At 41.7% G+C, this 57,671-nt stretch carries 59 protein-coding genes, 1 tRNA gene and 1 pseudogene (2 of these 61 only partly in view); 36 read left to right on the plus strand and 25 right to left on the minus strand.

Annotated elements, in window-relative coordinates:
• The 3 genes from CDG61_RS11670 to CDG61_RS11680 all read left to right on the plus strand — a co-directional run.
• A protein-coding gene (locus tag CDG61_RS11670) for a putative quorum-sensing-regulated virulence factor (RefSeq protein WP_087549288.1) crosses the window boundary here: on the plus strand, window positions 1-73 show its 3' end. Its footprint begins 626 nt before the window's first position; only the last 73 of its 699 coding nucleotides appear in the window; its start codon lies off the left edge, out of view; its stop codon occupies window positions 71-73.
• Window positions 74-163: 90 nt separating this feature from the next.
• Window positions 164-757 carry a hypothetical protein gene (locus CDG61_RS11675; protein WP_087549289.1) on the plus strand — a complete coding sequence of 198 codons (594 nt, stop codon included), beginning with the start codon at window positions 164-166 and terminating at the stop codon, window positions 755-757.
• A gap of 209 nt (window positions 758-966) precedes the next feature.
• A complete protein-coding gene (locus CDG61_RS11680) occupies window positions 967-1,317 on the plus strand; it encodes a hypothetical protein (RefSeq protein WP_087549290.1) in 351 nt (116 codons plus the stop codon).
• A gap of 110 nt (window positions 1,318-1,427) precedes the next feature.
• Here the strand turns inward: CDG61_RS11680 and CDG61_RS11685 are convergent, their stop codons facing one another.
• Both CDG61_RS11685 and CDG61_RS11690 read right to left on the minus strand, forming a co-directional pair.
• Window positions 1,428-1,646, minus strand: coding sequence for a hypothetical protein (locus CDG61_RS11685; RefSeq protein WP_087512419.1), 219 nt, complete (start codon window positions 1,644-1,646; stop codon window positions 1,428-1,430).
• A gap of 847 nt (window positions 1,647-2,493) precedes the next feature.
• Window positions 2,494-2,569, minus strand: a tRNA-Arg gene (locus tag CDG61_RS11690).
• A 178-nt stretch (window positions 2,570-2,747) separates the two neighbouring features.
• On the opposite strand from CDG61_RS11690, the gene CDG61_RS11695 reads away from it, so the two are divergent.
• The 9 genes from CDG61_RS11695 (at window position 2,748) to CDG61_RS11735 (ending at window position 11,808) form a co-directional block, all read left to right on the plus strand.
• A complete protein-coding gene (locus CDG61_RS11695; RefSeq protein WP_087511784.1) occupies window positions 2,748-3,683 on the plus strand; it encodes an ABC transporter ATP-binding protein in 936 nt (311 codons plus the stop codon).
• A complete protein-coding gene (locus tag CDG61_RS11700; protein ID WP_087549291.1) occupies window positions 3,680-4,453 on the plus strand; it encodes an ABC transporter permease in 774 nt (257 codons plus the stop codon). Before CDG61_RS11695 ends, CDG61_RS11700 begins: the two co-directional genes overlap by 4 nt.
• Window positions 4,453-5,274 (plus strand): NADPH-dependent 7-cyano-7-deazaguanine reductase QueF, encoded by an 822-nt coding sequence (queF, locus tag CDG61_RS11705; protein ID WP_087549292.1) that lies wholly within the window; start codon window positions 4,453-4,455, stop codon window positions 5,272-5,274. Before CDG61_RS11700 ends, queF begins: the two co-directional genes overlap by 1 nt.
• Window positions 5,275-5,301: 27 nt before the next feature.
• Window positions 5,302-5,955, plus strand: a complete 654-nt coding sequence (locus CDG61_RS11710) for a hypothetical protein (RefSeq protein ID WP_087549293.1) — start codon at window positions 5,302-5,304, stop codon at window positions 5,953-5,955.
• 485 nt (window positions 5,956-6,440) lie between these two features.
• Window positions 6,441-7,442 carry a lytic murein transglycosylase B gene (gene mltB / locus CDG61_RS11715; protein ID WP_087549294.1) on the plus strand — a complete coding sequence of 334 codons (1,002 nt, stop codon included), beginning with the start codon at window positions 6,441-6,443 and terminating at the stop codon, window positions 7,440-7,442.
• A 289-nt stretch (window positions 7,443-7,731) separates the two neighbouring features.
• Window positions 7,732-8,343: a septal ring lytic transglycosylase RlpA family protein gene (locus tag CDG61_RS11720; RefSeq protein ID WP_087511789.1), complete on the plus strand. Its 612-nt coding sequence runs from the start codon at window positions 7,732-7,734 to the stop codon at window positions 8,341-8,343.
• A gap of 357 nt (window positions 8,344-8,700) precedes the next feature.
• A complete protein-coding gene (locus tag CDG61_RS11725; protein ID WP_416240713.1) occupies window positions 8,701-10,434 on the plus strand; it encodes an amidohydrolase in 1,734 nt (577 codons plus the stop codon).
• Between the two features lie 36 nt (window positions 10,435-10,470).
• Window positions 10,471-11,253 carry a DUF4850 domain-containing protein gene (locus tag CDG61_RS11730; RefSeq protein WP_087549296.1) on the plus strand — a complete coding sequence of 261 codons (783 nt, stop codon included), beginning with the start codon at window positions 10,471-10,473 and terminating at the stop codon, window positions 11,251-11,253.
• Window positions 11,254-11,361: 108 nt separating this feature from the next.
• The gene (locus CDG61_RS11735) at window positions 11,362-11,808 is read left to right on the plus strand and encodes a DUF962 domain-containing protein (RefSeq protein WP_087549297.1); all 447 of its coding nucleotides are present in this window, start codon (window positions 11,362-11,364) and stop codon (window positions 11,806-11,808) included.
• Window positions 11,809-11,880: 72 nt separating this feature from the next.
• Here CDG61_RS11735 and CDG61_RS11740 read toward each other — a convergent pair whose 3' ends face one another.
• The 6 genes from CDG61_RS11740 to rpsB all read right to left on the minus strand — a co-directional run bounded on the left by CDG61_RS11740 (window position 11,881) and on the right by rpsB (window position 16,547).
• Window positions 11,881-12,195, minus strand: a complete 315-nt coding sequence (locus CDG61_RS11740) for an AzlD domain-containing protein (RefSeq protein ID WP_087549298.1) — start codon at window positions 12,193-12,195, stop codon at window positions 11,881-11,883.
• Complete coding sequence (locus tag CDG61_RS11745; protein ID WP_087549299.1) at window positions 12,192-12,980, minus strand: AzlC family ABC transporter permease; 789 nt, start codon at window positions 12,978-12,980, stop codon at window positions 12,192-12,194. Before CDG61_RS11745 ends, CDG61_RS11740 begins: the two co-directional genes overlap by 4 nt.
• A gap of 118 nt (window positions 12,981-13,098) precedes the next feature.
• On the minus strand, window positions 13,099-13,944 hold the full coding sequence (locus CDG61_RS11750) for an AraC family transcriptional regulator (protein ID WP_087549300.1): 846 nt from the start codon (window positions 13,942-13,944) through the stop codon (window positions 13,099-13,101).
• Between the two features lie 120 nt (window positions 13,945-14,064).
• Entirely contained in the window at window positions 14,065-14,640 is a 576-nt protein-coding gene (locus CDG61_RS11755) for a DUF3465 domain-containing protein (RefSeq protein WP_087549301.1), read from the minus strand.
• A 133-nt stretch (window positions 14,641-14,773) separates the two neighbouring features.
• The gene (gene tsf, locus CDG61_RS11760) at window positions 14,774-15,652 is read right to left on the minus strand and encodes a translation elongation factor Ts (protein ID WP_087511796.1); all 879 of its coding nucleotides are present in this window, start codon (window positions 15,650-15,652) and stop codon (window positions 14,774-14,776) included.
• A 142-nt stretch (window positions 15,653-15,794) separates the two neighbouring features.
• The gene (gene rpsB / locus CDG61_RS11765) at window positions 15,795-16,547 is read right to left on the minus strand and encodes a 30S ribosomal protein S2 (RefSeq protein ID WP_087511797.1); all 753 of its coding nucleotides are present in this window, start codon (window positions 16,545-16,547) and stop codon (window positions 15,795-15,797) included.
• 210 nt (window positions 16,548-16,757) lie between these two features.
• On the opposite strand from rpsB, the gene map reads away from it, so the two are divergent.
• From map to CDG61_RS17495, 6 genes and pseudogenes are all read left to right on the plus strand, one after another.
• Complete coding sequence (gene map / locus CDG61_RS11770; protein WP_087511798.1) at window positions 16,758-17,585, plus strand: type I methionyl aminopeptidase; 828 nt, start codon at window positions 16,758-16,760, stop codon at window positions 17,583-17,585.
• Window positions 17,586-17,781: 196 nt separating this feature from the next.
• Window positions 17,782-18,870, plus strand: a complete 1,089-nt coding sequence (locus tag CDG61_RS11775) for an OmpW/AlkL family protein (RefSeq protein ID WP_087549302.1) — start codon at window positions 17,782-17,784, stop codon at window positions 18,868-18,870.
• Window positions 18,871-19,100: 230 nt separating this feature from the next.
• Window positions 19,101-20,219: an OmpW/AlkL family protein gene (locus tag CDG61_RS11780; protein WP_087549632.1), complete on the plus strand. Its 1,119-nt coding sequence runs from the start codon at window positions 19,101-19,103 to the stop codon at window positions 20,217-20,219.
• Window positions 20,220-20,413: 194 nt separating this feature from the next.
• Window positions 20,414-21,526, plus strand: a pseudogene (locus CDG61_RS11785) (OmpW/AlkL family protein).
• A gap of 188 nt (window positions 21,527-21,714) precedes the next feature.
• A complete protein-coding gene (locus CDG61_RS11790; RefSeq protein WP_087549303.1) occupies window positions 21,715-22,941 on the plus strand; it encodes an MFS transporter in 1,227 nt (408 codons plus the stop codon).
• The gene (locus CDG61_RS17495) at window positions 22,934-23,077 is read left to right on the plus strand and encodes a hypothetical protein (protein ID WP_171405604.1); all 144 of its coding nucleotides are present in this window, start codon (window positions 22,934-22,936) and stop codon (window positions 23,075-23,077) included. The genes CDG61_RS11790 and CDG61_RS17495 overlap by 8 nt, the downstream gene beginning before the upstream one ends.
• A 164-nt stretch (window positions 23,078-23,241) precedes the next feature.
• Here CDG61_RS17495 and CDG61_RS11795 read toward each other — a convergent pair whose 3' ends face one another.
• Window positions 23,242-24,219 carry a LysR substrate-binding domain-containing protein gene (locus CDG61_RS11795; protein ID WP_228199570.1) on the minus strand — a complete coding sequence of 326 codons (978 nt, stop codon included), beginning with the start codon at window positions 24,217-24,219 and terminating at the stop codon, window positions 23,242-23,244.
• A 70-nt stretch (window positions 24,220-24,289) separates the two neighbouring features.
• On the opposite strand from CDG61_RS11795, the gene CDG61_RS11800 reads away from it, so the two are divergent.
• Both CDG61_RS11800 and CDG61_RS11805 read left to right on the plus strand, forming a co-directional pair.
• On the plus strand, window positions 24,290-25,153 hold the full coding sequence (locus CDG61_RS11800) for a pirin family protein (RefSeq protein ID WP_087549304.1): 864 nt from the start codon (window positions 24,290-24,292) through the stop codon (window positions 25,151-25,153).
• 184 nt (window positions 25,154-25,337) lie between these two features.
• Window positions 25,338-25,757 carry a GNAT family N-acetyltransferase gene (locus CDG61_RS11805; protein ID WP_087549305.1) on the plus strand — a complete coding sequence of 140 codons (420 nt, stop codon included), beginning with the start codon at window positions 25,338-25,340 and terminating at the stop codon, window positions 25,755-25,757.
• Between the two features lie 39 nt (window positions 25,758-25,796).
• On the opposite strand, the gene CDG61_RS11810 is transcribed toward CDG61_RS11805, so the two are convergent.
• The 3 genes from CDG61_RS11810 to sthA form a co-directional block, all read right to left on the minus strand.
• Complete coding sequence (locus CDG61_RS11810; RefSeq protein ID WP_087549306.1) at window positions 25,797-26,894, minus strand: AAA family ATPase; 1,098 nt, start codon at window positions 26,892-26,894, stop codon at window positions 25,797-25,799.
• 67 nt (window positions 26,895-26,961) lie between these two features.
• Window positions 26,962-27,933, minus strand: coding sequence for a bifunctional helix-turn-helix transcriptional regulator/GNAT family N-acetyltransferase (locus CDG61_RS11815; RefSeq protein ID WP_228199571.1), 972 nt, complete (start codon window positions 27,931-27,933; stop codon window positions 26,962-26,964).
• Window positions 27,934-28,042: 109 nt separating this feature from the next.
• Window positions 28,043-29,458 (minus strand): Si-specific NAD(P)(+) transhydrogenase, encoded by a 1,416-nt coding sequence (gene sthA / locus CDG61_RS11820; RefSeq protein ID WP_087511807.1) that lies wholly within the window; start codon window positions 29,456-29,458, stop codon window positions 28,043-28,045.
• A 197-nt stretch (window positions 29,459-29,655) separates the two neighbouring features.
• Between sthA and lipA the strand changes: the two genes are divergently transcribed.
• On the plus strand, window positions 29,656-30,669 hold the full coding sequence (gene lipA / locus CDG61_RS11825; RefSeq protein ID WP_087511808.1) for a lipoyl synthase: 1,014 nt from the start codon (window positions 29,656-29,658) through the stop codon (window positions 30,667-30,669).
• Between the two features lie 420 nt (window positions 30,670-31,089).
• Window positions 31,090-31,566 carry a hypothetical protein gene (locus CDG61_RS11830; protein WP_087549307.1) on the plus strand — a complete coding sequence of 159 codons (477 nt, stop codon included), beginning with the start codon at window positions 31,090-31,092 and terminating at the stop codon, window positions 31,564-31,566.
• 164 nt (window positions 31,567-31,730) lie between these two features.
• On the opposite strand, the gene CDG61_RS11835 is transcribed toward CDG61_RS11830, so the two are convergent.
• The 4 genes from CDG61_RS11835 to CDG61_RS11850 form a co-directional block, all read right to left on the minus strand.
• Window positions 31,731-32,273, minus strand: a complete 543-nt coding sequence (locus tag CDG61_RS11835) for a hypothetical protein (RefSeq protein ID WP_087549308.1) — start codon at window positions 32,271-32,273, stop codon at window positions 31,731-31,733.
• Window positions 32,274-32,473: 200 nt separating this feature from the next.
• Window positions 32,474-33,454, minus strand: coding sequence for an EF-P lysine aminoacylase EpmA (gene epmA / locus CDG61_RS11840; RefSeq protein WP_087549309.1), 981 nt, complete (start codon window positions 33,452-33,454; stop codon window positions 32,474-32,476).
• Window positions 33,451-34,518, minus strand: coding sequence for a 4-phosphoerythronate dehydrogenase (locus tag CDG61_RS11845; protein WP_087549310.1), 1,068 nt, complete (start codon window positions 34,516-34,518; stop codon window positions 33,451-33,453). Before CDG61_RS11845 ends, epmA begins: the two co-directional genes overlap by 4 nt.
• 275 nt (window positions 34,519-34,793) lie before the next feature.
• Window positions 34,794-36,011 (minus strand): putative solute-binding protein, encoded by a 1,218-nt coding sequence (locus CDG61_RS11850; RefSeq protein WP_087549635.1) that lies wholly within the window; start codon window positions 36,009-36,011, stop codon window positions 34,794-34,796.
• 437 nt (window positions 36,012-36,448) lie between these two features.
• Here CDG61_RS11850 and CDG61_RS11855 point away from each other — a divergent pair, with 437 nt between their 5' ends.
• The 3 genes from CDG61_RS11855 to CDG61_RS11865 all read left to right on the plus strand — a co-directional run bounded on the left by CDG61_RS11855 (window position 36,449) and on the right by CDG61_RS11865 (window position 40,177).
• The gene (locus CDG61_RS11855; RefSeq protein ID WP_087549311.1) at window positions 36,449-37,048 is read left to right on the plus strand and encodes a 5-formyltetrahydrofolate cyclo-ligase; all 600 of its coding nucleotides are present in this window, start codon (window positions 36,449-36,451) and stop codon (window positions 37,046-37,048) included.
• Window positions 37,049-37,196: 148 nt separating this feature from the next.
• Window positions 37,197-39,626, plus strand: a complete 2,430-nt coding sequence (lon, locus tag CDG61_RS11860) for an endopeptidase La (RefSeq protein WP_087549312.1) — start codon at window positions 37,197-37,199, stop codon at window positions 39,624-39,626.
• A 173-nt stretch (window positions 39,627-39,799) separates the two neighbouring features.
• Entirely contained in the window at window positions 39,800-40,177 is a 378-nt protein-coding gene (locus tag CDG61_RS11865; protein WP_087549313.1) for a VOC family protein, read from the plus strand.
• Between the two features lie 203 nt (window positions 40,178-40,380).
• On the opposite strand, the gene CDG61_RS11870 is transcribed toward CDG61_RS11865, so the two are convergent.
• A complete protein-coding gene (locus CDG61_RS11870; RefSeq protein WP_228199572.1) occupies window positions 40,381-41,331 on the minus strand; it encodes a M28 family peptidase in 951 nt (316 codons plus the stop codon).
• A gap of 156 nt (window positions 41,332-41,487) precedes the next feature.
• On the opposite strand from CDG61_RS11870, the gene rlmH reads away from it, so the two are divergent.
• From rlmH to CDG61_RS11890, 4 genes are all read left to right on the plus strand, one after another.
• Window positions 41,488-41,970 (plus strand): 23S rRNA (pseudouridine(1915)-N(3))-methyltransferase RlmH, encoded by a 483-nt coding sequence (rlmH, locus tag CDG61_RS11875; RefSeq protein WP_087511827.1) that lies wholly within the window; start codon window positions 41,488-41,490, stop codon window positions 41,968-41,970.
• Window positions 41,971-42,090: 120 nt separating this feature from the next.
• Window positions 42,091-42,867, plus strand: a complete 777-nt coding sequence (locus CDG61_RS11880) for a DODA-type extradiol aromatic ring-opening family dioxygenase (RefSeq protein WP_087549314.1) — start codon at window positions 42,091-42,093, stop codon at window positions 42,865-42,867.
• A 158-nt stretch (window positions 42,868-43,025) separates the two neighbouring features.
• Window positions 43,026-43,802: an META and DUF4377 domain-containing protein gene (locus tag CDG61_RS11885; RefSeq protein WP_087549315.1), complete on the plus strand. Its 777-nt coding sequence runs from the start codon at window positions 43,026-43,028 to the stop codon at window positions 43,800-43,802.
• Window positions 43,803-43,968: 166 nt separating this feature from the next.
• The gene (locus CDG61_RS11890) at window positions 43,969-44,379 is read left to right on the plus strand and encodes an META domain-containing protein (protein ID WP_171405605.1); all 411 of its coding nucleotides are present in this window, start codon (window positions 43,969-43,971) and stop codon (window positions 44,377-44,379) included.
• Between the two features lie 18 nt (window positions 44,380-44,397).
• On the opposite strand, the gene CDG61_RS11895 is transcribed toward CDG61_RS11890, so the two are convergent.
• Window positions 44,398-45,300, minus strand: coding sequence for an alpha/beta hydrolase (locus CDG61_RS11895; protein WP_087549317.1), 903 nt, complete (start codon window positions 45,298-45,300; stop codon window positions 44,398-44,400).
• Between the two features lie 177 nt (window positions 45,301-45,477).
• Entirely contained in the window at window positions 45,478-46,821 is a 1,344-nt protein-coding gene (gdhA, locus tag CDG61_RS11900; RefSeq protein WP_087511832.1) for an NADP-specific glutamate dehydrogenase, read from the minus strand.
• 348 nt (window positions 46,822-47,169) lie between these two features.
• Between gdhA and CDG61_RS11910 the strand changes: the two genes are divergently transcribed.
• Both CDG61_RS11910 and nth read left to right on the plus strand, forming a co-directional pair.
• Window positions 47,170-47,970: an RnfABCDGE type electron transport complex subunit B gene (locus CDG61_RS11910; protein ID WP_087549637.1), complete on the plus strand. Its 801-nt coding sequence runs from the start codon at window positions 47,170-47,172 to the stop codon at window positions 47,968-47,970.
• Entirely contained in the window at window positions 47,967-48,653 is a 687-nt protein-coding gene (gene nth, locus CDG61_RS11915; protein WP_087549318.1) for an endonuclease III, read from the plus strand. The genes CDG61_RS11910 and nth overlap by 4 nt, the downstream gene beginning before the upstream one ends.
• A gap of 12 nt (window positions 48,654-48,665) precedes the next feature.
• Here the strand turns inward: nth and CDG61_RS11920 are convergent, their stop codons facing one another.
• The 4 genes from CDG61_RS11920 to CDG61_RS11935 all read right to left on the minus strand — a co-directional run bounded on the left by CDG61_RS11920 (window position 48,666) and on the right by CDG61_RS11935 (window position 51,632).
• On the minus strand, window positions 48,666-48,896 hold the full coding sequence (locus tag CDG61_RS11920; protein ID WP_147387790.1) for a hypothetical protein: 231 nt from the start codon (window positions 48,894-48,896) through the stop codon (window positions 48,666-48,668).
• Window positions 48,897-48,993: 97 nt separating this feature from the next.
• Window positions 48,994-49,647 (minus strand): adenylate kinase, encoded by a 654-nt coding sequence (gene adk, locus CDG61_RS11925; RefSeq protein WP_087511836.1) that lies wholly within the window; start codon window positions 49,645-49,647, stop codon window positions 48,994-48,996.
• An 84-nt stretch (window positions 49,648-49,731) separates the two neighbouring features.
• Window positions 49,732-51,048 carry a hypothetical protein gene (locus CDG61_RS11930; RefSeq protein WP_087511837.1) on the minus strand — a complete coding sequence of 439 codons (1,317 nt, stop codon included), beginning with the start codon at window positions 51,046-51,048 and terminating at the stop codon, window positions 49,732-49,734.
• 65 nt (window positions 51,049-51,113) lie between these two features.
• A complete protein-coding gene (locus CDG61_RS11935) occupies window positions 51,114-51,632 on the minus strand; it encodes a hypothetical protein (RefSeq protein ID WP_087549319.1) in 519 nt (172 codons plus the stop codon).
• 247 nt (window positions 51,633-51,879) lie between these two features.
• On the opposite strand from CDG61_RS11935, the gene mrdA reads away from it, so the two are divergent.
• The 3 genes from mrdA to CDG61_RS11950 all read left to right on the plus strand — a co-directional run bounded on the left by mrdA (window position 51,880) and on the right by CDG61_RS11950 (window position 55,308).
• A complete protein-coding gene (mrdA, locus tag CDG61_RS11940) occupies window positions 51,880-53,859 on the plus strand; it encodes a penicillin-binding protein 2 (RefSeq protein WP_087549320.1) in 1,980 nt (659 codons plus the stop codon).
• A gap of 3 nt (window positions 53,860-53,862) precedes the next feature.
• On the plus strand, window positions 53,863-54,408 hold the full coding sequence (gene rsmD, locus CDG61_RS11945) for a 16S rRNA (guanine(966)-N(2))-methyltransferase RsmD (RefSeq protein ID WP_087549321.1): 546 nt from the start codon (window positions 53,863-53,865) through the stop codon (window positions 54,406-54,408).
• 165 nt (window positions 54,409-54,573) lie between these two features.
• Window positions 54,574-55,308: a sulfite exporter TauE/SafE family protein gene (locus CDG61_RS11950; protein WP_087549322.1), complete on the plus strand. Its 735-nt coding sequence runs from the start codon at window positions 54,574-54,576 to the stop codon at window positions 55,306-55,308.
• A gap of 9 nt (window positions 55,309-55,317) precedes the next feature.
• On the opposite strand, the gene CDG61_RS11955 is transcribed toward CDG61_RS11950, so the two are convergent.
• Window positions 55,318-55,734 (minus strand): hypothetical protein, encoded by a 417-nt coding sequence (locus CDG61_RS11955; protein WP_147387791.1) that lies wholly within the window; start codon window positions 55,732-55,734, stop codon window positions 55,318-55,320.
• A 235-nt stretch (window positions 55,735-55,969) separates the two neighbouring features.
• Between CDG61_RS11955 and CDG61_RS11960 the strand changes: the two genes are divergently transcribed.
• The gene (locus CDG61_RS11960; protein ID WP_087549324.1) at window positions 55,970-56,731 is read left to right on the plus strand and encodes a 3-oxoacyl-ACP reductase; all 762 of its coding nucleotides are present in this window, start codon (window positions 55,970-55,972) and stop codon (window positions 56,729-56,731) included.
• Window positions 56,732-56,859: 128 nt separating this feature from the next.
• Entirely contained in the window at window positions 56,860-57,189 is a 330-nt protein-coding gene (locus CDG61_RS11965) for a hypothetical protein (protein WP_087549325.1), read from the plus strand.
• Window positions 57,190-57,287: 98 nt separating this feature from the next.
• Here the strand turns inward: CDG61_RS11965 and CDG61_RS11970 are convergent, their stop codons facing one another.
• On the minus strand, window positions 57,288-57,671 hold the 3' portion of the coding sequence (locus CDG61_RS11970) for a 1-acyl-sn-glycerol-3-phosphate acyltransferase (protein WP_087549326.1). It continues 213 nt past the right edge of the window; only the last 384 of its 597 coding nucleotides appear in the window; its start codon lies off the right edge, out of view — the gene reads right to left on this strand; it ends in the stop codon at window positions 57,288-57,290.

The raw sequence follows: 57,671 nt of genomic DNA on the forward strand, positions 1-57,671 counted from the left end.
GCTGATGAAGCAGGGTGATCTTGATCAATATCTGCGTAAAGCACTGGAAAATGCAAACTTAATCACAGTTTAAATTCATGATTTATTTAATATTTTAACAATCATGTAATCTTCTCACTTTATAGTGTGCCTTAATTTACAATTCTGGGGAGTAAATTAGGGCATGTTTAATTTTCATAAAACTGAACTGGGTCAGACGGCTGTCAAAAACCGCAATATTGAACTGAATGCCCGCCAGCGCAGATTACTTCTGTTAATTGGAACTGAAGACTTTAAACTGTTAAATGACAATCTTAAACAACGCCTGGCACCTCCAGAACTGATTCACCAGCTGAAAGACATGGGACTGATTGAACATTTCAAACAGAATATTCCGCTTTCTCCTGATCCTGCTGTTCAGGACAGTAATGAGATTCCTACCGCTATACAGCCCCCGATTGAACCCCCTGAAACACCTCATACCTCTGCACCCAACAGTACCCTTAATGCAGAACACTCCCCTGCATTACAGATTCATCCAGAACCACTCTGTTTTGAAGAAATCAAACTTCTGATGACAGACTCGCTACGGTCTTATTGTGGATTAATGGCTCAACAGCTGATTTTACGGATTCAGGCGACATCAGACCGCCGTGGTCTGAAACTGTGTCAGATGCAATGGATCACTTCTCTCCAGGAAAGCAGAATCAGCTCAACCGAACTGAACCAGATTTATCAGCAGATCAACTCCTCATTGAACAAAGAAGCAATCCATTGATCACAGCCTGATTAATACATTTTTTATGCACACACATTGATTTAAAGTCTAAAAGGCGCGCAATAAAACATAACAGTTCATTGAAATTTATTAATATAAATACAGTTGCAGCTAAAATACTCAACACTGTCAGTATTTACACCTCTTTGGTCTAAGCAACAGTAAATCAAAAAATTTCTATACTTCCCTTTTTATGGGGAGAGATACGGATGTCTGTATCACATTTTCTGGAATTTGACAGTTTTGACAATCCAACCCAGTTAAATAAAATTGGCAACTGGGTGATTACATTTTTAAGCCCTTCAGATTCAGTTGCCCCTGTACAGCTCGGTATCACCAGTGTACTGCCACGTCAGATCAGTGACTCCATACAGCCGAGCAGGATCACAATACAAAGCACAAATGATGATAACCAATGGCTGATTCAGCAGATCGAATGCTATGAAGGTCATAATGGAAAAGAATGCTTTTTTACGGCAGAAGATCAGACCGGACAGGACATACTGGTGGCTTTAATCCATGAATTAAAAAAGTATGATGTTAATGTACAGTTAATTTAACAGTTCAGCCCTTGCTCACTTCGGTGGGCTTTTTTAGATCAGGGTTTAACCCTGTATTGAAAATACTTTCAGGCATTCCCCCCTTAATATATAGAGTCAGATAAAAATAATTACTCAACAACTTTATAAATACTGTCTGTTTTAGTGCTTTCAAACAGAAGCTCAATACTTGGTAAAATAATTTCTCCATCCACAATAATATGTTCAATTTTTTGAAAGAGTGACCATTCCTCAGCATTTGAATTTTCAGGAATTTTTCTTAACAACGCCTGAACATCCTGAATATTATTATATTGATCACTGATCTTAACCTGTATTAATTTAGACATTTTTCTTTCCAGAGCTAAAAGTGGATCTTTGTTATAGCATGCTTACAGTGCCCTGATCACAACTGAAATGTTAGATTTCTTGGCAATGTAATTGTTCTGTTCACATGTTTTCCGACCGCATTATTCTGTATGAATTGACACATATTTTTTATTTAAGCTTTAAAAACAAATAAAAAAAGCCCACATTTCTGCGGGCTTTTATGTTGGATGGCTAGTGCTGATTCTATTGTTAAACCTGGAGGCTTTAAACTCAAACAGCTGTCATTAATCCGTCCAACCTATATAGCAGTACTTCATCAAAGTCTGCTGATAAATTCACTATAGTTCACCAGTTTTATTCTGCCAAGACACTGTTACTTATTTATACATTTCAACTTTAATTATATTACTGAAACAACAGTCACAATCAGTTATATTATTGCACGATTAAAATCATATACGATGTTAATAAAAACCAGAGTCTGCTTCACCTATAAATCAGTATAATAAATCTCTGTGTATTGATAAAAACAGACTTTCAAATCATTATTTTATGACCCAGTGGTATCCTTAATTTTTTTATTTAATATCATCAACCTAGATGATTTCAGAGACAGAGAATCAGAGTTTACAGTTTTAACAATAATCCATAGTCATCTGTTGATCTGAGCCAACTGAACAGACAGACACTGTCTTGCACAATATATTTTACCAGCAAATATCTACCGTCTGAACAAGCAAATGGCACAGATAAAAAGCTATGATCTGACAGCTGAAACAAAATTGATTGCAAAAAGAGATAAAAGTAATAAAAGAAAAAATCAGTCTCTTTTATATAGATACTGAAAAAAACAAACGGAGGGATAAATGGTGCGCTCAGCGGGACTCGAACCCACGCCACAGGCTTCGGAGACCTGTACTCTATCCAGTTGAGCTATGAGCGCGCGAGGCACATCATACCAAAAAAAACAGCAAGATAAAGCAACTATATATAGTCATTTATTTTATTGATCACAGTTTAAGCAACGTTTCATTCCAGCAACACAGAATTCCCCTTTCTTTACTTGGTTTATTTCTCAGTATCGCTCACAATATCTGCACTATTCACCATGAGAGAAATTCATGACTGATGCATTGACGTTAAAGGATTTATCCAAAACCTATAGAAATGGTTTTCAGGCACTTAAAGGCATTAATTTAAATGTTCCTGAAGGCGAATTTTATGCCCTGCTCGGTCCAAATGGCGCGGGTAAATCCACCACAATCAGTATCATCAGTTCATTGACTAAAAAAACTTCCGGTTCTGTTGAAATTTTTGGGCACAATCTGGACACGCATCCATCAGATGCAAAACAGTGTCTGGGTGTCGTTCCTCAGGAATTCAACTTTGGTCAGTTTGAAAAAACCTTTGATATCTTGGTGACTCAGGCAGGTTATTACGGCATTCCTAAAAAGATCGCTGAACAACGTGCAGAGCACTACTTAGAAAAACTGGGACTTTGGGAGAAACGTAATACCCAGGGACGCATGCTGTCTGGTGGTATGAAACGCCGTCTGATGATTGCCAGAGCGATGATGCATGAACCTAAATTACTTATTCTGGATGAACCTACTGCCGGAGTGGATATTGAGCTGCGTCGTTCAATGTGGGACTTCCTGACTGAAATGAATGAAAATGGGACATCCATTATTCTGACCACGCACTACCTGGAAGAAGCTGAAATGCTGTGTCGTCAGATTGCAATTATCGACCGGGGTGTGATTAAAGAAGATACCTCCATGAAAGCCTTTCTGAATCAGCTCAGTGAAGAATCTTTTATTTTCGATCTGGAAAATCCAGTTGAACCGCTCAATATCGAAATCATCGGTTTAAAATTCAATCTGATTGATCCTGTGACTTTAGAAGTGACTATGGATAAAGCACATGCTTTAAATGATTTATTCCAGCTTTTAGAAGCCCAGGGGATCCGTGTCCGCAGCATGCGTAACAAATCCAACCGTCTTGAAGAACTGTTTGTAAAAATGGTTGAAAAAAATCTTGAGGAGAAAGCGCAATGAATTTCACCCAGATGAGAGTTGCGCTCTATACGCTCGTAATTAAAGAAATTCGCCGTTTTATGCGCATCTGGCCGCAGACTCTGCTTCCACCTGCCATCACCATGAGCCTGTATTTTGTGATTTTTGGCAATCTGGTGGGATCACGTATCGGTCAGATGGGTGGTTTCAGCTACATGCAGTTCATTGTGCCTGGTCTGATCATGATGGCGGTCATTACCAACAGTTATGCCAACGTATCTTCCAGTTTCTTCAGTGCCAAGTTTCAGAAAAGTATTGAAGAACTGATCATGAGCCCTGTTCCTTTACATATGATCCTATGGGGCTATGTGATTGGGGGTGTCTGCCGTGGTGTTTTGGTGGGTCTGATTGTTACTGTGATGAGTCTGTTTTTTACAGATCTTGCGATTCATAATATATTCGTAACTATATATACAGTGATTATTACCTCTTTACTGTTTTCCCTCGGTGGTTTCATCAATGCAGTCTATGCAAAATCATTTGATGATATTTCCATTATCCCTACATTTGTACTGACTCCACTGACTTATTTAGGTGGTGTGTTTTACTCGATCAGTGCTTTAAGCCCATTTTGGCAAAATCTCTCTTTAATCAACCCGATTGTATATATGGTCAATGCTTTCCGTTTTGGAATCCTCGGTCATAGCGATGTCAATGTTGCACTGTCTCTGACCATCGTAACTTTATGCTGTGGCGTACTTTATGGTATTGCTTACTATCTACTCTCCCGCGGTTCAGGAATGCGTGAATAATGTCTGTCGAACTCTCTTTATTAGGTAAAGCAACCGAATACCCAACCACTTACAGCCCTGAAGTTCTTTTCCCGATCTCACGTGCAGAAGCCCGTGAGAAATATGCCCAAGTTGATGGCATCTATCAGGGAAAAGACTGGTGGCATGTTTTTGAGATTTCATGGCTGAACTCCAAAGGTATTCCTCAGGTGGCGATCGGACGTATCGAACTGCCTGCATCCTCTCCTAAACTGATCGAATCCAAGTCGCTCAAGCTGTACTTTAACAGCATGAACTTTACGCAGTTCGATTCCAGACAGGCTTTTATAGATACTGTGGAAAAAGACCTTTCAGCTGCAGCTGAAGCACCTGTCACACTTTATTTATTTGGTGTGGACGATGTTGAAACTGCTCAACCTGAAGGATTCTGTATAGACAGCGAAGAACCTGACCGCCTGGTCAATCATCCTGATGCGTCACTTTTACAGCTGGACGAAACAGAAAAATCAGCACAAGATACTGAAATACAACTATATTCCCACTTACTCAGAAGTAACTGTCCTGTGACCGGTCAGCCTGACTGGGGAACTGTTTTTATTCGTTACCAGGGTAAAAAACCTTGTTATCGCAGTCTTTTAGCCTATATTATTTCATATCGTCAGCATAATGGTTTCCATGAACAATGTGTGGAGCAGATCTTTGCCGATATCTGGCAAACACTGCAGCCTGAAAAGCTGATGGTTTATGCGACTTATACACGCCGTGGTGGACTGGATATCAACCCTTGCCGTGTATCTGATTTAACATGGATGCCTCGCCCAATCCGATTGGCGCGACAATAAAATGAAAAAATACTGAGGTTATAGACAATGCCATTTTTTGGATTTATTCCATCTGAAGCACTGCTGGACAATATTCAGCAAGGTCAGCAGAAAAAAAATTCCAGTGAACCCCTTTACCCTTTACGTGATCAGACTGCACTGCTCATTAATGATGAAATTCTGGATGCCATACTGACATCCCTTGTACGTCGTTTCCCTGCCAGTGACAAACGTGACACTGCAGAAAAACTGGCGGGATACATCAAATCCACTGTTGCTGTTTTACTGAAACAGTTACTCAGCAAAGCACCCAACGATGTGGTTATACAATCCATCGAATTTTCTGAAAGAAGTCTTTTTAAAGATGCAGAAGGAAACTTTCGTGTAGGCGAAACACTGGATGCAGGACTGGTGACCAACCTTAAAACCACATTTGCTGAAATCAAAGCAGGAAATGACATTAATAAAGCTGCACTGACTGAGCTTTATAAACAGTTCGCAGAAGCAACTGTCCGTCATTTCATGACTGATTTTAACAAAACGCTGGATTTAGGCATGATTAAACGCAAAGCCGCAGATATCGGTGCTGCTGCTGTTATAAAAGCAGTACATATCGCTGCAGATAAAATCATTCCAAATCTGACCAAAGACGAGCTGGCGGTTCTGGCTGAGTATAACGATACTCTTTTCCATCACGGTTAAACCCGAACCCTATCAGAAGCCTGACTCATGTCAGGCTTTTTTATTTTTTAATTTATTGATTTTTATTATTTTATTAAAACTATGTTAAAATTTTTATGCCAGATTATTCAGCACTACAAGCTTTATGATTTTTTTACAGAAAATTGCTTTTTTTTATATCTGTTTTCATCCGTGTATCAGGTCTGCCTTTCACACAATGACTGAGAGTGAATACCTGCTGACATATCCGATGCTGAACTGATTTTTATTCAAAATAAAGGGAGAGCACGATGTATTTCCATCTATGTCCTGATTTCCAGTGGGATTGTCATTTTTTGTATATGGATTTATTCATTTAAGCATCGTGGATGGTATCTTAAGCCTCAACTGGAATGACCTTCCTTTATTAGAGCTTTTGTGGTGCAGCAACTTTCTCTTATGGCTGTTATTAATGTCGCCATGCCCCACTCATACTCACAGATAATGAACCTGGAAATTTAGGACTTATGCTGAACACCGATTTATATAAAAAACTGAAACGTATTTCATTATTGATTAGCGCATTTACTGTGACCAGTTTCTGCCAGGCAAACGATTTCCAGAATCACCCGGGTTATGCCGGTTTTAAACAGAAAACCATGCAGACTTATGGGCTGAGTGCTGAACAGGTGGACTGGGCAATGAATGGTTCTAAAAACATCCCAAATATCATCAGTATTATGAACCGCCCTGGTGAAAGTAAGCCCTGGTATGAGTATAAAACTAACTTTATGGCTGAAAGCACCATACAGCGCGGTGTCAGATTCAAAAACCAGTATGCCGATGTGCTGAACCGTGCTGAACAGCAGTTTGGTGTACCGCAATCCATCATTCTGGGGATTCTGGGCGTAGAAACAGGTTTCGGAGCAAATAAAGGCAATTTCGTGACCCGTGACGCCCTAGCAACCCTGGGATTCGGTTATGAACGCCGTGCGCAGTATTTCCAGGACGAACTTGCTGCCCTGATTGCATGGACATATAAAGATGGTGTTCCTGTAAATTCTGTCAGTGGTTCTTATGCAGGTGCGATTGGCTACCCTCAGTTCATGCCCAGCAATATCACAAAGTTCGGTGTAGATTATGATAACAATGGTCATATTGATCTACGGAACTCTGCTGAGGATGCCATCGGATCTATTGCCAATTATCTTGCAGGATATGGCTGGCAGCGCAATCAACCTATTGGTTTTGCAGCCCGTTACACAGGTTCTGATCCATCAACAGTGATTGCAAAAGATCTTGAACTGCCAACACCTTATGGTGTGCTCAAAAACCAGGGCATTTCCCCAGTTAACCCTGTCGTTCAAATTGATGATCTGGATATGGTGAATGTCATTCAGCTACAGGAAAATTATGCTGCTGCTTATTACATCACTTATCCTAATTTTCAAGTGATTACGACGTATAACAAGAGTAGAATGTATGCCACAGCAGTGTGGCAGTTAGGCACTGAAATAGCTGGTCGATAAGACCAGTTTTCCTAAATACGTATAAAGTCAACAAAAAAAACTGTCAAATAGTTCACAAATTGCACTATTTAAATATTTTGTTACAATATTGATTATTTTTTAACCATATTTTGTTCTCTTTCTGTTTTTTTTCACTTAATTTTAATTAAAGAGTAGACAGACTTTGTACAGCATGAATATTATCCATTTCGTCAAATGTAGTTGCAAAAGTGAAATAACAAGCGTGTTTTCATGTATTTCAGCCACTTAAGTGGAATATTTGCGAACAGGCTAACTGGAGTTTATTACGATGCAGTCTTCAATTAAGTATTTAATGGCTATTGCCACGACTTTTGCTTTAAGTCAGTCGCAAGCCGAAATGATTCAGTCTTCATCATTGAATAATGATGGCGACAATTCGCGCCTTGCAGCGCGTGTTCTGAACAAAGAAGCTCAGAGCTTCAACAACCACTTCTCTAACCTAAGCAGCCTTTCAATCACTGAGCGTTCTGGTGATAAGATCCGCCGCGAAACAATCGCAGCGAAAATTGAAATCCCTGAAGACGAGCCTTCAGTGATTGAAAAGTTAAATACTGTGGCGTCCAATACTGTTCGTAAGTTCAGCCAGACAGGTATGGCTTCATGGTATGGTCGTCAGTTCCATGGTCGCAAAACGGCAAGTGGTGATACATTCGATATGAATGCATTAACTGCTGCTCACCGTAGCCTGCCATTGAACTGTTATATTCGTGTGACTAACAAAAACAACGGTAAAAGCGTTGTTGTAAAAGTCAACGACCGTGGTCCATTCCATGGTAACCGCGTACTAGACCTCTCCTATGGTGCTGCTAAACAGCTTGGAATTACCAATGCAGGGACTGCGAAAGTCAGCATTGAACGAGTTGATGGACCAAACTCTTAATTCATAGCACTGCATTTGACACTAAAGCCACATTCCAGTGGCTTTTTTTATACCTGCCATTCTGTCTCTTTGACGTTATCTATAAAAGCATCACCTGCAGATCACAGACTGCATTGCAAATTATTCCATGAATCATCAGATCCGTAGATTCACAGAACAGAGAAGCAAAGGTGATCCGTTCAAGCACTTAATCATTTCAGTACAATATTTCAAAAACTATACATCGTCCTCTGAGTCTGCTAAGTTCAAAAGACAATACTGAACATTCAGAATGAACGAATCCAGGGGAACAGTATGCAAACAGAATCAGAAAACTCAAGTTTCAGATATAAAAAGCGTTTCATACTGCTTGCATCCATGACCGTACTCTCCCTCAGCGCCTGCGTCAGTTCACCATCAAAGCCCCATACTCAAAAAACTGATGCTCAGTCACCACATTCAGCTGAAAACTCATTGCTGATTTATGGCGGTGATATTCTGACCATGAAAGGCATGACTCCTGAAAATGCAGAAGCTGTTTTCATCGAAAATGGACGGATTCTGTTTGTAGGCGATTACAACTCTGCTCAAAAACTTGCCAGTGCGCAAACCCTACAGCTTAACTTACAGGGTCACACATTATTACCTGGGTTTATTGATGCACACAGTCATCTGAACAGTGTCGGTTTACAGCAGACCGTTGCAAACCTGTATTCCACACCTGATGGCACAGTGACCGATATCCCTTCATTGCTTCAGGCTCTGTCCACCTGGCAACAGTCAAACCAGAAATTTATAGCACAGACAGGTGGCTGGATTATTGGTAATGGTCATGATGATGCCCAGCTGCTGGAAAAAAGACAGCCAACTGCTGATGACCTGGATAAAGTCTCAACCACACATCCGATTATTGTGCTTCATCAGTCTGGACATCTGGCTTCAGTCAATCACAAAGCCCTTGAACTGCTCAAAATCAACAGCAGCACTCCTGACCCTGTTGGCGGTGTAATCCGTCGTAAAAAGGATTCCAGAGAACCCGATGGAGTACTGGAAGAAGCAGCTGTATTTTCTGCAATGGCAACTGCGTTTAAAGCTGTGCCACCTGAAACCATGCAGAATATGGCAAAAACTGCACTGAAAACCTATATTGCCAATGGATATACCACTGTTCAGGAAGGTCGTGCCGATGCAGGTACCTCTGAACTGTGGCGTAGCTTCGCTCAGATTGGACAGCTTGATATTGATGTTGTGGTCTACCCCGACCTGATGAATGAAATGGACTACATGCTGAAAAATGCTTCATCGAAGCAGTATCAGAAACATTTCAGAATCGGTGGGGTCAAAATCAGCCTGGATGGCTCACCTCAGGGCAAAACAGCCTGGCTGACTCAGCCTTATGTCGTTCCACCTGCCGGTCAGAATAAAAACTACCGTGGCTACCCTGCTTATCCTGACCAGAAGATTGTTCAGAGTGCCATCGACACTGCATTTAAGAACAACTGGCAGATCCTTGCTCATGCCAATGGAGATGCTGCGATTGATCAGTATTTAAAAACAATTGAGCAGGCATCGAATAAATATGGCAATTCCGACCGCCGTAATGTCATTATCCATGCACAGACCATGCGTGAAGATCAGCTGGATAAAGCTAAAACCCTGAAACTGATCCCATCATTTTTTTCGCTGCACACCTATTACTGGGGTGACTGGCATAAGCATGAAACTCTCGGCTCCGAACGTGCCAACCGTATTTCACCAACTGGGTCAGCTTTAAAACGCAATATGATCTTTACTCAGCATCACGATGCACCTGTGATCCCACCTAAAAACATGATGGTGATTGATGCCACAGTCAACCGTGTAACCCGCTCAGGGGATGTACTGGGAGCAGATCAGAAAGTCAGTCCTTATATTGCTTTAAAATCGGTCACCGACTGGGCGGCTTATCAGTATTTTGAAGAAAAAGACAAAGGGACACTGGAAAAAGGCAAACTCGCCGACCTGGTGATTCTGAATCAGAATCCACTGAAAGTCCCACCGACACAAATTAAAAATATTAAAATTCTCTCCACTTTCAAAGAAGGCAGACAGATTTACAGCAGTAATGAATAAGCGTGTAAATCTGTACTCCGGCATTGAGAATCGATCATGCTGAAATCTTACAGACAGACTGCTGTCCTTTGGCTGAGCCCGCTGTTTTTCATAACAGCTGTTCAGGCAGAGGTGAAAGTGTTTGAACCATCGTTCCCCGCTTTCAATGCACAAAGCTATCAGCAACGAAGTTTTAAAACCGAGCGGATAGGAACGGCTCATTTTAAAAACAATGTACAGATTCCTGTCGAAGGCATTGCCATACTTAACCCTTTGAATGACATTCCAAAATATTACCGTACATATAAGCCCTGCACAGACCAGCAGCCCTGTCGCTATGATTTTACTTTGCCGGCTCAATCTGTCGGTCATTTTAAAATTGTTATTTTCCCCAATATTGGAGCCATACTCGCACCCGTTTCATGGCAAGTGATCGAAGCCGATATGGGACCCTCAGGCGTTGCTTCAGCATTACTCATGAGCCCTGACCGCAAAGAAGCAATTGAAATTTATAATTCATCTGCCTGTGTCGGCTGTGGTATGCCTTATGCAAGCCTGTACTTTCCTGAGGTTTTAAAAGAAAGTGTGGAAAATGAATTTGGTGGCTATGTGGATCGGCATAAATATCTGAATATTGTCCGGGCAAATCCACACAAAGTTTTATTCAGCTTTAAAAACCCGGCTTATCCTGCAAAATCACATGGCATCGCACTGTATTCAGATAATGAAATCACCAATTATCAGAATATTACTGTACATTTATTGCCCGAACATCAGGCTCAGGCAAGGATTGTTCTCAATTTCTTTCCCTTTAAAAATCAGTTTAATTTTTTAGAATAATGAACTGAAATACCTTACTGTATAAGACTTAAATTTTGACCAGGACTGATTTCTGCTTTATATTTCATCAAACAAAGAAAATAACAGCCATCTGCATGGAGAGCCACAATGAAAACTGTCACCGAATGGTTTGATGAGTACAGCGAAAGTCACCAAAATCCGACCAACAAAGTGATTCATTGGGTCTGTGTCCCAGCAATTCTGTTTTCAATTATTGGAATTATTGCCCAGTTCAATGCCATGCTCACCGCACTGATCATTGTTCTGACCCTGGTATTTTATGCCCGTATGGATATTGTACTTGCCGTTGCAATGGCGGCTCTGCTTTTTGTTATGGCATGGCTGATCATCATCCTACCGGTTGGAAAAGGATTTTATCTGGGGCTGTTTGTCGTGGCATGGATCGGACAGTTTTATGGTCACAAAGTTGAAGGGAAAAAGCCATCATTCTTTAAAGACCTTCAGTTCCTCCTGATTGGTCCTGTATGGTGTATGGATGCATATTTAGCCAAAGTACTACCTAACTGGAAAACACGCCAGAAAGAAGCGTTTTAACGCAAATAAACAGCAAGGGCAGATTTTCATGACATTCTGCCCTTTTGTGAGTTTATTTCAATTCAATTCTGCTCAGGATAATGCAAAATTCAGCGTATAAAAACACAACAGACTGAATGCCAGACTCCATAAAATTTTGCGGATGAACAAAGCAAAAATAATAGTACAGACAGCAGCAATAAAATAAGGATCCAGTGGAATCTGTCTGAACTGTCCTTCATTAAAAAATACAATCGGAGCGCAGATCGCTGTCAGTAAACAGGGGGCAGAATATTTCAACATCTGTTCAAAAACATGTGGTAAACGGATGGCAACCTTAGGTTCCAAAAAAAAATAACGGTTCGCAAAGACAATCAGTGCAAGTGTCAGCAATAAAAACCAGCTCATTGTTCCTGCTCTTCTGTCGGCTGTTTTTCCTTTATAACTTTAGGTTGTGTCTGAGCTGAGTTATTTTTATTGAGCAGTTTCGCAGTCAGTGCAGCACTTGCCATACCTGTCAAACCTGCGAGCACTGTGCCCGAGTCCATCTGTAAATATTTAAAAATCAGACAACTGATCAGTGTCACCACAACCCCGACGACCGTGGCAACATTTTTAATTAATGGCACAATAATCAGAATGAACACGGCAACAATAGAAAAATCCAGGTGCAGACTTTCCAGATCAGGAATAGCATTTGCCAGTACAATCCCCATCAGACTGAACAGACACCAGCTCAGATAAAAGCACAGTCCTGCCCCAAACAGATAGGCAAAAGTCCGTGGCTGACTTTTAGCCATTCCCACAGCAAAGAGTTCATCCGTAAGCAGAAAACCGATGCCCAGTCGCTTTCCTAAGGGAAAGTGCTGCACATCTGAACGAAAACTCAGTGCATAAATCAGATGCTGAGTGGTTAAAAAGAAAATCGTGATGATGATTGTGATCGCAGAAGCATCTGACATGACCAGACCTAAACTGACCAGCTGAGCCGCCCCTGCAAAAATAACCGAGGACATGGCAAATGACTGAGCAAAACTCAGTCCAGCATTGACCGCCATGGAACCTGCCAGAATTCCCCACGGCAAAACAGCTATGGATAAGGGTAAAATATCCAGTGCACCCTGTCTGAATGCTTTAAATGGCTGGTGCTCAGGAGAAGATAAATTTGATGAATAAGAAGTATGATCGGTCATATCAACAATGATGCACTCGATTGTTACACTGAAAGAGCTTCAGTCTGCATCATCCATTTTTTTTCCGCTTGTACAAAATTGCTGTTTTGATATAGCCGCTTAAAAATATTGGCTTTTATCAGGCTTTCAGGGCATGAGGATTCAGATGTGTCAGATATTGCGATGGCGTTACGCCTACTGCTTTTTTAAAATGACGGTTGAAATGACTCTGATCTGAAAATCCCAGATGCTGTGCAGTCAAAGCAATTCCCTGCCCCTGTTTCAGCAGTTTCTGGGCTTTGTGCAAGCGCACCTGGATCAGCCATGCATGGGGTGGTAAACCTGTATGCTTTTTAAATTCTCTTAAAAAGTGCCAGGGACTCAGTGAAACATATTCAGCAAGCTCGGTCAGACTGAAATTCCGCTCAGGAAAATTCCGTATCAGCTCTTTGACCATTTCAATTTTTCGCTGAGCCTCAGCTAAAATTTTGGGACTGGGTTTTGCTCTTGCATGACGGTGAATTAAGACTGCAAGTGTGGACAGATACATGCTTTCCTTCAGCAGAGCATTATCTTTTTGTTCAAATAAATCAAACAACAGGCTCAACTGTTGTGAAAGCCCAACATCATGGATGACCGCATCTGGAAACCACGGCACAGTATTTTTATGAGTGAAAAAATCCTGACTGATATCCAGCAACATTTCAGGTGTAGGATAAATTGCACGATATTTCCAGCCCGTTTCCACTGCCGAAGAACCCGTGTGAATTTCATCAGCATTGACCAGAATAATGTCGCCTTTGGGTGCAGTGTGCAAAGCACCTGAACGAAAGAAACTTTGTGCGCCATCTTCAATAATGCCTATACAGTAACCTTCATGTACATGCCTTGAAAACTGTTTCTGCCGGTACTGTGCTTTAAGCAGCTCCAGACCACCCAGTTCCTGTAAATGCAGGAAATCCACCTGTTCAAACGGAACGCTCATATCTGCCTTTGCTTCAAACGGTTCAGCACACTGAAATAAATCATGACGGGAAAAACAGAATCTGTATAGAACAAAATTGCGCTCTGAAAAATCAAGTGATCTGAATCAGCCACCCAATATTTACTGATAGGTTCGGCCATTATGCTTCAGCCAGCCATCTTCATGGCGGTTCTGAGGATCATGATGCGTCCAGTGAATCACCCCACCCTGATGACTGTATTCATATTCACCAAAAAATTCGACTGTATCGCCTTCATTCAAGTTTTCAATACGCGGAGCCAGATCAATATTATGTGCAACCAGCACAGTTAAGCCATTATCCAGTTTTAAAATAAACTTCTGATGTCTTGAACCTTCATTATCATCACGTAAAACAGCTTTGACTGTTCCTACCGACTGCACCTGTACATTGCTGAGTTTTCGCTGAAAAGACTGTTGAATGACCTGTGAGCCATGACGGTTCTGACTGCTGTTCTGTTGATACTGATGCTGTGTTTGCTGATCCTGATCTTTTTTATTCTGCTGCTCTGTTCGTTGTTCAGTCTGCACCTGTTCCAGCTGCTTCGTCTCAGTACGACTGTCCTGGGATGAATGCTGTTCTGACTGATCTGTCGGCTGATTCAGATCAATACCGAAATAAGCAGCCACCAGCAGTGCAATCGTTGCACCAATACCCAGATGTGTTTTATTTGCCATAACTACAGATACAATATCAATTTTATATTGAGCATTATAGAAGCTCAGTCACATTTGTCCGTATGGTTTTTTAATTTTCATACAAAAAACCCCTCTAAAAGAGGGGTTTTTCAATTTCACTGAAACAGTAAAATTATTGTGCAGCAGCAGCCTGAGCAGCAGCAACTTCATCAGCGAAGCTCATTTCTGCTTTTTTCTCAATACCTTCACCTACTTCGAAGCGAACGAACTGAGCAACATTTGTTGCGGTTGCTTTAAGAACGTCAGCAACTTTCTTGTCGTTGTCGATTACGTACATTTGACGCTCAAGAACAACTTCGTTCAGATATTTTTCAACTGAACCAGATACCATTTTTTCAACGATGTTTGCTGGTTTGCCAGATTCAATTGCTTTAGCTTCAGCAATTTCTTTCTCTTTAGCAACAAGTTCAGCAGAAACGCCTTCAGCTGTAACAGCAACTGGATTGAACGCAGCAACGTGCATTGCAATACCTTTACCAGTTTCAGCAGAACCTGTGTAAGAAACAACAACACCAATTTTTAAACCGTGTTTGTAAACAGCAAGGTTTTCACCTTCAACGATTGCAGCACGACGAACCTGAATGTTTTCACCGATTTTTTGAACAAGTGCAATACGCGCTTCTTCAACAGTGTGGCCATCAGCAAGTTTAAGTTCTGCAATTTTAGCAGCATCAATTTCGTTTGCAGCAAGTGCAGCAGCAGCAACCTGTGCAGAGAAACCAGCAAAGTTTTCGTCTTTAGCAACGAAGTCAGTCTGACAGTTCACTTCAAGAAGAATAGCTTTGTTGCCTTCCTGAGCGATTGTGATCGCGCCGTCAGCAGCAATGTTACCTGCTTTTTTAGCAGCTTTAGCCTGACCTGATTTACGAAGATTATCAATCGCCAATTCAACGTCACCGCCTGCTTCTGTCAATGCTTTTTTGCATTCCATCATAGCAAGACCAGTACGGTCACGTAATTCTTTTACCATGCTCGCAGTAACTGCAGTCATGTTGTTCTCCTAAATACGGTAGAATAATGAATCTGTTGAACAAAAACGGCTCAAACCTGAAATCTGAGCCGTTTTGCTTGATTGACGCTTAATTTGCCACCGTTACATGTCGCAAAAATGACAAGTCTGCGTCAAAAACGCATTAAGCTTCTGGAGCTTCTTTCGCAGCTTCTTCGCCTTTAGCCTGAGCATTAGACTGAGTTTGCGCATATTCTTTACCAGCAATAATCGCATCAGCCATAGCAGAAGCATAAAGTGTTACAGCACGGATCGCATCATCGTTACCAGGAATAACGAAATCTACGTTATCTGGGTTAGAGTTTGTATCAACGATACCGATTACAGGAATACCAAGGTTCTTAGCTTCTTTAATTGCAATCGCTTCGTGATCAACGTCAATGATGAACAATGCGTCAGGTAAACCACCCATGTTCTTAACACCGCCAAGACCACGTTCAAGTTTTTCCATTTCACGAGTACGTTCTAAAGCTTCACGTTTAGTAAGCTTAGCAAAAGTACCGTCAGTAGATTGAGTCTGAAGGTCTTTTAAACGGTTGATTGACTGACGAAGAGTTTTCCAGTTAGTCAACATACCACCCAACCAGCGGTGATCTACATATGGCTGACCAGCGCGTTGAGCTTGTTCACGGATAATTGCAGAAGCAGCACGTTTAGTACCAACGAACAATACTTTGTTCTTTTTGCTTGCAAGGTTGTTAACAAAGTTCAGAGCATCGTTTAACGCAGGAACAGTGTGCTCAAGGTTAATGATGTGAATTTTGTTACGCGCACCAAAAATATACTGACGCATTTTTGGGTTCCAGAAACGAGTCTGGTGACCGAAGTGAGCGCCTGCTTGAAGAAGGTCGCGCATGCTTACGTTGTAATCTGCCATTTTCTTTACCTTAAAGTTTGGGTTAGGCCTCCATATATCCGCATTCTCCACCCTTTCAGGCACCCAGAGAAATGTGACGATATATGTGCGGATTTTTTAATGCCCCGCTCTACCAAAGTTCATGAAATATATTCACGAAAAAGCATTTGATAAAATGGGCGGCTATTTATACCATAGTCACATATAAATTTCCAAAAGTTTTTAGAGATCATGAACACTACTTACGAAGCTCCACGTCGATTAATTAAAACCCCAGATGAAATTGAAAAAATGCGTGTGGCGGGACGACTGGCGGCAGAAGTGCTGGATATGATCAAACCGCATATCAAACCAGGTGTTTCAACACTTGAACTGGATACGATCTGTCATGACTGGATTGTCAATAAACAGGAAGCCATTCCTGCCTGTTTAGGCTACGGCGCGGCGCCAGGTCGTCCTGCTTTTCAGCATGTAATCTGCACATCTGTCAACCACGTGGTCTGTCACGGGATTCCTTCAGAAAGTAAAATTCTGAAAAAAGGCGATATTCTGAATATTGATGTGACTGTCATTAAAGATGGTTACCACGGCGATACCAACATGATGTACATCGTGGGTGGTGAAACGTCCATTCTTGCCGACCGTCTGTGCAAAGTGGCTCAGGAAGCCATGTATCGTGGCATGGAAACGGTGAAACCTGGTTCAACCATTGGTGATATTGGTGCTGCGATTCAGAAATATGTGGAATCTGAACGTTTTGGTGTAGTCCGTGAGTATTGTGGTCACGGGATTGGCACAGTTTTCCATGACGAACCACAGGTTTTACATTATGGTCAGGGTAACAGTGGCATGGTGCTGGAAGAAGGCATGACGTTTACTATTGAACCGATGGTCAACGGTGGGGACTGGAAAACCAAACTCCTGGGAGACAAATGGACAGTGGTCACCAAAGATCACAGCCTTTCTGCTCAGTATGAACATACGCTGCTTGTAACAAAGACAGGTGTGGAAGTCCTGACTGCGCGTCCTGAAGAAGACCTGAGCCGTTTCAACAAATAACATATTCATATTTTCGTGCATAAATCAATGGCTGCTTCGGCAGCCATTTTTTATGCTGCAACTATTTGTACAAAAAATGACAACTGTATATAATTAATTTTCAATAACTCAAATAAATTCATTTCTTTAGATAAATGTAAAATGAATCACAAAAAAGAAATGCAGTAAATAAATAGAATATCCAGGGGAATTCAGGATGAACAAAACCGCATTGTTATGTGTTGCTACAGGCTTAACCACGCTGTCTGGAGTTACACAAGCCGCAGATTTATCAAAATACTTCAGCATGGAAGCCAAAGGCTTTAAACGTTTTTCTGTGTCCGCTGGTGTTTTGCACGTTATGCCTCAGGGCAAAGCACAGCCATTTCAGATCAATACTGCCATTCCTGATGGTACTGTTTCTAAAAATGGTGATATTAAAGTCGATACTGTTCTGAACAACCTCAATCCTGATGTTGACCAGAAAGCGCTGGCTGCTGCTCTTAAAACGATAGGTTTCTTTTCTGGTGGAACACTGTCTTCATCATTGAGTGGAACAGCAAAAATCGGAGGGCTGGGTGGGTGGGAAGCACAGGGAACAGGACTGGAAGCAGATGATGTGACCACTTTAGGTCTCATGAACAGTTACTTCTTTACTGACAATTTTTCATTTGAAATGAAAGCAGGAATTCCTCCGAAAGTTGACCTACAGGGAAAAGGCAAAATTTACGCACCCTTTTCAGCTGTCGCAACACCACAGTTAGGCAATCTACCACTGGAATTCATGAATATTAATCTACAGAATAATATTTTCATTACAGACCTTGAAGCTCATGGACCTGCTGCTTCTGCAAGAGCATGGACACCTGCCTTTGAATTTCAGTATCACTTTGGAAAAACCGGTGTCAATAAATTCCGCCCTTATGTCGGTGCAGGTCTGATGTATGCCTATTTTAATGAACTTGAAATCAATAAACGTACTGAGCAGGATCTGATTGCAGCAGGTCATATGATTGCCAATATTAAAGAAGGAAAAGCTGGAGCATCACTTGAAGGAAAAACCAGCAGTGCAAATCCAAAAGTAAAGCTTGAAGCAACAGATGTTTTCGCACCTATAGTAACAGCCGGTTTCACCTACGATTTCAGTGAGAAATGGTATGCCGTAGGTTCACTCTCCTACTCACCATTAAAAAATGAAACCACGATTACTGTTTCAGATGAAAGACTCGGAGAGCTGGTAAAATCAACTGCCGATATTGAGGTAAACCCTGTCCTGGTTTATGCCGGTATTGGCTTCCGTTTTTAATCATCATCAGATTCGAGAAATCAAAAGCGGGAATATCTCCCGCTTTTTTTTCACAAAACTTCATATCTTTACAAAAAACCTTGTTGTACTTCATACAGTCTTAACAATTAGCTTTATAAATAACCTCTCCTGACCTTTTTATAACTTTTTATACACAAATCATTATCTTATTCATTTTAATAATCAATATTCAAAGAAGAATATCAATGAATGGACATGGAGTCCCAGAAATGAATAAAACACTGATGTGTATAGCCACTTCATCACTGATGAGTCTGCCTGCACTGAGTCATGCAGATTCGCCATATTTCAGCTTAAAAGATGGGGATGGTTTTAAACGCTTTTCAGTCTCTGTGGGTGCTTTATATGTAAAACCTACAGGCAAAGCTCAACCTTTTCAGATTAACACCTCTGTTGCAGAGGGCGAAAAAACCAAGGTTGGAGATGTCAAAGTTGATTCTGTCATGGATGCAATTGATGAAAGCCAGCCCAATGCAACTTTAAAAAAAGGGCTGTTAAAAACCGCTGTAGCTTTAGATTCCATTACTAATCTGATTTCTTATACAGAGAATGGTGATAAGTATCTGAAAGGAAGTGTCGCTGGAGATGCAACGATCAATGGACTATCCAGCTGGGAAGCTGAAGGCACAGGATTGGAAGCAGACGATGTTGCTACCCTTGGTATCATGTCGAACTATTTCTTTACAGACAACATCTCTTTTGAAGTTAAAGCAGGTCTACCTCCCAAAGTCGATATTAAAGGAAAAGGGCAAATTTATGCACCACTGACAGGTACAGCTACACCTCAAGGTATTGGTTCAATTATTGGTGACTTACCCCTTAAAAAAGATATTGCCATTACAGACCTCAATGCTCATGACACAGCCGCTACAGCCCGTGCATGGACACCAGCCTTCGAATTTCAGTATCACTTTGGAAAAACAGGTGTCAATAAATTCCGGCCATACGTCGGGGTAGGCTTAATGTATGCCTACTTCAATGAACTGGAAATCAATAAAGGAATTGAAAGTGACCTGATCAATGCTGGTCACATGTTAATCAACATGAAAGAAAATAAAGCAGGTGCCGCACTGGATGGAAAGCCAAGCAGTGGCAATCCTAAAGTAATGCTTGAAGCGGACGATGCATTTGCACCCGTTGTTACAGCAGGTTTCACCTACGACTTCAATGATCGCTGGTTTGCTGTGGGTTCTGTTTCCTATACACAGTTAAGTGCTGATGCAACCATCAACATCAGCGATGAAAAACACGGAAAACTGATCAATGCCAAAACAGAAATCGAGATCAATCCAATTCTCGCCTATGCAGGCATCGGTATGCGTTTTTAGACATTCCCCATCAACTTCAAAGCGACTCAGGTCGCTTTTCTTATTTCAAATCATGTATATAAAATGTAAAAAGTCCTGTTCACCCCCCTTTTTCATCTTTTTCGTCCCCTTATTCCAACTGATTCACTTTGTTTTAATGAACCGCATGAGATTACTCATTAATAAAAAAAATATCAGGACACGGAGTTCCATTGATGAAAAAGTTACTATTATGCGTTGCCGCAACAGGGTCATGTTTAACACCTGTACTCAGTCATGCTGATTCACCATGGTTCAGCCTGAAAGAGGGAAATGGTTTTAAACGCTTTTCAACTTCCGTCGGCTGGCTGCATGTCATGTCTCAGGGCAAAGCCAATCCGTATCAGATTACCACTCCTATTGCTGAGGGTTCAAAAGTTGCGGTGGGTGAAGCTAGTCTGGAATCCGTCAGAAAGTCCATAGATCGCTCTACACCTGAGGGAGAAAAACAGTACTAGAAATTTGAGAGCATTGTAAAAACTGGTGAGTTTTTAACTCTGATTAAAGATGGAGTTCTACCAGCGAACCTCAGTGGGGAATCCATTATTAATGGACTGTCAGGTTGGACAGCTCAGGGTTCAGGACTGGAACCGGATGATATTGATACGCTTGGAATCATGTCCAAATATCATTTTACAGATAATGTCGCAATTGAAATGAAAGGGGGCTTTCCTCCTAAAGTCGATATTAAAGGTAAAGGTAAAATTATTGCCCCAATGACAGGCACAGCTCTTCCAAGTGGAACTTCAGCATTTTTGGGTCTGGGTAAAATGCCTTTAAAAAATGACATTCTGATCACCGACCTCGATTCATATGATGTTGTTTCCACTGCCCGTGCCTGGACACCGGCATTTGAAATGCACTATCAGTTTGGTAAAACCGGTGTCAATAAATTCCGCCCCTATATCGGTGCAGGCTTTATGTATGCCTATTTCAGTGAAGTAAAAATGGATAAAGGTGTGAAAAATGATCTGCTTGCTTCCGCACACATGGTACAGAACCTGCTGGATGGAAAAGCTGGAGCTGCACTCGATCATAAAACATCATCAGCAGATCTGAAAGTAAAACTGAAAGCTGATGATGCATTTGCACCAATTGTCACAGCGGGTTTTACTTATGACTTTAAGGAAAACTGGTTTGCAGTTGCTTCTGTGTCTTATGCCAAATTAAGTAATGATGTAACTATTGATGTTATTAATAAAACGACAGGTCAAACCCTGAACCATGCAGAAACCTCCATTGATGTCGATCCTTTGCTGACCTATGTCGGTATTGGCTTCCGTCACTGATCACCTGAGAGCAGATCAAATAATTATAAATATAGCTTCCCCCCTCTTCCTTCTCCAGGACGGTTTATACCGTCCTTTTTTTCAATCCACTTCTGATAACTTTAATTTATTGTTGATCAAAGTTTTATTCTGTCGCATCTGTAAATTTATTCTTCTACAATTCACATAAAAGATGCAATGGATTGATCATGACGGCTTCACAGGACGATACTCGTTTTTCTAAACCTCTTATTTATATGCTGATTGGCAGTGCTTTTATTCTAGCATTGTCTTTGGGTATCCGACATGGTTTTGGGCTATACCTGGTTCCGATGAGCCATGAGTTTTCCTGGAACCATCAGGTATTCAGTCTGGCGATTGCCATGCAGAATCTACTGTGGGGAGCGGTTCAGCCATTTACTGGTGCACTGGCAGATAAATACGGCAGCAAAATAGTTGTCGCTGTCGGAGGTGTGCTGTACACCATTGGACTGTTGCTGATGTCAGTCAGCTCCTCCGCATGGTTACTCGACTTAAGTGCCGGACTGATCATTGGGATGGCGCTGTCTGCAACATCTTTTTCAGTGCTGCTTTCTGCCGTTGGTCGTGCGGCACATCCATCACGGCGTGGTATGGCAATGGGTATTGCCAGTGCAGCAGGTTCATTCGGTCAGTTCATCATGCTGCCAACCACCCTGCTGTTGATTAAAAATTTTGGCTGGTCTTCTGCATTGGTCATCAGTGCAATTTTAGCTGCCCTGATCATACCACTGGCATGGATGCTGAAAGCACCCATGTATACAGATCCAAACTCAAAACAGATCAGTCATAAGCCTGCTTTAAGCTTTAAACAGATTCTAAAAATTGCTTTTTCGCATAAGCCTTTTATATGGCTGGCACTGGGTTTTTTAGTTTGCGGTTTTCAGGTGGTTTTCCTGGGTATTCATTTACCAGGATACCTGATCGATCACGGCTTTGATGCATCCACAGGTACAGTTTTCCTGGCTTTGGTCGGTCTGTTTAATATTGTGGGAACCTACAGCGCAGGCTTTTTAGGGGATAAATTTTCCAAACCTCACCTGCTCATGTGGCTGTATGGGCTGCGTGGTATTGCGATCATTGCTTTTCTCGCATTGCCATTAACCACCTGGTCGGTTTATATTTTTGGAACAGTCATGGGGCTGTTATGGCTGTCTACTGTCCCTCTGACCAATGGCATAGTCGCCAATATGTTTGGTGTTAAATATCTGACCATGCTCAGTGGAATCGTATTTTTCACCCATCAGGTCGGTTCATTTTTTGGTGGATGGCTGGGCGGTCTGAATCATGATATAACAGGAAATTACAACATGATCTGGGCATGCTCCATTGTCCTGAGTGCTTTTGGTGTACTGGTTCATTTCTTTGTCAATGAAAAGGCTGTCGTCGATGACTGATTCTGAAAACACACTGCCATGGCTGAAACTGGGGTTATGGACAGGATTGATGATCTGCATAGCTCTGTCTGCGCTACTTTGGCTGAATACGCCTGACCTGTTTGAGTATTTTAATATGGCATTTTGTGCGCATTAAAATTAATACTCCAGCAAAAGCCAAAAAATCATTGATGGTATTCATATTTAACAGTGTAAAGTGCCTTCTCCCTTTGGGAGAAGGTTAAGATGAAGGGACGTTCATTACAGAACCCATTCAATTAATGATCCATTTTCATTAGAAGTTTATTCAATCGTAATCATTCAATTTTTTTTAGTGGGACACTGATTTTCCACCTGCTTTAAATCCAGCACCTTAAACTGCTCAATCAGATGCTCAAGTAAAAAACGCACTGAAGGCATCATGCCCTGTCTAGACGCATAAACAATATAGATCACGCCCTTTGGCAAAGACCACTCAGGCAATATTTCCTGTACCAACCCACTGATCAGTTCATCTTTCACATAGACTTTGGGTAAAGATGCGATTCCCACACCTTTCATCACCGCTGCTTTCATCGCAGAAAAATTGTCCGTTTTTAAACGGGGATGAAACTCAATGTCATGGTAAACATTTTTTTGATCAGGGCTTTGAAACAGCCAGACCTGCTTTGCTCCATGAAACCCAATACTCGGCAATGCGGACAGATCCGCAAAATTTTCAGGTTGTTTATAGCGGTTCAACAGCTCAGGCACAGCCACCAGTACATGTTCCCAGGCATCCAGTTCACGGATAATCAGTTCACTGTCTTCAGGGGGCGTATTACTCACCCGCAAAGCCAGATCCACCCCTTCTTCAATCAGATCCACCCGCCGGTTGGTCGCCAGCAACTGAACTTCCACTCCGGTATATTTCTGCATATATTCAGCGATCATATCGCCTACTGGCATATTGACCAGTGCCACTGGACATGAAATACGCACTAAGCCTGAGGGTTCATCCGTCAATGAACTCTGAATGAAATGTTCAGCCTGATCCACATCATTCAATATTTTCAGACAGTGCTGATAAAACTGCTGACCAATCTCAGTGACAGCAAATTTTCGGGTATTACGCTGAATTAAACGGACACCTAAACGCCCTTCCAGCTCTGTTATACGACGGGACAGTTTGGATTTAGTAATGCCCAGTGTTTCACTCGCTTTGGTAAAACCCTGATATTTAACAACCTGAACAAAATAATAATAGTCATTTAAATTCTGCATGATTGTTCCATTTTTAGAAAATACTGTTGTACGCATAACGCTTTATTCTGTCGTTTATACCTCAATTAACTGAGTAAGGTTAAATATAAATTTTGAGGAAGATACAATGAAAACAATTGAAAAAGTATATACCAGCAACCGCAGTACCTGGGTCGGTGACGGCTTCCCAACCAACTCCATGCTGCCCATGGAAGAAATGGGTAATGCCACCAGTCCATTGCTAGTCATGGGTTATACCGAAAGCCATCCATTCAGCCCAGTCACTCATCAGCGTGGTGTAGGGATGCATCCTCACCGTGGTTTTGAAACTGTGACCATTGTCTTTGAAGGTGAACTGGAACATCAGGATTCCAGAGGCAACAGCGGTAAGATTGGTAAAAATGAAGTGCAGTGGATGACCGCAGGTCGAGGTATTTTACATGCAGAACACCATTCGAAAGACTTTGCTCAGCGTGGTGGAAACCTGGATATGATCCAGCTCTGGGTCAATCTGCCAGCCCATGCCAAAATGACTGAACCCCGTTATCAGGAACTGACCGAAGCCGGTATCCCTGAGATTGAACTCACCGATGGGTATGGTTCAGTGCGGGTTATTTCAGGAAATTACATCCATGAAAGCCGTACTGTTAAAGGTCCTGCCAGAACATTCAGCCCCATCAATCTGCTGGACGTGAAGTTAAATGCAGGAAAGTCTGAAATGTTTCATTTCGATCCTGCATGGAACAGCATTATTTTTGTGTTAAGTGGTCAGGTTAAAATTGATGGTCAGAACTTTCATCACCTGCAAACGGTTTATTTAACCCATGAAGTTGATGCGGTCAGTATTGAGTGTACTGAAGATGCAAGACTGTTGATTATGAGTGGTGAACCGTTAAATGAGCCCATCGCAGCCCATGGTCCATTTGTAATGAACACCGAAGCTGAAATCCAGCAGGCATTTACTGATTTCCAGCAAGGTCTGTTTGCTTAACCAAACCAGGGAGCTAAAGCTGATTCAGCTCCCTTTTTATTGCTTTGATCAATTGATTTTCGATGAGTTTGATAATGATAAACATATCATTCATAGAGATTTGTGCAGATACAGAACACGGTTATATTCATTCAATGAAGTGTTAATATGCGATGATATAATCTTGAATTTCACCATAAGTCTCATGGATTCAGACCATGATATTGCCCAGCTGACAGCGCTTCTTGATGAACTTGGCTACCCTGTTTCTGTCGAAAAGCTGCAAAAAAGATTAAAGATTATTACTCATGAACCTCATTATTTTACTTTCGTTGCCTGTGACGCACAAAAAGTGATTGGTTTCATGGGATGTATCAAACAATATGCATGGCAATATGATGGCTTTTTACTCAGAATAGAAGCATTGATTATTAAACAGGAATACCGTAATCAAGGTTTAGGACATCAGTTTCTAAGTTTTATAGAAGACTTTGCACACGAACATGCGATCCATCAGATCATTTTAAACAGTGGTAATCGACCTGAAAGACAAGCTGCTCATGCTTTTTATCTACAAAATGGTTTTAGCATCAGCTCAACAGGTTTTAGTAAAAAAATAGATTGATCAAGACAACAATCGTTTTCTTAAGATTCTCAATTATTTTTAATCCATTGCCACCACTACTGTTTCCCCATTTTTCTGATCCAGCTGAATATGCTGCAACTCACAATAACGACCAATCATTTCAGCCAGATCAGGCGAATGGCTCGTCACCCAGAGCTGAGTGTACTGACTTGCTTCCGCAATCAGCATGGCAAGCGCAGGTAACAGATCAGGATGTAAACTGTTTTCAGGTTCATTCAGTGCCATAAAGACTGGCGGTCGTGGACTGAGCAACGCCACCGCCAGACACAGAAAACGTAATGTCCCATCTGAAAACTCTGCACTTTCCAGTGGTCTTAATATTCCCTCACGCTTCATCATCATCTGAAAACGCCCACCCAGTTCTTCGACATAAAACTGTGCAGTGGGAAAGGCTTTTTCCAGGACAGCATATAATGATTCAGTCTGCCCACGTTCACGCAGCGTTTCAAAAGCTGCTGCCAGATTCACACCATCATGCGCCAGAACAGGTGAACGTATCCCGACTTGTGGCACACGCATGGGAGAATGTGCGCTGACCGAAAACTCGTGATAAAAACGCCAGTTTTTCATGGTTTCCCGCACCTGCGACACTTCGGGATACAGATGTGGATCGGACAGTTGACCAAAAATGGAGTCTTCCTGAGTCAGTGTCATCGGATAGCTGATCCGTTCATTTTCAACATTTTTCAAAAATGCAGCTTGATTGATACGTTCCATCAGCTGACTCATACGACGACGCTGATAACCACTGAGCCAGATATTTTCTTTTTTCACCAAGGGATCTAAAGCAAACAGACTGATCAATGGCTCAGGAAAACCTATTTCCATCTGATAATCATAGTGCTGCATTTCAACTGATAAAATCATCCGCTTCGGATCTTTCGCCCGGTCTCCAGCCCGATGCCCGCCTGCCCACATGACTTTCTGGATGCCTCCTTCTTCTGCGATCGCCTGTGACAGCCGCCCATTGGCAGCCTCATGCAACAAACGCACTGCTTTGTAGAGATTGGACTTTCCACAACCGTTTGCACCACTGATGATATTCAGCTGTTTTAAAGCTAAGTTCAGATTACGGACAGAACGGAAGCCCTGAATCGTGACAGACTGGATGGTCATGTAAATTGTCCAAATGTGGCATATAACAGGAATTTCACCTAGGTTTTAACGGTTCACGATATAAAACTCAAGATGCTAAACGTACAAATTTTTGCTCAACAACCTGATTACCCCATTGTTGTCCTTCTACTTCTTCAACCAATTGAAAACCACAACGTTCATAGAGTTTTCGTGCAGCATTTAAACCTTTGAATGTCCAAAGATGTATTTCCCTGAACTGCTGTTCATCACAATGTTCTATTGCCTGTTGCAGTAATTGATGCCCTACTCCATGACCACGACAACCATCATCCAGAATAAACCATCTTAAATGTGCAATATTTCCGCCCAGATCCTGCCCATCAATCGCAACTGAACCCACGATGCGCTGATTCAGTTTTGCAGTCCATATCTGATTTACAGCATGTTCCAGACGTCCTGAAAATTCAGCGACACTATGCGCCACCAGACTTTCAAAATACTGGCCAAAATTTGAGGTTTGCGAATAGTACTGTGCATGCATTTCTGTGATGCGCCCAATCATGCCTGCCTGATAGCCTGTACAAATTTCAATGGAATGATGTTGCTGTGAATGTGCCTGAGTCCGGTATTGCTTTAATGCGACCGCATAGGCTTGTAAGCCTTGTGCTACGGACTGTTGCAAGCCAGGATTCAGGTGTTGCAATGCTGCCTTCACCTGCATTTTTCCAAAATCATGAATCTGTGCAACCGTCTCCTGTCCCTTTTCAGTCAACTTTAAATATTTTACACGTGCATCTTCTTCTGCAATGCTTTCCTGTAATTCACCTGCCTGCAATAATTTCGCGATCATTCGACTGATACTTGATTTTTCCAGACCTAAAAACTGTGCCAATTGTGCCGATGTGACCTGTTGTTTTTCATCAATTTCAATCAAGGCATGCACAGCGGATGCGGAATAATCCGTTGCAGCCAGGGTACTTTGCATAAAACCCAGCTCACGCACCATTTCACGAGAGGCCTGGCGTATATCGGCAATAATTTTGTCCTGAGATTCCAATGTGAATACCACTAGTTGCACAATACAACCATATTTTCATAAAAAGTTGTATCACGCAACTATTGGTAATAAAAAAACCCGCAAGCCGAAACTTACGGGTTCAAGAACATAGAAACAGAATAAAACGGTATCAGAACAAACGGTTCATACCGTTCAATGTCGCTACACGATACGCTTCTGCCATCGTCGGATAGTTAAATGTCGTTTCTACAAAATACTTGATCGTATTGTTTCCACTCTGCATCACGGCTTGACCAATATGGATAATTTCCGCTGCATTGTTACCAAAACAGTGAACACCCAATAATTCCAGAGTATCACGATGGAACAGGATTTTAAGCTCACCCACTGTATCACCGGTAATCTGTGCACGCGCCAGATGACGGAAAGATGCCTGACCCACTTCATATGGAATTTTTTCTTCAGTCAGCTGACTTTCAGTTTTACCGAAGAATGAAATTTCTGGAATGGTATAAATACCTGTCGGAATATCTTTAACCGGTTTCACATCCAGTTCGCCAGACATGTTTGAACCCGCACAGCGCCCCTGGTCATAAGCCGCTGAAGCCAGAGATGGCCAGCCAATCACATCACCTGCTGCGTAGATATTATCCACTTCAGTCTGATACTGATCATTAACAGAAAGCTGACCACGGCTGTTTGGAGTAATGCCGACATTTTCCAGACCTAAGCCGTCAGTATTTCCTGAACGCCCGTTACACCACAGAATTGCATCTGCTTTAATTTTTTTACCGCTTTGCAGGTGCATCACGACGTGATCATCAAAAGTTTCCAGATGATCAATCTGTTCATTATGGCGAATCAGTACGCCCTGTTCACGTAAGTGATAAGACAGCGCATCGGCAATTTCATCATCCAGATAGCTCAGAAGCTGATGCTGGGTGTTGATGAGATCAACTTTATGATCCAGACCAATGAAAATGGATGCATATTCACAACCAATCACACCTGCACCATAAATAATGATTTTATGAATTGTGAAATCCAGATCCAGAATTTTGTCTGAATCAAAAACACGCGGATGATTAAAGTCCAGCCCCTGTGGATGGTAAGGACGGCTACCTGTAGCCACAACCATCTGACCGAAACCTAAAGTTTCCTTAATACCGTCTTCACCGAAAATATGAACGGTATTTTTGTCCTGGATATAGGCACGACCGTGATATACATCAATATTGTTACGGTCATAAAAACGTGAATGCGTATCAACCTGTTGCTGAATCACCTTGTGTGCATTACGCAGCACCTGTTTCATGGTGAACTGCTTCCAGTCGCCCACTTTTTTGAACATCGGATCACGCTGATAACGGATAATGCTTGATACCGTCTGACGCAGTGCCTTACTTGGAATGGTACCTACATGCGTACAGTTACCACCGAGCTGCTCACGGATATCTACAATCGCAACACGTTTGCCCGATTTTGCCAGCTTCATTGCCGCGCCTTCACCAGCAGGACCAGAGCCAAGTACGACTGCATCGTATTTCACATAATTTCCGCTGACGACTTCTTTCTTACGTGGCATTCAAAGCTCCTTATACAAAATTCTATCTATATATCTGCGGTATTATGACCTAAGTTATGCCATTTTGCTGTATTTAGTCAGCATATATTATGTGATAGCCACATTTAGGAAATGAATAGTGTTTTTACCCCATCATTTCCCATTTCGGCTATAATAAGTGGAAATATCCCCCGTCAAAAACAGTGGAAAAGTTGAATATGTCAGAGAACCGTAAACCTGAACAGGGTGTTAAATTGCGTGGTGCCGAAAAAGTTGCACGTATTCCTGTAAAAGTTATTCCAACGGTTGAAACGCCTCGAAAGCCAGACTGGATTCGTGTCAAAATGGCTGCGCCTGATGAAGTTCAACGCATTAAAACCACCTTACGTGCACAAAAATTACATACCGTCTGTGAAGAAGCAGCCTGCCCGAACCTGCCTGAATGTTTTGGTGGCGGTACTGCAACCTTTATGATCATGGGTGATATCTGTACCCGTCGCTGCCCTTTCTGCGATGTTGCACATGGTCGTCCAAATGCGCTTGATCCTGATGAACCGCGTCACATGGCAGAAACCATTGCCAACCTTGGTTTAAAATATGCTGTGATTACGTCTGTTGACCGTGATGACCTGATGGATGGTGGCGCACAGCACTTTGTGGACTGTATTAAAGAAGCCCGTTCACTCAGCCCTAAAACATTGCTGGAAATTTTAGTTCCTGATTTCCGTGGTCGTATGGATATTGCACTGCGCATTATGACTGAATGCCCACCGGATGTATTTAACCACAATATTGAAACTGTACCTCGCCTGTATAAAGCTATGCGCCCAGGTTCAGATTATCAGCACTCTTTAAATCTTCTGAAAATGTTTAAAGAATACTGCCCTGATGTGCCAACCAAATGTGGTCTGATGGTCGGTATTGGTGAAACTGAAGAAGAAGTGATTGCTCTGCTTGATGATCTGCATGCTCATGGTGTGGACTACGTGACGATTGGTCAGTATCTGCAACCCTCTAAAGAGCATGCGCCAATTGACCGTTTCGTAACGCCAGAAGAGTTTGAGCGTTATACCGAACATGGTCAGAAACTGGGTTTCCGCAATATCTGGGCTGCGCCTATGGTGCGTTCAAGTTATTTTGCTGACCGTCAGTACTATGGTGAACCTGTTCCTGCGGTACGCCGTAAAACTGATCCTGCAAAAAAAATTGCTGTTCAGACTATTGAAGCCTAAGCAGGCTGAATATCTTAGACTCTAAGATAAAGTGCCACTAAAGCTAAGTTAAGCCAGGAAGTAAAATGCGACAGCACTTTACTTCCATACTAACCAGATTAAAGTTGACTATTCACTGCTTCCATTTCTCATAAGAAGAAAAATATCAGATTTATCCTTTTATTGCGTAAGAGTTTTTCCACACCTCATATTACCCCCAGGCTGATCTCCCTGCTATCTGTCACTCCTTTTAGACATTGCCTGATTCGACTTTAAGTGAAACAATGAAATTTCATGCAAAAAGCCTACTTTGAACAAATCAGGCTTTTTTGAATCACAACTCATTGAATTAATTAAACTAATATATTTTATTTCGCATAAGCTGTATTATGTTAATTTTAGAAAGTCTTAAAAATTACAATCTCTTTGGATATTCTTTCAATGATTTTATATATATACAGCTATGTAGTTAGAAATCCTTTTCATAGTGAAACTAGAATTGATTTAAGAAGGATTAGTTGGGAAGAACTAGCTATCTTAATTAATAAAGTTTTTTTTCAAGGGGGAGAGATTAATATTACTAAAGCTAGTACACAGTATAATGAAGAGTTTTCAACCCTTGCTTATGATGATTTAGATAGTTACAGCCTGGTGTGCGATGAAAGATATGGGTATCTACTTGGATGTAGTATTTCTGAGAATGATGAATATCCAGAAGGGAACTACTTTCGTTTAATAAATAAAAATGAAGTACTATCTGAAAAAATATATACCTTTGCACCTTTTGATGATGAGTGGAGTGCACGATATGTTAATCAGGACATAAAAATTGCTTTAAAAATATTTAAAGAAATTTACAATCATGGATATCTTTCAACTGAATCTAAACAACTGTTTAAAGATAATTTAAGTTCTTAACATAATGGCTGTTATACAAAATTATTTTCATAAATCATTTTTTCATACAATTATAATTTTTTTCCAACCTGGAAAACAGTAAAAACCTATACTGAAACATGCCACGCACTTTATAAATTTCAAGTTATTGAAATTATTCAACTAATACAATAACATAACGCCCATTATGGTAAATAACCTCGCTCTTCTGGAGGTAAATAAATTAAGAAACCTTCAATAATTTGATCACTATATTCGTCTGAATATGCTGTTCTATAATTTGTTTCTATTTCAACGGGAATAAGTTCTCCTGCTTTATCACTATCTTCTTTATATTCAAGATAATGTTTATCACCCCAAAAATAAAAATTATATTGATCTCTAACAGAATCTAACCTATCTCCTATGCCTAGTAGACCTAATAGTTTTCCTTGATATCCCTGACTAGCATAAATGAATTCTAGCCTTTGGGTACTGGAATTGAATGTTAGAGTGATGATCTTATTCCAATAACAATATATTTCATTGATAGATTCACCCCAAGGTAAAATCTCATTTCGATGTAAAATTAGCCACTTATCTCTTTCGAAGTACGTGCTTTCTAATTCAGCATAATCATTAATAATCTGATATTTTGAATTAGCCTTAAAATGTTCGAAATCTAATCCTAATGTGATATCAGCAATAGATTTTGTTGGAATAATTTCAGCTTCTAAATTGGGGATCAATTGCTCATACCTTACAAAGAATTAGTTTTCAAAAACTAAGTTTCTCTAAAATTAACATAATGGGTGTTATGCGAAATACACCTGCTATTCACCATTTAAAAATCGTCATTCATCATCAAAAAGCAACTTAGAAAAAAGTTGCTTTTTTTTAAACAGTTTTGATACATTTTCAACTAAAAATACTTTTAAATTTTAATCCATCACGACACATCCGCTGTAAAACTCACCACCTTTTCCAGCTTCATTTGATTGGTCACAACCATCAACAAACGATCAATTCCCAAAGCAATCCCTGAACATTCTGGCATATTTGGCAAGGCTACGAGTAGATATTCATCTATCGGCATCACATGCAGACCCAACTTTTCACGTTCTGTATTATCCGCTTCAAAACGCCCACGTAAAACATCAGCGTCAATCAATTCATCATAAGCATTTGCAAGTTCCAGTCCTTCGATATACAACTCAAAACGTGCTGCAACCAATTCACCATCTTCATCAATGCGAGTTTTAGCAAGTGACGCCATTTCAGGTGGAAAATCGGTTAAAAATACAGGTGTATCAAAACCTAAACTTGGCTCAACCATGTGAGAAAATAAAAGGTCGATATAACCTAAACGATCATCACCCAGATCCAGATTTAAACCGACACGGCGACAGGCATCTTTTAACTCTTTTAAAGTCGCTTGCAACGGATTTAAATCCAGTCGATCCATAAAGGCATGTTTATAACTCAAAACTGTTGGACGAACTTCTCCAAAACGATCGACCAGAACTACATTGAGTAAATCTGTCACTTCCAGCATCAAATCTTTCAATGAAAATGCAGGACGATACCATTCCAGCATAGTGAATTCACTGTTGTGCTTACGCCCATGCTCATCATCACGAAATACTTTACAGATCTGATAAATCGCCCCACTGTCACTCGCAAGCAAACGCTTCATGGCAAATTCAGGTGAAGTCTGCAAATAATGGGTTTGTTTTTTTCCTTGTACATGACGCTGTGCCTGCACAGAAGCCAGATGCACATCGGTCACGCCCGCTTGCGAAAGCACAGGCGTTTCCACCTCTAAAACATCACGTTCCGCAAAAAACTGACGAAGCTGTGCATACATTTTTGCACGGGCTTTTAAAGCTTTTAAATCACAGGTCGGCTGATAATTTACAGATTCACTCATGCTTTAGGACCTCCGTGCGCTGCCCATTCACGGCGTAAAGGATAGGTTTTTCTTAAATGATCAAATGCTTTCTGATCAACTTTGCCATCCGTTAAACACTCGCGCAGATTAAAATCATCATTGGAAATATCATAAATTTCAGATAAATGATGCTTTAATGTCTGTTTAATGCTGTTTCCATAAAAGTATTGGGCACATGCAGGAAGTTGTGACTCAAACTTTTTATGCGCAGGATAATCAAAAGTTTTGCAAAAGGCTTCATAGATCATTTGTGTCCCACGTGCCTTGCCTTCCAGGCTGTAGCCTGCAATATGTGGTGTGACAATGGTAATTAAATCAAGTAAGCGCTGTGAAATCTCAGGTTCATGTTCAAAAACATCGAGTACGACTTTACGTTTTGTCTGAAGAATATCCTGAATTAAAGCAGCTTCCTCAACCACAGCACCACGTGCTGAATTTATCAAAATCGTCTCAGGCTTCATCATTGCCAGAGTTTCAGCATTGATCAAATGATAAGTTGGGTATTCACCCTCATGTGTTAATGGAACATGTGTTGTAATTGCATCTGAGTGTTTTAATAATTCTTCCAGTTCGACCTGGTGAATATTTTCACGCTGTACAAATGGATCATAGCCAATGACGTTCCAGCCCAAAAGCTGTGCCATATAGGCTAAACGTGAACCGACATTTCCCAGACCAATAATTCCTAAAGTGAATTGTTTTCCTTGATCTAAAAATTCAGAGTCGATATGTAATAATGCAGTAATCACATATTCTGCAACCGCCTGAGCATTACACCCTGCTGCATTTGACCAGGCAATCTGCTGTTTTTCCAGTGCAGCTATATTCAGATGATCTGTGCCTATAGTGGCACTACCAACAAATTTTAATTGTGTTTTTTCAATCAGTTGATTATTTACTTTTGTGACTGAACGTACCAGCAGTGCTTCTGCATCCTGTACATCTTTTTGAGTCAGTGTCCGCCCTGCTGCCTGATGAATATTGCCAAATTCCGCAAAAAAATACTCGGTAAAAGCCAGATTTTCATCAGCCACAATTTTCATATCTGTCTTCCAGTCTATATTCGGGTTTATCATACCGCTAAGCGGAAATAAACTCTATGATTCGACTATAGGTAGACCAGTTTAATGCCTGATTACGCATCAGTTTAGTATTTTATACTTATAAAATTAAAAATATTTCCCACCATAATAAATTCTTTCCCGATCAATTCACCTTAATTAGTTTTAATCATCAATTAACATCATCCAAGCAACAAAAAGCCATCCCAAGGATGGCTTAAAGCTCTCTGCTTTATAACAACCTTTGTTTCAAACTCTTATTCATCATTCAAAGCACATTCAAAGTTACTCGGCTGCTGAGAACAGCGTACTTTTTTCAGGATTCTCATCATGTCTTTATCGTAATAACCCTGTTTGGTCATCTGTATCCGTGCTTCACGCATGATTTTCAGATACCCTGGTTTGTCACTTTCATGTATATCCATCCAGTATTTTTCAGGAATTTCATTTTCCATTTTTTCAACAAATTTAAATGCTGGATCAAGCTGTTTAGAGATGACTTCCCGTGCAATGGTTCCCATACCCGCAGGAAAACGGTTACGGTGCATGATCAGTGTACCCGTGACCTGTATGACAGGAAAACGGATAATTCCACCAACCACTTTGCCATTTTTATCCGTCATACCTTTATAAAGCTCCAAAGGTTTAAACAGTAAGGCAGGTCCTGCCATAATTTCGACTTCGCGGTTGTTGAACTTACCGCCCACAGTCGCCAGATCGACTGAAACAGGCTGTGCTCCAATATTCTGAACCATTTTTTTCTGAGTTTCATCGAACTGGAATACAGCTACTTTGCGCCCTGCCGCCTTAGCCAGTGTATTAATATTTTTATCATTTACAATAATATAAGCCGCACCTACAGGCACAATTCCGACCACTTCATAATCACGGTTGACCATTTTCGAATCAAATTCAGGCTTCGCCAGCAACTGCATCACTGCCCGCAACTGTTTTTCAGTCTGCACGGCGCCTATGGCATCAATACTGCCCACAAAAGGGTTGAACTGTTTGGCTCTAAGGTTACTGATTCCTGCACCATCACAACGTTTACTTCTGAAATCCTCAGTCAGCACACGCTCGTCGGTATACACTTTCAGTGCCACATTGGTCGTGGCTTTCTTTTTCAGTTTTGGATATTCAATGCTCACGACCATACTTAAATTTGTAGGTCGGGTCATATTCATTGTGACCCCAAAATCCTTTGCCATTTTGGTAATCCGTGGAATTTCACTGATATAACTTGTTGCCTGTTCAAAGGCTTCGCCATGTTCACCATTGGGTGAATACACACATAAGGTGATTTTTTGCGGAATCTGCTGCCAGGTTTTCGGATCATCGAGCAGTTTTTTTATTTTATTTTTAGAAAAATCAGACAGTGTCAGATCAAGTTTTCCTGCCTGAGGTGCAGCAACCGTATTTACACTGAATAAAGCTGCTGACAGTGTCAGAGCTGTGGCACAAACAATCTGAGCCATTTTACCCCTTTGAGCTGAAGATTGCGGTGCATCCTGTGTTTTTGTATTCCCGATTTTCATTGGCTTTTGCTCCCTGTTATAGGATTAAACATAATCAGGACGGCTTTTGCTTGTATTGTCCTAAATGTCAGCCTCTTATAGAAAAAAGATCAGTCAGCTTCTCCGCATCAGTCACACCATTATTAATCATTGTTTTATTTATGTTTTTTATAGTAAAAACTTTATTTTTTCATTTAACCATCTGTCTGTTTATTCTTCATTCCGACCAATGACAAATGCTCTGTAACAGACAGATGAAAAGAAGATGCTCAATCTGCCAGATGATGCATGATCTGATTCTGTGTTTATGGCTGAATCCATGTAAAATTGGTCTGAATAAACTGTCTTTAATGACTCCCTTTTAGGCTGTCCCACCACTAAAACCGAGAAGCACCGCTATGCAGAATCATGCAGATTTTGATTTTAAATCTTTACGCAGTCAGATGCGTAAACAGCGGAAAGCGCTTACCGTGTTTCAGCAACGCCAGGCACAGCAGCAGACACTGACCCGATTACGCAGTATTCCCGAATTCAGATCAGCTCACAAAGTGGGTATTTATCTGGATGCTTTTGGTGAAATATATACTCAGCTGATTATTCAGTCCTGTTTTCAGCAGAATAAACAGGTTTATCTGCCCATGATCTGCGATATGAATCAGCAGCTGGTCTGGGTCAGAATATCGTCGGGACAGTACCGGAATAAAAGATTTAACTCACACCCTTTGGGCATGCTTGAACCCGCAGCCACTCGTGGGAAGCATGTCAGCACCCTGGACTGTCTGATTATGCCTTTACTGGTCTGTGACATGCAGGGAAGTCGGGTCGGTATGGGCGGTGGTTTTTATGACAGAACCCTGGCTTCAGCCTCACAGCGTCCTTTCCGCTTAGGACTTGCACATGATTTTCAGCAGATTAAGCAGATTATTCCCCGCCAGCCCTGGGATCAACCTCTGAATGCTTTACTGACACCATCCCACTTTCAACGCTTCAAACCCTGATAAATAAAAGCGTTCAGAGCAATCCCGCTGATAAAATTCATATTTTCAATCAAATTCCACACTTTTATTCATTACTGCCCTTGTATTTTTTAAAATACACATCACTATAAAAACATGGCAACACTGTTGTTACTCATTTGGAGTGCCCATGTCTGAAATTATTATGAATGAAGAAAGCTTAGAGCCAGTGGTTCCAAGTGTATTACCACTTTTAGCGCTACGTGATGTTGTGGTTTATCCGCATATGCAGATTGCGTTATTTGTCGGTCGTGAAAAATCGATCAATGCAGTTGACGTGGCTCGTAACAGTGACAATTTAGTATTTGTAGTTGCACAGAAAGATTCGCTTACAGAAGAAATTGATCACGACAACTTATATCAATACGGTACTGTCGCGAAGATTGTGCAGGTTGTGAATCACGAAAATGATGAAAACTGTATAAAAGTATTAATTGAAGGCTTACACCGTTCCAAACTGGTAAAAATCATTGATAACGATGAATATTTATCAGCTGAACATGCGTTAAGCCCGATGACTGTATCGGTAGACGACAACACTCAGTCTGCACGTGTGGAAGAACTGCGCACACTGTTTTCACAGTATGCCGAAGCAAAACTGCGCAATGCACGTGAACTGATCACTGCTGCAGGTAAAATTGATGATCTGCTTCAGCTGATGTTCTTTGTTGCGACCCGTGCGCCGTTAAATATTGATGTTAAACAGAAGTTTCTGGAACATGATGAGTTTGAAGCTCATTTACAGGAACTCATGACCTATCTGTTACAACAGTCTGAAGAACAGCAGATTGAGCAGACTTTGCATGATTCTGTCAAACGTCAGATGGAAAAGAATCAGCGTGAATACTTCCTCAATGAAAAGATGAAAGTGATTCAGCGTGAACTTTCCGACATGAATGGCGGTGCGGAAGATGATGTTGCGGAAATTGAAAAACGTCTGGCTGAAGCTGACCTTCCTGAGCATGTCCGCAAAAAAGCAGAAAATGAATTCCGTAAACTCAAAGCTATGCAACCTGCTTCCAGTGAAGCGGCTGTGGTACGCAACTATATCGAAGCGATTTTAGATACGCCGTGGAATAAAGCGAGCAAAGTCAGCATTAATCTGCCGAAAGCTCAGGATATTCTGGATGCAGATCATTATGGTCTGGACGAAGTGAAAGAACGTATTGTTGAATACCTTGCTGTTCAGTCACGCGTGAAAAAACTTCGTGGTCCTATTCTGTGTCTGGTTGGTCCTCCTGGTGTAGGTAAAACTTCACTTGGTGAATCCATTGCCAAAGCAACAGGTCGAGAATTTGTCCGTATGGCACTGGGTGGTGTACGTGATGAAGCGGAAATCCGTGGTCACCGTCGTACCTATATCGGTGCAATGCCAGGTAAAATTGTGCAGTCTCTGACAAAAGTCGGTGTGAAGAACCCACTGTTCTTACTCGATGAAATTGACAAAATGGCACAGGACTACCGTGGTGATCCAGCTTCTGCTCTGCTTGAAGTACTTGATCCATCACAGAACAACAAGTTCAATGATCATTACCTAGATCTTGATCTTGACCTGTCTGAAGTGATGTTTATCTGTACTGCAAACAGCATGAACATTCCTGAAGCATTGCTTGACCGTATGGAAGTGATTCGTCTGCCTGGTTATACCGAAGATGAAAAAGTCAATATTGCAGACCGTTACCTTGTTCCGAAAGCAATCAAGAACAATGGTTTACGTGCTAAAGAACTGACCGTTCATGAAGAAGCAATTCGCGACATCGTGCGTCGTTATACCCGTGAAGCTGGTGTACGTAGCCTTGAGCGTGAAGTGTCTAAAATTGCACGTAAAGTGGTGAAAGAGTCTGTCAGCAAGAAAGCGAAAAACCTGCATGTTGATGTGACTGCTGAGAACTTACCTGATTATTTAGGTGTTCATAAGTTCGACTACGGTATGGCTGAAGAAGAAGCTCTGGTAGGTCGTGTAAATGGCCTGGCATGGACGTCCGTTGGTGGTGAATTACTGACCATTGAGGTTGCTGCTGTTCCAGGTAAAGGTAAATTCATTACGACCGGTTCACTTGGTGACGTGATGAAAGAGTCGATTACCACGGCTATGACGGTTGTTCGTACCCGTGCTGATGAACTGGGCATCGAAGCTTCACGCTTTGAAGAAACAGATGTACACGTTCACTTACCTGAAGGTGCAACACCGAAAGATGGTCCATCTGCTGGTTTAGCACTGACTTTAGCCCTTGTTTCTGCTTTCACTAAAATTGCAATTCGTCCTGATATTGCCATGACAGGTGAAACCAGCCTGGGTGGTAGAGCAATGCGTATTGGTGGCTTGAAAGAGAAACTTTTAGCAGCACATCGTGGTGGCGTGAAACTGGTGTTTATTCCACAGGAAAATGTGCGTGACCTGACTGAAATTCCTCAGAATGTCAAAGACGGTCTGGAAATTAAAGCAGTGAAAAGTATTGATGAAATTCTTCCACTGGCTTTGGTTGAGCAGCCAACACCTCTGCCAAAAACACCGATTGTCAAAGCTGTAGATGATGGTAAAAAAGCGGCACGTCATTAATTCATCATAAAAAAAGAGCACTTCGGTGCTCTTTTTTTATTGTCCGATAAAACGTATTTCACAATGAATTTACAAAAATCTGCTGTTCCTGATTTAAGTTTCACCTAAGCTGAACTGTATAAAATACAAACACAATAATTAATCTTTCAATAACTCAATAACAGGAATTACTTATGTCAAATCCAATCTGCTGGTTCGAAATTTATGTCAATGATATGCAGCGTGCAAAACAGTTTTATCAAACTGTTTTAAGTACAGAATTCAGTTTACTCAGTGACCCCACCGACAGCCAGATGGAAATGTGGGCATTTCCATCAGATATGAACATATATGGTGCATCAGGCTCACTGGTGAAAATGCACGGTATCGAAGCCGGTGGCAACAGCATTATTATTTATTTTGAAAGCAAAGACTGTTCAGTTGAAGAACAGCGGATTGAGGCGGCGGGTGGAAAGATTCACCAGCCCAAAATGTCCATTGGAGAACATGGTCATATTGTTTTAGCGATTGATACTGAAGGTAATCTGTTTGGACTGCATTCGATGCAATAACCCCGACAAATCATAACCAGGACTTGAACTTTATATAATTGACCCTATGTTATATAGAACAGGCGCATGATAATGAGTCTTAATCATGTCGCTGTACCAGGTTTAAACTCCAGAATAAACCTGGTTTATGCAGTATTACTTTTATTGTAGTACTGCTTTTTTTTATGTTTTTCTCCGTGATTGAGTACGCACTGCAACTGAGTCTATTTCAGCAGGGTATAAACCAGACCATCCACAACATGGCTCATTTTTTCAAAGTTTAAGGTCTTCATCGTATCCTGTGCTGTATGATAGTTTTTATTTCTGAAAAAGGCAGTATCTGTCAGCATAACCGCTGGAATTTCAACGGACCAATAGTTCAGATGATCTGAAAAATCCACACCTTTGACAAATGCAGGCGCGACCAGTCGCTCACAATGAAGCTGATCCAGTTCAGACATTGCTGCACAATAGTCCTCGCCCATTGTTCTTGACTGAAGATTACTGACAACCGCTATAAAGTTGGCATGTGCAGGATAGACCCACTTCAGTCCCAAAGGATAAGTCTGGGTCAGCGCAGAATCATAAAAACCGATCATTTCCAGTATATATACGCCTTTAATCTGCTTTTTCTGAGCTTTTATGGACTGGGCATGCCGATAACTTCCCATCTGCTCAGTTTTGAAAAAAGGCGGTTCCTCAAGTGTATAAAACACAAACTCAATATTCTTTTTCAGTCTGTTTTTTTCCTGAGCCAGGATACGCGCTGTCTCAACTACCCCTGCAACACCTGATGCATTATCATCAGCTCCCTGCTGCTGACCATGTACATCACAATGTGCACCGATCAGATATTTTTCAGCAGCTCCTGTATTTAATGAACAGATGATATTTCGATAATCCTTCCCTTCCACGGCATAGGTCTGAAACTGGCATGGAATACCAAACCGTTGCATCTGCTCTTTAATCCAGCTGGAAACACGGTTCAGTTCCTCTGTATTTTTATAATTTCTATAAGTTGTCCCCGTCCCAATAATCTGCTCGACATATACTTTCAGATTCTGTGGTTCTGCCTGTTCAAAAAATACAGATTCAGCCCTGAGGCTGACTGACTGCAATAAAACAATAAACAGAACTGTTTTCATCAGACTGAGCTTATAAATGGAAGTCTTCATATTTTTATTTTCCATTATGGAGAGATGAATCCACATTTATGAATATTAAAGCAACAGCCCTGTTTAAAATTCAACTGCAAACTGTCTTCTTAAATCTTCAATATTGTAATTCAGCGTTATAATAGGCAACTTCCACTCCTGCCATAGACTGTCTGTATGAAAATTCGAATTCTCACCATTGGTCAAAAAATGCCTGGATGGGTTCTGACCGGTTTTGAAGATTACTTCAAACGTATTCAGCCTTTTGTTCAGACCCAGGTCATTGAACTGCCTATGGCTAAACGGGGTAAAAATGACTCCGAAGCGGATATTTTAAAATACAGAAATATTGAAGGTGAAAGCATTCTGTCTCAGCTGAAACAGAATGAAGTCCTGATTGCACTTGAAGTCGGTGGTCGTGAGTTCAGTACTGAAAAACTGGCTGAGACCATGAAAGGCTGGATGCTGGAAGGATATGATGTTGCACTTGCCATTGGTGGTCCAGATGGTCATTCCGAAGCTGTCCGTAAAGCCGCGGCATGGCACTGGTCACTGTCCAAGCTGACCCTGCCCCATCCGCTGGTTCGTGTCATGCTGATTGAACAATTATACCGTGCAATGAGTATCAACCATAATCATCCTTATCACCGTGCAGGATAATTGCTGGAAATGCTTTGCGTTTCATTTATGAAACAATACGTTTAAATAAAGCCACTTATTCCTTTTTTCTGTTTCAGGCATGATATGCCTTACAGGTCATTCACTCTCAGGCACAGCATTATGAACTTACAGACTCTCCCAGGTTTATTTATTTCTCATGGTTCACCAATGCTTGCTCTGAATCCTGAACAGGTTGGTCCTGCACTGAACCGCCTGAGTCTGAATCTACCCGTACCTCAGGCAATTATTGTCATGTCTGCCCACTGGGAAAGTCAGAGCCTGGAAGTCAGTACCGGAGTCCGTCCAGAAACCTGGCATGACTTTCGTGGCTTTCCTCAGGAACTGTATGAAATGCGCTATCCTGCGCCTGGACATCCCGAACTTGCAGAAACCATTCTTCATCTGTTTGCAGAAGCTCATATTCCTGCACATGCCAACAGCACCCGTCCACGTGACCATGGCGTATGGATGCCACTGTTACATATGTATCCTGATGCCAGTATTCCTGTTGTGGAAATTTCTCTGCCGATGAACATGAGTGCTGAAGAAATTTATAAAGTCGGACAGGTTCTTGCTCCCCTGCGTGATCAACAGGTTCTGCTCATTGGTTCAGGCAGTATTACCCATAATCTGCGTGAACTGTCCTGGGACGGTAATCAGTCAGCAGTACCTGAATGGGCATCAGCTTTCCGCAATTATGTCGTCAGCAAACTGGCTCACAGCGACTATGATGCAGTACTGGACTGGTCAAGCATTCCATTTGTGCAGCGTAATCATCCAACGATAGAACATTTTGCACCCTTATTTTTTTCAATGGGAACAGGTACACGTTTCAGTGTTGTGCATAACAGTTTCAGCATGGGCTCTTTAGGCATGGATATTTATCGGTTTGACTGACAGAATCATGCAGACTGATAATATTTTTTTATAAATTAACAAATATAAATTAATGGATACATTTTGAAACCCAAAATCCCAGAATGTATCCATTGTTTTACAGCTCAAATCAGTTATGCTTCCTGTTATCATTTAAATCAAATACATGCAGATCATCTATGAAATTACGTTACCTTGCGCTTGCCCTGTTCCCTCTTACTCTGGCAGCCTGTCAGTCAGGTGATATTCAAAAACTGGGAGATACTGCTGTGAAAGTTTTACAACAACAAGGGACTGCTGAACAGACCCTAAATGCTTATCAATGGTCCTTCCAGCCAACAGGTACAAAACAGCCAATCGTGCTGAACTTCAAAGACCAGAAAGTCAGCATTTCCTCTGGTTGTAATAACATGTTTGGCGGTGCAAAAGTTGAAAATGGTGTTTTGGTAACCGGTAACTTAGCGTCAACAAATATGATGTGTTCACCTGAACTGATGAAACAGGAAGCATTTGCTGCATCATTATTCCAGAGCGGTAAAACTGCCTTTGTTCTTGATACTGCAAACAGCGATGCTCCTACACTGACACTGATCAGCCCTGCAGCAGGTAAAGTTGTGTTTACAGGTAAATTAACACCTGAAGCAAAGTATCAGTCAGAAGGTGAAACGATTTTCCTGGAAATTTCACCTCAGACTAAATCATGCACTGGCGTTGCACCACAGACCTGCTTACAGGTTCGTGAAATTAAATATGCTGAGAATGGCGTGAAAACTCAGATCGATAAAGACTGGACTTTGTTCTACAGCAACATTGATGGTTTTACTCACAACCCCAATGAACGTCAGGTTGTACGCATCAAGCGCTACGAAATTAAGAATCCTGCGGCAGATCAGTCTAAATATGCTTATGTTCAGGACATGATTATTGAACGTGAAGCGATTAAAGGCTCACTGTAATTCGCATTACTAATTCTAAGTAGATAAGTAAATTAACCGATGTTCAGGCATCGGTTTTTTATTTCCGCCTGATTAAATGGATCAACTGATGATAAAAAATCAAAAAAGGTTTACCCATATTCTTTTTATCACGCTGCTCTCAATTACATTTTCTGGCTGCCAGACAGTGAAAGAGCATCATCAGCCATCCCAGAAAAATCATAGCGGTTCGGAGCAATCTTCCAAATTACAGGTTTCTGATTGGGAAAATCTGCAACGCTATTCATGGTCTTATCAATCTGCACACAGTAAACATCCCATTCTGCTCCGCTTCAGCCACAATCATATTCATGCCTATGGCGGTTGCAACCGCATGAGCAGGACTTATTTCATTAAAAACCAGACAACCATCATTCCCAAAGGGAGTATGGTCAGTACACTGATTGGATGCAGTGCCCTGGAAAATGAACTGTTAATACGGCTGTTTCTCTCAAACCCAATGCTGTTTAAGATTTCTGACCGACCTGAGCGGACTTTAAAACTGACCCTGAATAATGGAGAGAGCTATACTTTCAGCTCTGAACAGGAACAGAAATAAAACAACCGGCCTGGCTACTCAGTGACTGGCACTCAGCCAGAAACCTGCTTTTTTACGCGCCTGCCGACTTTCTGGAACAAAAGGAACAATCGTCCATGCATGCCACATGCCTGTCCAGATATCGAGTTCAACATCCACACCCTGTGATCTGGCTTTACGGGCAAATTCCCGACTGTCATCCAGTAGAACCTCTTTGGAACCCACCTGCACATAAAAAGGCGGTAAACCTTTAAAATCGGCAAATAAAGGCGAAATCAGCGGATTTTTACGATCCTGCTCTGCGACATAATGTCGGGCAAAATCTCTTTCAAGAAAATATGTCCCGAGAAATGGATCACGGCGATCCTGTTTTTTATGACTGGCTGAAGTCAAAGTTAAATCCAGCCAGGGTGAAAGCAGGTACACGCGGGCTGGCAATGCCACACCTGCATCGCGTGCACGGATACACAAAACCAGTGCCAGATTTCCACCCGCAGAATCACCACCTAAAACAATTTCATAGCCCTGATATTTTTCCACAATTCCTTGCCATACAGCAAAGACATCATCAATTGCAGCAGGAAACCGTGCCTCAGGTGCTAAACGATAGTCTGGAATATAAGCAAAACTTGCCTGTGCCAGCTGACACAGACTTGCTACATAGCCCTTATAACTTTTAGGACTACCCACCACAAAACCACCACCATGAATATAAACCAGAATTCTTTTAGCATTTTTATTCGGGCGCTGGTTTTCGATCTGCATGGTGGGAACATTATTCAGCAGTACTTTTTTTGCCTTAAAAAAGGCTGGTAATGGGGCGAGTAATGTCCCCTTTTCAAAAAAGCTGCGTAATATCTGAGTATTATTTTTATGCAAAAGCAACATTCTTTTTTGCTGTTTAAATAACAACATCGCAATGTGTGACTGATAACTGGACACTTTATTTTTCCTTTTTGTGCTGTCCCTACCATAATCACATTATGCTTAAACTGAATTGGCTGATATTTTTTAAAATCATGGAAATGGGTGAATACCTTAGCAAGTAAGCAAAACTAAATTTTCGGCATAAAAAAACCGATGCAAAAGCATCGGTTTTCAATGATTCTAAATTAAAACTTAGAATACACCTTGCGCTAACATTGCATCAGCAACTTTTACAAAGCCTGCAATGTTTGCACCGTTTACATAGTTCACAGTACCATCTTCTTCAGTACCGTATTTCACGCAGTTACGGTGAATTTCTTTCATGATTGCATGTAAGCGCTCATCCACTTCTTCAAATGTCCAACCCAGACGGATTGAGTTTTGTGACATTTCAAGACCAGAAGTCGCAACACCACCTGCGTTTGATGCTTTACCCGGTGCATAAAGAATTTTCGCTTCAACGAATTTCTCTACTGCTTCAAGCGTAGAAGGCATGTTTGCACCTTCAGCTACACAGATCACACCGTTTGCAAGAAGTGCAACTGCATCTTCTTCAGTTAACTCATTTTGAGTTGCACATGGAAGCGCGATGTCACACTTGATACCCCAAGGACGTTTGCCTTCAAGGTATTCAAAACCGTGTTTAGATGCAAACTCAGAGATACGGCCACGTTTTACGTTTTTAAGTTCCATCACTTCACAAAGCAGTTCAGTTGTGAAACCGTCTTTTACGTAAACAGTACCGTTAGAGTCAGAAAGTGAAACCACTTTCGCACCCAGATACATTGCTTTTTCAGCAGCATATTGTGCAACGTTACCAGAACCCGAAATCGTTACAACTTTATCTTTAAAGCTGTCGCTACGGGTTTTCAGCATTTCTTCAGCAAAGTAAACAGTACCGAAACCAGTCGCTTCAGGGCGAGCCAAAGAACCACCGAAAGACAGTCCTTTACCTGTAAATACGCATGAAGTGTCATTGCTGAGTTTCTTCATCATACCAGCCATGTAGCCTACTTCACGGCCGCCTACACCGATGTCACCCGCAGGGATATCTGTGTTGGAACCAAGATGACGGTATAATTCAATCATCAATGCCTGGCAGAAACGCATGATTTCGCCTTCAGACTTACCTTTAGGATCAAAATCAGAACCACCTTTACCACCGCCCATAGGCAAAGTAGTCAAAGCATTTTTAAAAGTCTGTTCAAACCCAAGGAACTTCAGAATCGAAAGATTGACTGAAGGGTGGAAACGCATACCACCTTTGAATGGACCAATTGCAGAGTTATATTGCACACGGAATGCACGGTTCACATGAGTCTGACCTTTGTCATCCATCCATGAAACACGAAACTGAATTGCACGCTCAGGCTCTACCAGGCGCTCGAGTAAACCATGTTCAGCATATTCAGGGTTTTTCTCGATAAAAGGCCACAGGCTTGTCATCACTTCTTCTACAGCTTGTAGAAATTCAGGTTGATGAGCATCACGTGTTTTTACGTAATTCAGGAAGTCGTTAAGGCTGTTATATTTCAACGCTTAATCCTCAGCATAAAAGTGGATCAAAATTGGTCAAAATTTCAATCGTTGATGTATTTTGGCGCAAAACATTAAATATCTTTTGTTCATATTGCACAATACTTTTTTAAAAAAAACTTAATATAATTTTTAAATATCATCGTTTTAAGTTTAAAAAGTGCATCAGAATCATCTTTCGCTTTTAATGTAACCGCATTGTAAATATGGCATTTTTTGCCCAAAAATAACGCATTCGATGAACCAGTATGGCACATGGGATAATTATGACATTTCATGGTAAAATTCAGCACTTTGATTTTAATCCCACCCTATTATGCTTGTTTTATACAGCAGACTGGTTTGTACATGAATTCGCAGATTTCCCTGATTGAAAAAATTGACGCTTTATTACCACAGACTCAGTGTGGTTTATGCGGGCACCGTGATGGCTGCCTGCCTTATGCAAAGTCAATTTCAGAAGGTGAGGATGCGAATAAGTGTATTCCTGGTGGACAACCTGTTGCAGATGCACTGGCAGCATTGCTGAACCGCGCCAGTATGACAGCAGAAGCCAGTGTATGGCCTGTTCAGTCCGATGGTCGACCTCAGCGTATGAAAGCCGTTATACGCGAAGATGAATGCATTGGCTGCACCAAATGCATCAGTGCCTGCCCGGTAGATGCAATTATTGGTTCAGGTAAACTGATGCACAGCATTCTGACCGATCAGTGTACCGGTTGTGAACTGTGTATTCCTCCCTGCCCAGTTGACTGTATTGACCTGATCGAAGATACACTGTCTGTCCCTGATGAGTCTTTGCGCATACAGGAACAGAATGACCTGCGTAAACGTTATTATGCGCATATCCAGCGGGAAGAAAAACGACGGATTAACCGTAAGGGACCTGTGGTCCGTGCAGATATTGATACAGATCTGTTCAGCCTGTTTTCATCACAGTCGAGTGCTGTTCCTGTGATTCAGCTTGCGGATAAACCTGACCATGCAACGGTGACAATGGATGCGAAAACCACCATTGAATTAGCCAAAATCCGCACACAGATCAAAAAACTGGAAAAACAGCTTTCGGTGTGGCCTGATCCGAAAAAACAGCTGCAACTGGATGAATTAAAAAGACAACTGGATATTGTACAAGGTGGCTCTGTATGACAAAAAATATGACTAAAAAACAGATTCAGACTTTTTTTGAACGCTTACGTGAACAGCGTCCTCATCCAGAAACTGAGCTTAATTATTCAAATCCATTTGAGTTACTGATCGCTGTTACCCTGTCTGCTCAGGCAACGGATGTCAGTGTCAATAAAGCGACTGATAAACTGTTTCCTGTTGCCAATACACCCGAACAGATCTATGCCCTCGGTGTCGATGGCTTGAAAGAATATATTAAAACCATTGGCTTATATAACTCTAAGGCTGAGAACGTCATCAAAGCCTGTAAAATGCTGATTGAACTGCATAACAGCCAGGTTCCTGACAACCGTAAGGATCTGGAGGCACTGCCAGGTGTTGGGCGTAAAACTGCGAATGTTGTACTGAATACAGCCTTTGGTCAGCCCACTATGGCGGTGGACACTCACATTTTCCGCTTAGGTAACCGTACCGGTTTAGCGGTTGGCAAAGATGTGCTGGAAGTAGAGCACAGACTGATTAAGGTCATACCTAAAGAATTTATCATAGACTCGCATCACTGGCTGATTCTGCATGGACGATACTGCTGTATCGCCCGCAAACCGAAATGTACTGAATGTATTGTGTCAGATGTATGTAACTGGCCAGACCGCTACGAATTTGGTGCTCCACGAACAATTAAAGTCCAGCAGATCACCCCATAACACAGCTCTCTGTTATTTCTTATCCGACTTCGCTTTTTTTTCAAGATGTTTTTTCAATGCATCAAGTCGCTGATGTTCCTGTTCAACGCCAGGATGAATCTTATACTGTCTGCTTTCAGCAGAACCATTGCCTTGCTGTGCAGCTTCTTTCTGTATCTTACGCAACAGTCTGATACTGAAAACGCTTAATCCCAGCAATCCAATGAAGCAGATCCCCATTAACAGCAATAATAGAATTTTCATCAGGGACTCCGCCATAAAAAAAGAGCCCTAATATGTATCAGGACTCTTTTAAAGTCAAAACTTCAATTGAAGTTGCGTACTTTCAGCTGTTTCTATCTTATTTATCCAGGATAGCAAACAGATCTTTCTGTACATCTTCAATTGCACGCAGACCATTGAGTTTGTCATAAGTCGGTGCATTTTCACCAGAAGCTGCACGACCCTGGTAGAAACCTACAAGCTGTTCAGTTTCAGTATGATAAGAACCTAAACGCTTACGGATTGTCGCTTCCAGATCATCTGGACGCTGAACCAGGTCTTCACCAGTTTCATCATCTTTACCTTCCACTTTAGGTGGATTGTAGATTGTATGATAAATACGACCAGATGCAGGATGCTGACGGCGACCAGAAAGACGTTTTACAATTTCTTCATCAGGTACATCAATTTCGATCACGTGATCAATTGAAATGCCTTCATTCTCTAAAGCTTCAGCCTGAGGAATGGTGCGCGGGAAACCATCAAAGATACATCCATTGACACAGTCAGGCTGTGCAATGCGTTCTTTCACTAAACCAATGATCAGTTCATCAGAGACCAGGCCACCTGATTCCATCACACTTTTAGCTTTAAGACCTAATTCAGTACCTTCACGAATCGCAGCACGGAGCATATCACCGGTTGAAATTTGTGGGACATTGTAGCGCTTACAGATCAACTGAGCCTGTGTACCTTTACCTGCTCCAGGTGGTCCGAGTAATATAATGCGCATAAAAAAACATCCTCATTTAAACAATATATATGACACTTGTGTTCCATATTGAATGATGGATTCAATATGCAGCTCAGCATCTAATTATAAGAAAGCCACAAACAAATGTATTAAACCAGCTAAAAACCCGGTTACCCCCCCAAGGACAATCAGAATCCATTCGTCTTCCTGAAATGCAGGACGTAACAGGTTCTGAAATTCTTTCGGAGTCAGTTCACGAATACGATCTCTGAACATCTGATAGATTTTCTGTGCACGGCTCGCATTAAACGCAGGGTCGCATACAGGCACCATCGTAATTTCAATTGACCGATCAATCAAGTCTGTCTTGAGTCTTGCGTATTCTTTTGGTCCAAGAGACAACTGTAAAGAAGTACGCACAAGCGGAGTTTCCATGATTTCATTGATGTGGCGTTTAACAATACGGCGGGTTTTGTCTTTTTTCCCACCATACATCATTTCTGTCATGATTGATTTTAACGTAATCAGGTCTTCTGTGACTACACTTGCAAACACATCCGATACTTCATCCTGACGTTTCATGAATGCACCCTGGACATTATAGGTTCCTAAACGGGGAATCACAGGTTTAATCCACGGAAACTTTCTGTTTTCAGTACGTTCAAAGAATTGCGGGTAGCGGATATAGTGCGGTTCAATCGGGTTGAATACCATCCAGATTGCAATCCAGTTGGTCAGAAAACCCCATATTGAAGCCCAAAACGGTACAGTCCAGTGCCATGGCACGACAAACCAGACAATCATCTGGAATATACCGAAAAACATACCGATTAGCGCACTGATATGCCAGATAAAGTTGATCTCTTTCTGTCCAACTTTCAGGAACATTCTCACCATTAAACGGCGATCACCTTCCATCTGGCTGACCACCATTTCACGCATATCCACAAGTGACTCGACGTTCATGGTCAGCTCAGTCACGAGTTCCCTTAAGATACCTGGCAACTGTTTATGTGCCTGACCATAAATTCTGCGTTTGATTGAATAGGGCAGATTTTCCCAGAGCACTGCATTACGGTCAATCATGACTTCATCAATCAGGTGTTCAAGTTCAAATCCAACCTGTTCACCGATTATACGTGCCATGTCCTCCGGATCCATTGCCTCAAGAAACTCTTTCAGCGATCCCAATTTTGACAGGGTGTTATCTGTGATGATCCCTGAAATGCGTCCTGCTTTACGCGGTACAATACCTTGCCAGCCAACAGGCAATGGTCCAAGGTGAAAGCCCCAGAAATTTAATGGATAGAACACCATTTTCAGTGCCATCCACACATGTGCCCAGGTAACAAAAGCAGTTACAGGTATAATACTGAGCACAGCCCAGAAATCAGGACGATTCAGAAAGGCCTGCCATACTTCATTAACCCATTCGAGCATGCATATTTTCCATATTAATTTTAATTACATGATTCCGTTTATACTTCAGGATTGATCATTGTTATTTACAAGCCAATACTTAATGTATAGGAGATTTGTAGCTTTGGATTTATGTCCGCCACTGTATTTCCATAACGGTCTTCAAGTTTTTCACCTGCTCCGATTCCCACACTGAATGTGCTGATCCGCTCTTTACTGAGCATCACATATGACAGATCCACACCTGCTCCGAGTCGGGCTTTATCTTCACCATCAACTTCCTTGCTTTCGATATGTCCAGCATAGGCGCCAATGTAGTAACCGTTCTGATCTGTTCCAGTCAGATGATAAGGATAGCGGAAACCAACCTGTCCACCCGGTTCTTTATCACCATTCCAGAATACACCTGCTTTTGCATAGGCGATACCGTATGGATTGACCCATTCGACATTCATATGCAGTAACTTATGCGTCACCCCTGCCCCGACATTCCATACTGCCGCATTTTCTGGCTTTAATTTCGCTTCTGGCAGATAAGGATTATCCTGCGCGTACGCAACATTTGCCAGCGTAAGGCATGCCAGCAAGGAATAAACTCTTGTCATTATTGTCACCAATGTCCTTAATTTTATTTTAATACTGCCTTGTTTCTGAATTTTCGACTTTAGCAGAATTGTCCTGTTTCTTATAGACAGGACTTTACCTTTTTCCTGTCGATAATGTCAAAAACGTCAAAATAAATCCATATGTTAATCCAATACAATTTTCAATTATCACAACACCCTGCACATGCTGTAGAATGACTGCCTTAAATTTCCCTTCTTTCACTTCAGTTGTTCAAGTCGATTGCATATGAAACAGCACTTTCCTTTAAAAAATGTCCAGCAAGAGAAGCGCATTTTTCGCAATCGGATTTTCATTTCCCTGGGTATTGTCCTGTTTTTTATGCTGTTGCTGGTGGCGCGTTATGCCTATCTTCAGTTAATGCATTTCGATGAGTTTTCTACAGCTTCAGATCAGAACCGTATCCGGCTGCAGCCACTGGCACCCGCCCGTGGATATATTTATGACCGTAACGGCATATTACTGGCAGATAACTACCCAGTTTTCTCTGCAACCATGAGCCGTGCAGATGTCGAAGATATTGATGATACTGTTGAACGCCTGATTCCAGTTCTAAGCCTGACTCAGGAAGATATTGACCGTTTCAAAAGCCGGATTAAAACTTCCAAGAAAACTGAACGGGTTTCTTTGAAACTGAATTTAACTGAAGCCGATATTGCCAAATTCAGTGAAGTCAAATACAAATTCCCCGGGGTCAGCATTGACACTCAGATGACCCGCTATTATCCACACGGCGAACTGTTTGCACACGTCATTGGCTATGTCGGTCGAATCAACGACAAAGAACTGAAAAGTATAGATAAAAACCTGTATGCCGGCACCAACCTGATTGGGAAAATCGGGGTGGAAAAATCGTATGAAGATCTTCTGCATGGTGTACCTGGCAATGAGTCTGTAGAAGCAGATGCCCATGGTAATGTACTGCGTAACCTGGGTCGTAAAGAGCCGGTTCGGGGCAATGATCTGTATCTGTCCATTGATTATGGTTTACAGGTCACAGCAACGGAACAGCTTGCAGGACGTCGTGGTGCCATTGTTGCCATGGATCCCCGCAGTGGTGAAATTCTGGCACTGGTCTCAAGCCCAAGCTTTAACCCGAATCTGTTTGTGACAGGTATCAGCCATACAGATTACAGCGCTTTAAGAGACAACCTGGATCAGCCACTCTACAACCGCGCTGTTCAGGGGGCATATCCCCCTGGTTCCACCATTAAACCCATGTTTGGTATGGGGGGTCTGCACTATGGTTATGTGGACTGGAATACTGCAATTTCAGACCCAGGTTACTTTACTTTACCCGGTGACAGCCACCGTTTCCGTGACCATAAAAAAACAGGTCACGGCTCTGTCAATATGCATAAAGCACAGATCGTTTCCTGTGATACCTATTTCTATGTCCTGTCTTATCGGATGGGCATTGATAAAATGAATGACTGGATGCGTCAGTTCGGCTTTGGACAGAAAACAGGCGTGGATTTACCAAGTGAAAGTGAGGGGCTCTATCCAAGTCAGGAATGGAAAATGCGAACCCGTAAAAGCAAATGGCTGAAGGGTGAAACGATTTCCGTCAGTATTGGTCAGGGTGCATTTACAGCAACACCATTACAGCTGGCAATGGCAACTGCGATCACTGCCAATCAGGGAGCACACGTGACCCCTCATGTCCTGCGTGAGAGTAAAGGTTCGAAGCCATATGTTGTACACAACGCCCCTGATGGCAAAATCCAGTTTAATGGCAAGCCTGAAGACTGGATAAAAATGCGCGATGCCATGGTTGACGTTGTACAGTCAGGAACCGGACGTGGAATCCGAACCCCGATGTATCACATTGCAGGTAAAACAGGGACAGCCCAGGTCAAAAGTATTGCACAGGGTAAACGTTATAATGAATCCCTGCTGACCGAACGCCAGCTCGATCACGGTCTGTTTATTGGTTTTGCTCCCGCTGAAAATCCAGAAATTGTTGTTGCCGTTGTATGGGAAAATGGTCGTCACGGTGGCTCAGCAGCCCAGCTGGCAAAACCCTTGTTTGACTACTGGCTGCTTAAACGTAAAAAAACACCAGTCCGTCCTGCAGATCATCAGATCAGCGGTGGCTTAATGACAGCCGGTATCAAACCAGGAGAGCTTCCAAGTGGTGCTGACGCTGCATCATCAGCAACTGCGACAACACAGGCACCCGCGTCACACAGTGAAGATGCAGAGTAATTTATGAAGAATCAGCTCAGAATTATTGGTGGAGAATGGAAGCGACGCCAGCTCCCATTTGCTTCAGTTGAGGGCTTACGTCCGACCCCTGACCGTGTCCGGGAAACACTGTTCAACTGGTTAATGTGGGACATTCAGAATGCTGCTGTTCTTGACCTGTGTACAGGCTCTGGAGCTTTGAGTTTTGAAGCCCTGTCCCGTGGCGCATCTCATGTGCTGATGATTGAACCTGAGCGTACCCAGGCTGAATTTCTGAAAAATAATATTAAACTGCTGAATGCGAAAAATGCGGAGCTGAAAACATCAACCGCCCAGAAGGTTTTACCTGCACTGAACAGCATGTTTGATGTGGTTTTTCTGGACCCACCTTACAGCCTGGATCTATGGGAAGAACTGTCCATGCTGGCTGATCCGCTGATTAAAACCCAGGGATTCATTTATGTGGAAGCTGACCGTTCACTGGAACAGCTGAAACTACCTGCCTCCTGGCAACTGATCAAACAGACCAAAGCAGGGACGGTACAGGCAGGACTGTTTCAGAAAAGCTGATTTCCCGATATTTTAAAAGGTACTGAATGCACCTTTTTATCTGTATCCTTTTCTACATTTTCCCCATGATATTTTTCTTATCATTTAAAATGGCGAATACCTCAACACACCATGCGTATTTTTTCTTACAATAACGCTTCAGTTTTTATCTATCTGTATTTCTGAATGACCTGGTTACTTTTTATTTCTGGTGCTGTAGTCGCAGGCTTTGTGCAGGGACTGACAGGCTTTGCTTTTGCATTAATCGCCATGTCGTTCTGGGTATGGGTGCTTTCACCACAGCTGGCTGCCCCCCTGGTGGTTTTTGCCTCGGTATGGAGTCACCTCATTTCGATGTGCAGTGAACAGAAGCAAAAAAGTAATATTTCACTGGTTTTACCCTATTTTATTGCGGGAATAATCGGCGTTCCGATAGGGACATATTTACTGGTACTGATCAACCCTGAAACTTTCAAATTCATCCTCGGATTGTTTCTTGTTCTATGGTGTCCAGTGATGTTCTTCAACCCACAGTTTTCCGTAATTCAGAAGTCTGGAAAAATCGCCGACAGTCTGATTGGCTTTACTGGAGGTATTCTGGGAGGACTTGGGGGCTTTTGTGGTTCATTACCCTCTGCATGGGTCATGCTGAAAAATCTGAGTAAAGACGAACAGCGCTATATTCTCAGACATTTTAATTTTGGTATACAACTCTTTACTTTGGCAGCCTACCTTTTCCAGGGGACTATTCACTCTGAACATCTGCCTTATATGGGGGCTATTTTACTCAGTGTCAGCATTCCAGCTATACTGGGTGCGCGACTTTTCTATAAAATTTCAGAAAAACAGTTTAAACATACTGTGCTGTCGCTGCTGTTTACCTCGGGATGCTTTTTACTGCTCACTGTATTGTTGCACTGAAAATATGGACTAAAAACTGAATGTCCAGAACAGTCGGATCACTTGCCCCCGATCGTATGGAAAAGCTGAAATATATTCATAACCCACCCTGTTGGAGCGATTTACTTTAAATTCCATACCGTAACCAAAAGAGACATAGAAATCCTGTAAACCGATCTGATCCATACCGCCATCGAGCAGTTTCCCTTTTACTGCATCTGTCTGATAAGCCGTATAGTTATAAATCCGAACCAGATCATTTTCAAAAAACTGATTATTCAGTAAAGCATAGTCCTGATTTTCTTCTTCAGTTTGCTGAGCAAGCTGCTTTTGTTCTTCTTCATGAATATCAATCATTTCAGAGTCCATTTCGACATCTTTTATGTCTGCATTTTCAGCAAAAACACAACTGGACTGAAACAGTAAAAATAAAAGAATATTACGCATTAAACTGACCATATAAATAAATCATGACCACTCATATCTCTGTATGTTCTGAACCGCTTTATATCTGCTACTTTTAACACACCCAGTCAGGACAGAGAAGTAAAATGTGAACAGCATTTATTTTATTGTTCTATCAATAAAATATCTGATCAATCATGTTTATCCTTGCGCTTAAACTTTCACTTATACGACCAGACCTGTTAATGTCTCAGATAAAATTTAAGAGTGTTTTTTCATGCAGATTAAAGATCAGATTGTTTTAATTACGGGCGGTGCAAGAGGACTTGGACTGGCTATAAGTAAGGCTTTATTACGTGAAAAAGCTCGAATTATTGTCAATTACTTAAGCAGCGAACAGTCAGCAAAACAGCTTGAACAGGAATATCCTGAACAGGTTTTCTGTGCTCAGGCAGATGTGACCAACGCTGATCAGATCAAAGCCCTGTTCCTTGCAGCTAAAAAGCATTTCGGCAGCCCGATCAGTGCTGTTGTAAACAATGCCCTGGTACACTTTGAATTTAATGGTGATGCCCGCCCCGATCTTACATCGCTTACAGCTGAACATTTACAAAGTCAGTTTAACGGTGCTGTCCAGGCTGCCCTAAACACCACTCAGGCAGCACTGGAAGACATGAAAAAACAACAGTTTGGCAGAATCATCAATATCGGTACCAATCTAGTTCAGAACCCCGTTGTTCCTTATCATGACTATACTGCCGCAAAAGCAGCACTGCTGGCATTTACCCGGACATCAGCGCATGAACTTGGACAGTATGGCATCAATGTCAATATGCTCTCAGGTGGACTGCTGCAGACAACCGATGCCAGCAAAGCAACGCCTGATGCTGTCTTTGATTTAATTGCAGCATCCACACCTTTACGCAGGGTGACAACCCCTGAAGAATTTGCAGATGCAGTCCTGATGTTTTTATCACCCTTTTCACGTGCTGTGACAGGTCAGAATCTGATTGTAGATGGCGGACTGGTCAAGGGCTGATCAGACCCGATCAACGGCTTCTCAACCAGATATTTTTTAAGCAGTCAGATCCTGTATCTTCAGTTATAAGTACCCAGTTTTTTATACAATACAGGGTATATCTGCCTATTTCTGCCCTACCCCTCCACATGAAATCCCTCATCATCATCTGTCTATATGTAGTCCTGACTGCCTGCTCCCTCAGTGCATCCAAAGATCTGAAACATGCTGAACAACTGCTGACTCAGTTCCAGTGTAGCAATATCGAAAGTTCGGATATGTCTCATACTTCAATCACCAGCTACCATGAGCACTTACTTGCAGTAACCCGACAGAAAGTTGAGGTTTATGTGGAAAGTTATAAAAATGGCGAAAAGCTGTTTGATATGCCTTTGAGTGAAATCGTACAGCAGCAGTACGCTGTTTACCGCTCTGCCTGTCAGAGTCTTGGCGGGATTACAGTCACAGCCGATCAATAAAACAGATACAGCCTGTAGATCTGGAAATAAAAAAGCAGAATATCAATATATTCTGCTTCAATATTTCATTGTGACGCAAAAATCATTATCCGTCAGTCTTATGCATCCTTTTCCTCAGAATGATAACGACGGTCCACACTGAACAACTCCGGATATTTAGGATTGATTCCTGCATAAAAGTCCATAATTTCAGCCATATCCTGCTCGTAATTCCCAGTAGGATAGACAATTTTTCCAATACCTGTCGTCTTTTTCGCATAGTCCATATATGCAAGAGCAATCGGTACCCCAGCATTTATTGCGACATGATAAAAACCGGTTTTCCACTGTTCCTGCTTTGAACGTGTACCTTCAGGGGTTATCAGCATGACCAGTTTCTGATGTGTCCTGAACAGATCACTCATCAGATCCACCATACTTGGACGAGGCTCACCCTCTTTTTTAGGACGACGGTCAATGCCAATACCACCCATTGCGCGTAC

This window comes from Acinetobacter sp. WCHAc010052 (assembly GCF_002165295.2).
Taxonomy (GTDB): domain Bacteria; phylum Pseudomonadota; class Gammaproteobacteria; order Pseudomonadales; family Moraxellaceae; genus Acinetobacter; species Acinetobacter chinensis.

Coding starts and splice junctions, on each gene's coding strand:
- epmA (WP_087549309.1), bottom strand. CDS start 33,454: ATGAGTGAATCTGTAAATTATCAGCCGACCTGTGATTTAAAAGCTTTA.
- CDG61_RS11960 (WP_087549324.1), top strand. CDS start 55,970: ATGCAGATTAAAGATCAGATTGTTTTAATTACGGGCGGTGCAAGAGGA.
- adk (WP_087511836.1), bottom strand. CDS start 49,647: ATGCGCATTATATTACTCGGACCACCTGGAGCAGGTAAAGGTACACAG.
- CDG61_RS11730 (WP_087549296.1), top strand. CDS start 10,471: ATGCTGAAATCTTACAGACAGACTGCTGTCCTTTGGCTGAGCCCGCTG.
- CDG61_RS11920 (WP_147387790.1), bottom strand. CDS start 48,896: ATGAAAATTCTATTATTGCTGTTAATGGGGATCTGCTTCATTGGATTG.
- CDG61_RS11885 (WP_087549315.1), top strand. CDS start 43,026: ATGAAATTACGTTACCTTGCGCTTGCCCTGTTCCCTCTTACTCTGGCA.
- CDG61_RS11955 (WP_147387791.1), bottom strand. CDS start 55,734: ATGCGTAATATTCTTTTATTTTTACTGTTTCAGTCCAGTTGTGTTTTT.
- sthA (WP_087511807.1), bottom strand. CDS start 29,458: ATGCCACGTAAGAAAGAAGTCGTCAGCGGAAATTATGTGAAATACGAT.
- lon (WP_087549312.1), top strand. CDS start 37,197: ATGTCTGAAATTATTATGAATGAAGAAAGCTTAGAGCCAGTGGTTCCA.
- CDG61_RS17495 (WP_171405604.1), top strand. CDS start 22,934: ATGACTGATTCTGAAAACACACTGCCATGGCTGAAACTGGGGTTATGG.
- CDG61_RS11680 (WP_087549290.1), top strand. CDS start 967: ATGTCTGTATCACATTTTCTGGAATTTGACAGTTTTGACAATCCAACC.
- CDG61_RS11930 (WP_087511837.1), bottom strand. CDS start 51,048: ATGCTCGAATGGGTTAATGAAGTATGGCAGGCCTTTCTGAATCGTCCT.
- CDG61_RS11780 (WP_087549632.1), top strand. CDS start 19,101: ATGAATAAAACACTGATGTGTATAGCCACTTCATCACTGATGAGTCTG.
- CDG61_RS11675 (WP_087549289.1), top strand. CDS start 164: ATGTTTAATTTTCATAAAACTGAACTGGGTCAGACGGCTGTCAAAAAC.
- CDG61_RS11965 (WP_087549325.1), top strand. CDS start 56,860: ATGAAATCCCTCATCATCATCTGTCTATATGTAGTCCTGACTGCCTGC.
- CDG61_RS11865 (WP_087549313.1), top strand. CDS start 39,800: ATGTCAAATCCAATCTGCTGGTTCGAAATTTATGTCAATGATATGCAG.
- CDG61_RS11795 (WP_228199570.1), bottom strand. CDS start 24,219: ATGCGTACAACAGTATTTTCTAAAAATGGAACAATCATGCAGAATTTA.
- nth (WP_087549318.1), top strand. CDS start 47,967: ATGACAAAAAATATGACTAAAAAACAGATTCAGACTTTTTTTGAACGC.
- CDG61_RS11720 (WP_087511789.1), top strand. CDS start 7,732: ATGCAGTCTTCAATTAAGTATTTAATGGCTATTGCCACGACTTTTGCT.
- CDG61_RS11790 (WP_087549303.1), top strand. CDS start 21,715: ATGACGGCTTCACAGGACGATACTCGTTTTTCTAAACCTCTTATTTAT.
- lipA (WP_087511808.1), top strand. CDS start 29,656: ATGTCAGAGAACCGTAAACCTGAACAGGGTGTTAAATTGCGTGGTGCC.
- mltB (WP_087549294.1), top strand. CDS start 6,441: ATGCTGAACACCGATTTATATAAAAAACTGAAACGTATTTCATTATTG.
- CDG61_RS11910 (WP_087549637.1), top strand. CDS start 47,170: ATGAATTCGCAGATTTCCCTGATTGAAAAAATTGACGCTTTATTACCA.
- queF (WP_087549292.1), top strand. CDS start 4,453: ATGTCTGTCGAACTCTCTTTATTAGGTAAAGCAACCGAATACCCAACC.
- CDG61_RS11810 (WP_087549306.1), bottom strand. CDS start 26,894: ATGACCATCCAGTCTGTCACGATTCAGGGCTTCCGTTCTGTCCGTAAT.
- mrdA (WP_087549320.1), top strand. CDS start 51,880: ATGAAACAGCACTTTCCTTTAAAAAATGTCCAGCAAGAGAAGCGCATT.
- rsmD (WP_087549321.1), top strand. CDS start 53,863: ATGAAGAATCAGCTCAGAATTATTGGTGGAGAATGGAAGCGACGCCAG.
- CDG61_RS11755 (WP_087549301.1), bottom strand. CDS start 14,640: ATGGCAAATAAAACACATCTGGGTATTGGTGCAACGATTGCACTGCTG.
- CDG61_RS11950 (WP_087549322.1), top strand. CDS start 54,574: ATGACCTGGTTACTTTTTATTTCTGGTGCTGTAGTCGCAGGCTTTGTG.
- CDG61_RS11880 (WP_087549314.1), top strand. CDS start 42,091: ATGAACTTACAGACTCTCCCAGGTTTATTTATTTCTCATGGTTCACCA.
- CDG61_RS11710 (WP_087549293.1), top strand. CDS start 5,302: ATGCCATTTTTTGGATTTATTCCATCTGAAGCACTGCTGGACAATATT.
- rpsB (WP_087511797.1), bottom strand. CDS start 16,547: ATGGCAGATTACAACGTAAGCATGCGCGACCTTCTTCAAGCAGGCGCT.
- rlmH (WP_087511827.1), top strand. CDS start 41,488: ATGAAAATTCGAATTCTCACCATTGGTCAAAAAATGCCTGGATGGGTT.
- CDG61_RS11800 (WP_087549304.1), top strand. CDS start 24,290: ATGAAAACAATTGAAAAAGTATATACCAGCAACCGCAGTACCTGGGTC.
- CDG61_RS11695 (WP_087511784.1), top strand. CDS start 2,748: ATGACTGATGCATTGACGTTAAAGGATTTATCCAAAACCTATAGAAAT.
- tsf (WP_087511796.1), bottom strand. CDS start 15,652: ATGACTGCAGTTACTGCGAGCATGGTAAAAGAATTACGTGACCGTACT.
- CDG61_RS11850 (WP_087549635.1), bottom strand. CDS start 36,011: ATGGCTCAGATTGTTTGTGCCACAGCTCTGACACTGTCAGCAGCTTTA.
- CDG61_RS11830 (WP_087549307.1), top strand. CDS start 31,090: ATGATTTTATATATATACAGCTATGTAGTTAGAAATCCTTTTCATAGT.
- CDG61_RS11745 (WP_087549299.1), bottom strand. CDS start 12,980: ATGACCGATCATACTTCTTATTCATCAAATTTATCTTCTCCTGAGCAC.
- map (WP_087511798.1), top strand. CDS start 16,758: ATGAACACTACTTACGAAGCTCCACGTCGATTAATTAAAACCCCAGAT.
- CDG61_RS11870 (WP_228199572.1), bottom strand. CDS start 41,331: ATGAAGACTTCCATTTATAAGCTCAGTCTGATGAAAACAGTTCTGTTT.
- CDG61_RS11750 (WP_087549300.1), bottom strand. CDS start 13,944: ATGAGCGTTCCGTTTGAACAGGTGGATTTCCTGCATTTACAGGAACTG.
- CDG61_RS11775 (WP_087549302.1), top strand. CDS start 17,782: ATGAACAAAACCGCATTGTTATGTGTTGCTACAGGCTTAACCACGCTG.
- CDG61_RS11935 (WP_087549319.1), bottom strand. CDS start 51,632: ATGACAAGAGTTTATTCCTTGCTGGCATGCCTTACGCTGGCAAATGTT.
- CDG61_RS11805 (WP_087549305.1), top strand. CDS start 25,338: ATGGATTCAGACCATGATATTGCCCAGCTGACAGCGCTTCTTGATGAA.
- CDG61_RS11740 (WP_087549298.1), bottom strand. CDS start 12,195: ATGAGCTGGTTTTTATTGCTGACACTTGCACTGATTGTCTTTGCGAAC.
- CDG61_RS11725 (WP_416240713.1), top strand. CDS start 8,701: ATGACCGTACTCTCCCTCAGCGCCTGCGTCAGTTCACCATCAAAGCCC.
- CDG61_RS11845 (WP_087549310.1), bottom strand. CDS start 34,518: ATGAAAATTGTGGCTGATGAAAATCTGGCTTTTACCGAGTATTTTTTT.
- CDG61_RS11685 (WP_087512419.1), bottom strand. CDS start 1,646: ATGTCTAAATTAATACAGGTTAAGATCAGTGATCAATATAATAATATT.
- CDG61_RS11700 (WP_087549291.1), top strand. CDS start 3,680: ATGAATTTCACCCAGATGAGAGTTGCGCTCTATACGCTCGTAATTAAA.
- CDG61_RS11855 (WP_087549311.1), top strand. CDS start 36,449: ATGCAGAATCATGCAGATTTTGATTTTAAATCTTTACGCAGTCAGATG.
- CDG61_RS11735 (WP_087549297.1), top strand. CDS start 11,362: ATGAAAACTGTCACCGAATGGTTTGATGAGTACAGCGAAAGTCACCAA.